The organism is Acinetobacter sp. NRRL B-65365, assembly GCF_001605865.1.
Classification (GTDB): Bacteria; Pseudomonadota; Gammaproteobacteria; order Pseudomonadales; family Moraxellaceae; genus Acinetobacter; species Acinetobacter vivianii.
Map to the genome: position 1 here is coordinate 1 of NZ_LRPD01000023.1, position 57671 is coordinate 57671.

Below are 57671 nucleotides of genomic sequence, written 5' to 3' on the forward strand. Positions count from 1 at the left end.
CACCAAAGCCACCTTGACCGCCGAAGCCACCTTGACCACCAAAGCCACCTTGACCACCAAAGCCACCTTGACCACCGAAGCCACCAGTAGAACCTTGACCACCGAAGCCGCCAGTAGCGCCTTGAGCTGGGAAGCCACCTGCAGCGCCTTGAGCACCAGCTGGACGTGGGTTACGTGCAGGAACAACTGTAGAAATCGCGTGTTTGTAAACCATTTGGCTTACTGTATTCTTCAATAAAACGACATATTGGTCAAATGACTCAATGTGTCCCTGCAATTTGATACCGTTTACAAGGAAAATAGAAACTGGAATACGTTCTTTACGGAGAGAATTTAAGAACGGATCTTGTAAAGTTTGACCTTTAGACATTTTTAACTCCAAAAAATTTTTAAATCAGCGCAAAAAAACTATCTTTATTTTTCAACTAAAAATTATTAAAAAGACAGCTTGCGAATTTTGCTTTATCCAAAGAAGTTTCGCAAGTCTTCTTTCGCCTGCTTTATCGTCACGTAAGTTTTAAAATCGTGTATTTCTTGCAAAGAACGTAACCAAGTGTATTGACGTTTTGCTAATTGCCTTGTAGCAAATAGCGCTTTGTTCTCCATTTCTACTTTATTTTCGAGACTCAAGTCACTTTTTAATAAAAATTCTAAAGCTTGACGATAACCGACAGACCGCATAGATGGCAAATCATCATTTAAATCGTATTTTTCAATCAGTTCCTCTACTTCATTCAAAAAACCCATATCCCACATATTGCGCAATCTTTGCTCAATACGTTGATGTAATTCTAACCGATCAGGCATTAATGCGTAGTTATGAAATGTGTAACGATATGGTTGATTTTTAGGTTGTTCAGCTTGTAATTTTGTTATTGGCTCACCCGTAATCCGATAAACTTCCAATGCCCGAATAATTCGTTGTTTGTCTGACACTTTGAATTTCTGCCCAGCAATTGGATCCACTGCGACCAATTCGTCATAAACCGCCTGCCAACCTTCTTGTTCTGCTTTTAAATTGATGGCATCCCGAATACTTTGATCTGCATTAGGTAAATTATCAGCCAGTCCTTCTAACAGAGACTTAAAGTACAACATGGTTCCCCCCACCAAAATCGGAGTTTTACCGCGTGCGTGCATATCATCAATCAGTGGGCAGACATCTTCTACAAATTGCGCCGCTGAATACACTTCTAATGGCGTAATAATATCAATTAAGTGGTGCGGATACTGTTCCTGCTCTTCTTTGGTCGGCTTGGCGGTTCCAATATCCATATCTTTATAAACTAAAGCCGAGTCCACAGAAATCAGTTCACAATTACCACGCTCGTAAAGTTCACATGCCAATGCAGTTTTACCACTTGCGGTAGGCCCCATTAAATTGATGACGGGCAATTGATTTGACATGTAAAACTACTCTCCTCGAGCAAATAATTTATCTAGTTGATGCAATGGAAAAGCGCGCCAGGTTGGACGACCATGATTACACTGACTGGCGAATTCGGTGTGTTCCATTTGACGCAATAAGGCATTCATTTCTGAAAGGCTTAATTGACGATGAGCACGTACCGCACCATGACATGCCATTCCTGCTAAAAGCTCATCACGTTTTTGTAATAAACCTCTGGCTTCATCATTTGGATCCAAATCATTTAATAGCTCTGGAATCAGATTACCAAAATCAGCCTTGTGCAAAATGGCAGGCACGCCACGTACAATCACCTGCTCATCGCCATATTGATCAATTTCCAAACCTAAACGTTGCAATTGTGGCTGTAAATCCTCAATTCGCGTCGCCTGCATGCGGGTGATAGACACCACTTTCGGAATCAGCAATTGCTGTGAGGTCCAAAACTCAGGCTTATCCCATGCCGATTTCATTTGTTGTAACAGAATCCGCTCATGTGCAGCATGCATGTCCACAATAATCAGGCCTTCCGTATTCTGAGCCAGAATGTAGATACCATGTAGCTGAGCAATCGCGATACCCAACGGAAACTCATCTACTCGGGACGGCGCATTGTCTTCTTCAGTCGTTGTCTCAGACTCCTCACGCAAAGGCGCCAAATAGGTTTTCAAGGCATTATTTAATTGTGCCGAACCGTTATATTTGGGTTGCTGAGTCTGAGCTGAATTATACTGTACCGCCTGTGGGCGACTCTGATTAAACTCGGTTAATAAATCTGTCGACACTGCAGCGGGCTGATTAGATTGCGGTTCTGTTTCTACTGCTGCACGATGCAGATTAAATTGTTCCTGATATTTGGGTTGAGGTTGATAATTAAATTGATCATCCGCCTCAGCTGTTTTCATGGCCTGTGCCAGATCAGCAGTTGCCGTCTGAAATTGCGACAAGGTTGCTTTAGCATAATGACGTACAAATTCATGCACTTCACGTTGATTCAAGAAGCGAATTTCATGCTTGGTTGGATGCACATTGACATCAATATTTTCAGGATCAACTTCTAAAAATAACAAATAAGAAGAATGTTGATGCCCATGCAAAATACCGTCATAAGCCATACGTAAGGCATGTGAAATGGTCTTATCTTTAACAATACGACCATTCACATAAACATATTGCAAATCTGCTTGAGCACGCGCATCGGATGGGTGCCCCAACCAGCCAGACAAACGCATATTGATACTATCCGAATCAATCCAGTAGGCATTTTGGATAAATTGCTGACCCAATAATTGTTGTACACGCTGATAACGTAATTCGCCACTATCCGCGATCGGCAGGTTTAAACGAATATTATCGTTATGTTCCAGAACAAAACGGATATCGAAATGGGTTAAAGCCAGACGACGAACAATTTCTTCAATATGATTAAATTCTGTAGTTGGTTTTTTTAAGAATTTACGGCGTGCTGGGACATTAAAAAATAAATCCTGTACACGAATATGCGTCCCTTTCTGGGCAGCCACTGCCTGAATCTGCTGATGATCAAAAGCCGTTCCGTTCACTTCCACCTGATAGCCAACACCCTGTTCATCCTGACTACTGGTTAAGGTTAAGCGTGATACGGCTGCGATAGACGCTAAGGCTTCGCCACGAAAGCCCAGACTCACAATCGCATGTAAATCATCTGCGGTTTGAATTTTGCTGGTGGCATGACGCATCACCGCCAAGGGTAAATCTTCCGGATGAATCCCGTTACCATTATCAATGATTTCAATCAGGGTCGAACCGCCCTGCGCCACCCGAATAATCAGTTCAGTTGCGCCCGCATCAATCGAGTTTTCTAATAATTCTTTGACCACTGATGAAGGACGTTCAATGACCTCACCCGCTGCAATCTGGTTGGCTAAAGCAGCATCAAGGGTATGAATACGACGAGTTGCATCATGCGCCATTCAGTTGTTCCTGCAAAATTTGAATTAAAGGTTCTGATTCTGTGGTTAAGGTGACAGATCGGGTCAATTCATCCTCTGATTTTTGAATATCAATCACGATATCTGGCTTTGGAATCTCATCGCCACCTTTAGACGGCCATTCAAACAGAAATAAGGCATCGGGCGTTTCCAGATAATCACGAATACCCATCAATTCCAATTCATAAGGATCATCTAAACGATAAAGATCGAAATGGAAAATTTCTTTACCCTGAATGGCATACGGTTCAACCAGCGTATACGTCGGGCTTTTTACCGAACCTTGATGACCAAGGTTTTGTAAAAAATAACGAGTAAAGGTCGTCTTGCCAGCACCTAAATCACCAATCAAGTAAATAATGCCTGAATGCACGTGTTGAGACAGGATGCGTGCAAACTGTTGAGTGTCTTGTTCATGATTTAAGTTGAATTTCACTGAATATGACATGGCAAATAGAACAAAATTGGGATGCTGGCTATGATAACATTGCCCTGCTTCAAAGCCTAATAAACTCCTTTTAAACTGGCTTTTTTTACATCGTTTATACTGAGTCGTATCGCTGCATGACCTCTATTATTGAATTTGCTCCGCCACTGATCGACGGCGTGAGTGCCAGTAAAGTCTTTTTAACTCATGATGCTTCTGCAAACACCATTTTTGACTATCTCTGCCAGCATTTCCCTCACATACAACAAGAAGAATGGCAACAACGCTTTGTCGATGGGCTAATCTATGCAGCAGATGGTGCAAGACTCAATATAGAAAGTAGTTACACGCCCAATACTCACATTTTTTATTATCGTTTTCTCGCGCATGAAATTCATGTGCCTTTTCAACATGAAATTTTGTTTGAAAATGAAGATTTGCTGGTGGTCGATAAACCCCACTTTCTCACTATGACTCCAACTGGACAATATGTTCAGGAAACGCTTTTGGTGAGATTAAAGAAACAAACAGGATATGCCGACCTCACGCCGATTCATCGACTGGATCGGGAAACGGCGGGTGTGGTTTTATTCTGCAAGACAACTGCTACCCGTGGCATTTATCAGCAGCTTTTTGCCGAACGTAAAGTCGAAAAGACTTACCACGCTATTGCGGCTTATCGGGCAGAACTCAACTTTCCGCAAATCTTGCAATTGCATCTGGAGAAAGGAAATCCTTTTTACACCATGCAAATTAATCCCGAAAAAGCTGAGAATACAGAAACACTCATTGAGTTGTTGGAACACAACCAACAGTACGCAAAATACCAGCTCAAACCCAAAACGGGGAAGCAACACCAGTTACGTGTGCATTTAAATTATCTCGGCATTCCAATTTTAAATGACCCTTTTTATCCAGTTGTCGCACATAAAGAAGACGATGATTTCAGCCACCCATTACAGCTATTGGCGAAGGACATTCATTTCATAGATCCTATTCTAAAACAGGAAATGGCCTTTAAATCCAACTTTGAACTGACACTGTAGTTACATCGTAATGACAAAAATTCTATTTTTTCACCTCAAAAATATTGAAATTACATTGCAATGGTTTAAAATACATGACGATAACTAAAAATATGTGGTTACATTCTTAATGCGTAAAACAGAAGTTTATCAGGTTCGCCTCGATTCTCAGGAAAAGAAACAGGCCTTTGCCGTTTTTAAGCAGTTGGGTATCTCCCCTGCTCAAGCCGTTCGCCTTTTCTTTAAACAAGTCGTACTGACCAAGTCGATTCCTTTTGCAATTGAAAACCAGAACATCAATATGGAACAACTGCTTAAGTTACGTAAATCGAAAGCCGCAGCATCTGCCGAGAATCCTTCAGCAGCTGAAATTGAGGACGATCACGAAGATCTATTTGAAGAACTGAATGCGCTGTTAGGTGAAAGTGACAAAACTTAACAATGTTGCATTTATAAACAAGTTTTTATTTTTTAAGATGAATTTTTTTCGCTATTCTGACAGTCCAAATAAAACTATAAGTGTAAGGATGGGCTGGAATGATAGTTAAGCGAGCAACAAAGGAAGATCTTCATCAACTTGCTGTCTTGTTTGACGAATACCGTCAATTCTACGGTGCATCATCAAATCTTGAACAATCCTATCAATTTCTTAAACATCGTTTTGACAATAAAGACAGTGTTATTTTCATTCACGTTAAAGATGATGTATTCACAGGTTTTGTTCTACTCTACCTTGCCTTTTCTTCAGTTGCCTGTGAAACCTATTACATATTAGATGATGTCTATGTCACCCCAAGTTATCGTAAACAGGGTGCAGCCAAACAGTTGATTGATACCGCCATACTTTTTGCCCGTCATGAAAATGCTCAACGGATTAGTCTAGAAACCCAAAAAAATAATTATCAATCCCATCGTCTTTATGAACAAATGGGATTTATTCAGGACAGTGAGTTTAAGACTTATCATTGCTTTCTGAAGTAATTAAGCTTCTACAGCTATATTTTGACTTAACTGTTTTTGTTTATCACTTAAATACATCCATTCACCTTCTGGCAAGTCAGGAAGTTCAAGCAAACCGACTTGATGTCGATGTAAAGCGTCCACTTTATTCCCGACAGCAGCCAACATCCGTTTGACTTGATGATAGACACCTTGATGAATGGTCATGCTCAACTGATGCTCCGACAATAATTCAATATCCGTTGCAGCATAGATTCCCTTTTCATTTCTAAGTTCCACACCTTGCTGCAAGCCCTGTATTTGCTCAGGTGTGATCAGATCTGCTGTGGTGACATGATAAACCTTAGGTACATGTTTACGCGGATGGGTCAATGCCTGTAAAAATTGCCCATTATCGGTGAGAAGCAATAAACCTGTAGTGTCCTGATCCAGCCGTCCTACGCATTGAATACCACGATGAAGTAAAATTTCAGGAAATAAGCTAAATACACTTTTATGATGCGTGGCCTGATGTGAACATTCATAACCTTGTGGTTTGTTTAAAATAATATAAACATGCTCGCGATATTGATATTCTTCACCAAAGACCTGAAATATCAGTTGATCGGTATTGATATTCTGTTTGGGATTATCGCAAATCTGATTTTCGATCTGCACAGAACCATTTTTAATTAACTGCTGGCAATACTTACGTGAACCAAAGCCTTGAGATTGCAAAATTTTTTCCAGCAGCATATATAAATCCTCAGCGAAACTTTTTCTATTGTACCCGATTCGCATAAAGCCCGTTGTTCATTGCGCATTCATTCTTTATTTTTATAATTTATTCACAATTTCTTCACTTGTAATAGAACTCCAACAAAACCCTCGTGAAACTCTCTCAATCCAGATATTGCACTCCATAATTTTACTAAAAAGTCTTGTTACATTTGGCACAAGCAAAAAGAATACTGTCCAAAAGAATGGATAAGGAGTTTCATCATGAAATCGAATATGTGGTTATGTAGCGTTATCCTGGCAGCTTCGTCAATGGTTACTGTTGCACATGCAGACAACACGACTCGTGTGGCAGCAACCTCGGCTCTAGGCAGCGTAGTTGGTACAGCTATAGGTAAACAACTGGGCGGTAATACGGGTGCCATGATTGGTTCAGCAATTGGTGGCGCTGGCGGTGCAGCTGCATCAAGTAATCGTCGTGACCGTACTGAGGCTGCGATTGGTGGTGGTTTAGGTGGTGTCGGTGGTTATACCGTCGGTCGTAACATGGGCGGAACCAATGGTGGCTATATCGGTGCGGCATTAGGTGCTGCTGGTGGTGCCGCTTTAGGACAAAAGGTTGGTCAGGATCGTGATGATGACCGTCGCTATGATCGCCGTTATGACAACCGCCGTTCTTATGATGACCGTCGTTATTACAATTCACGTCATAACTATCGCCATGACAATGGTCGCCATCGTGGTTGGTACAAAAACCGTTAATCCATTCGGTCAAATATTCGTTTTACCCTTTATAGCACCTTCGGGTGCTTTTTTTATGGGATTGAAACAATATATCGAACAAATTCGATATACAAACTCAAACTTATATCGTAGTATTTCGATATATGGTTTTGAGATGTGATGATGAAAACACTACAAGATATAAAGTTCTCTATTTTGGAATTGGCCCCTGTTAGAGATGATAAGACTATTGAATTTTCACTACGCCATGCTTTAGAGCTCGCACAGCATGCTGAAAAGTTAGGCTATGAACGCTTTTGGCTGGCAGAACATCACAACATGGATGGTATTGCCAGTTCTGCTACAGCGGTCTTATTGGGTTTTATTGCTGCAAATACGCAAAAGATCCGCTTGGGTTCAGGCGGTATCATGTTGCCAAACCATGCGCCACTGGTTGTTGCTGAACAATTCGGAACATTAGCAACCCTGTATCCAGATCGTTTTGAACTGGGCTTAGGTCGTGCACCTGGTACAGATCAGATGACCATGCGTGCGTTACGCCGAGGTCGTCAGGAAACTGAAGATCAGTTCCCACAAGATGTGCTGGAAATTTTACAATATTTCAAAGACCCACAGCCTAATCAGCGCATTATTGCTACACCTGGTCAAAACACCCACGTTCCAGTCTGGTTATTAGGCTCAAGTTTATTTAGTGCGCAGCTGGCAGCCAAGCTTGGACTGCCTTATTCATTTGCTTCGCATTTTGCTCCACGAATGTTAGGTCAAGCAATCGAAATCTATAGAGATAATTTCCAGCCTTCTGAATATCTGGATAAGCCTTATGTTTCAATGGGCGTCCCTACCGTGGTTGCTGAGACAGACGAAGAAGCACAATATCTGGCAACCAGTTCGTATCAACGTATCTTGAATTTGATCCGTGGTCACAGCTTGAAACTCAAGCCACCGATTGAATCTACGCAAGGTCTGGCAACCAGTGCTGAGCAGCTTGCCATTCAGAATTTCTATGCTATGGCTCAAATCGGTTCGGCAGAAACCGTTAAAGCGGGTTTAAATAAAATCGCCAGCCAATATGAGGTTGATGAGTTTATTTTCACCTGTGATATTTATGATACAGAGAAACGTTTAGAAAACTTTAGCCTGTTGATGGATCTTAAGAACAGCTAAATGCTGTTATCTGAAAGTAAGCATTATTTTTTATAAATGGTGCTTACTTCACGACACCGATATATTGATAAACCGTATTGGTTTTACGATAACGCAAATACTTGGCTTGTGGTTTTCCATTTTTATCCAGCAGCATAATATCAATATGATTCAGATTTTTATCACTACGAATATAGTCAGGAACATCATTCGGACCTTCATGATTGTTACAATCAAAATCGACCTGTATGCGATCCAGTAATTTGGTTTTGGTCTGGAATATTTTTACTGTCTGAATCAGTCCCGTTTGAGTCGGCTGCAAAGCATCAATTGTATAAGCGCCAATACAACTGCTACCTTTATAATAACTATTCACCAAATAAACTGGTTTTTCCGTTAATACAGTTTGTTTAACATCAAAAATCAAACCCGTCTCGACAGGCGTTAAATGAGTTTTCCCACTCTTTTGAGTTTGCACATAGGATGAGTATTCCCCCATCGTTCCGCCACCGCCTACATCAAAAGTATAAAACTTTAACTGTTTATCTGGTGAAAACTGAATACGCACATGGTAATGGTCTTCAAAAGCGGGAAAGGAATAATTGAAACTGGCAGGATCATTCTCTATTTTATTGACGATATCAGACTCGATTGCCTGATTGAGCTGATAAAAATCTTTATTCGCATATTTGTGAATTATCTTTTTCTCAAACTGCGCTAATGTTTCTGCATGGATTTGGGAAACCACCAGAAGCGGTAGAAGAAGTACCAGTCTTTTCATTGTATTTTCCTGTTCTTGTCATTCTGGAAATAAAAAAGCGTAGCACTTCGACCACGCTTTTCGATTGAAGCACCTATTTAACCAATACGACGTTTTAAACCAGTCATCTGTAAAACACGTGTTGAAATTTCTTCAATCGACATCTCGGTGACATTGAGATATTTAATCCCTTCCGAGATATAAATGCCTTCAACTGCACGTAGTTCCATCTGACACTGACTAAAGCTTGAATAGCGGCTATTGGCCTTGCGCTCATTGCGGATTGCCACCAGACGCTCTGCATCAATCATCAAACCAAACAGTTTATGCTTATGTTCACGTAGCACTTTTGGCAAACGGTTATCGTCCAGATCTTCCTCGGTTAAAGGATAGTTTGCAACACGAATACCAAATTGTAATGACAAATAAATCGAGGTTGGGGTTTTACCAGAACGGGACACACCGATCAAAATAATATCGGCTTTGTCATAATGACGTGTTCTCGCACCGTCATCATTATCCAGTGCGAAATGTACTGCATCGATACGGGCTTTATAATATTCAGAATCTGTTACGGCATGCGTTTGTCCAACCAATGTCGTTGGCGGAACCCCTATTTCTTGTTCTAATTTACTGATTAAACCTTCAAACACATCCAGATTGACTGCTTTGGCCGTATTGATAATTTCACGGACATGCGGATCGACCAGCGTATCAAAAACCAACGGTAAAGAGCCATCCCGAGACTGACACGCATTAATCTCTGCCACAGCGACCATTGCTGCCTCTTCTGTCGCAATATAAGGCATGATATGGATATCAAAATCCACGTTTGGAAATTGCGCAAGTAGTGAATGTCCAAGGGTTTCTGCGGTAATCGCGGTGCCATCCGAAATAAAAAAAACGCTCCGTTTAATTTCTTTACTTACGGGCATCAAAATTCTCCTTAAACATTTGTCTTAGTGCTCTATAATCTTTATAGTAAACTCATCTAACATGACTGTCGCTTAGTAAAATACTAAATCTAGGCACTTTTGTATAATTTCATACCAATGATGGTCATTCATACTGCAAAAAAAGTGGAGTAAATACTTTGGAAGCGCGCGTAATCGGTCTGGAAAAATTAGGAAAACACGATGTCGAACTCGTAGGTGGGAAAAACTCATCTCTGGGTGAAATGATCAGCCATTTATCCAATGCTGGTGTATCGGTACCGGGTGGTTTTGCAACAACTGCTGCTGCCTATCGTGAGTTCTTGGATCAAAGCGGCTTAAATGCTCGAATTCAGGCTGAACTTACCCAACTCAATGTTGATGATGTCATTGCACTTGCTGAGACTGGTGCGAAAATCCGTAAATGGATTGTTGACACTCCGCTTACTGCGACATTAGAACAAGAAATTCGTGATGCTTTTGCAGCACTTTCAAACGGCAACCCAGACATTGCCGTTGCTGTACGTTCTTCGGCAACTGCTGAAGACTTACCTGACGCTTCATTTGCAGGGCAACAAGAAACTTTCTTAAATATCCGTGGTATTGATAATATTCTTATCGCGATTAAAGAAGTATTTGCTTCTCTTTATAATGACCGCGCAATTGCTTACCGTGTACACCAAGGTTTTGAACATAGTGTTGTTGCCCTTTCTGCTGGCGTACAACGTATGGTTCGCTCAGAAACTGGTGCGGCTGGTGTAATGTTTACACTAGATACAGAATCTGGTTTCCGTGATGTGGTATTTATTACTGCATCTTACGGCTTGGGCGAAATGGTTGTACAAGGTGCAGTTAACCCTGACGAATTCTATTTATCAAAACCATTATTAAATGCGGGTAAACATTCTGTTTTACGTCGTAACCTCGGTTCTAAACACCAGAAAATGATTTATGGTGAAGAAGGTGCGGCGGGTAAATCAGTTGTGATCGTTGATGTTGAAAAACAGGAACGCCAACAGTTTGCATTAAATGATCATGAGCTTCACGAATTAGCGAAGCAAGCTTTGATCATTGAACAGCATTATGGTTCTCCAATGGACATCGAATGGGCGAAAGATGGCGATGACGGCCAAATCTATATCGTTCAAGCACGTCCAGAAACAGTAAAAAGTCGCCAGAATGTCGGCACAATGGAACGTTATCTGTTAAAACAACGTGGTACTGTAATTTGTGAAGGCCGTTCAATCGGTCAACGTATCGGTTCTGGTAAAGTCCGTGTTGTCACGTCGATTAAAGAAATGGACAAGGTACAGGACGGTGATGTACTTGTATCTGACATGACTGACCCAGACTGGGAACCAGTAATGAAGCGTGCCGCTGCCATTGTGACCAACCGTGGTGGTCGTACTTGTCACGCAGCAATTATTGCACGTGAATTAGGTGTTCCTGCGATTGTCGGTTGTGGTAATGCAACAGAAGTTCTTGCTGATGGTCAGGAAGTGACTGTTTCATGTGCTGAAGGTGATACAGGCTTCATTTATGAAGGTGCGCTAGACTTTGAAGTGCAACGCAACTCAATTCACTCTATGCCACAATTACCGTTCAAAATCATGATGAACGTGGGTAACCCTGACCGCGCATTTGACTTTGCTCAGATTCCAAACGAAGGGATCGGCCTTGCACGTCTTGAGTTCATTATTAACCGTATGATTGGCGTACACCCGAAAGCATTATTGAACATTGACAGCTTACCACGCGAAACACGTGCCGCTGTTATGGCACGTACTGCGGGCTACTCTTCTCCAATCGAATTTTATGTTGAAAAATTGGTTGAAGGTATTTCTACCCTTGCAGCCGCATTTGCAGACAAGCCAGTGATCGTTCGTATGTCTGACTTCAAGTCAAATGAATATGCAAACTTGATCGGCGGTAAACTTTACGAGCCAGAAGAAGAAAACCCGATGTTGGGCTTCCGTGGTGCAAGCCGTTATGTTTCGGATAACTTCCGTGACTGTTTTGAACTTGAATGTCGTGCATTGAAAAAAGTTCGTGATGAAATGGGCTTAACCAACATTCAAATCATGATCCCATTCGTACGTACGGTTTCTGAAGCAAAACGTGTGATCGAATTACTTGCTCAAAACGGCTTAAAACGTGGTGAAAATGGTCTAAAAGTGATCATGATGTGTGAACTCCCAACCAATGCATTATTGGCTGAACAGTTCCTTGAACACTTCGATGGCTTCTCGATTGGTTCAAACGACTTAACCCAGTTAACACTCGGACTTGACCGTGACTCTGGTATCGTTTCTCACCTGTTCGACGAACGTGATCCAGCAGTTAAAGCGCTTCTTTCTATGGCAATTCATGCATGCCGCAAAGCAGGCAAATACGTTGGTATTTGCGGTCAAGGTCCTTCGGATCATCCTGACCTTGCGAAATGGCTCATGGAACAAGGTATTGAATCTGTGTCATTGAACCCTGACTCAGTGCTTGACACCTGGTTCTTCCTCGCTGAAGAACAGATCAAGAAAGCTTAATCTTTTTTAGAAAAAGACCCTCTTTCGTAGGGTCTTTTTTCATCTTTCGTAATTGAGATTTTTAAATTATGCAAATTTACTTGGCTCGTAACAATCAACAAGCTGGTCCCTATAGTTTAGAACAAGTGAACCAAATGCTTGCCAGTCAACAAGTTTTATTGACGGATCTGGCCTGGCACGAAGGTATGACTGAATGGAAAACACTTGGTGAACTTACTCAAGGTAAACTTGTATACGAACCTGTAGGTTACACACCTTTTAGTGCTCCGATTAAAACAGAAACAGAGAACGCTTCTTTTAAAATCAAGGTTGAGCAAAAAGCCAAACCAGAATTAGCACCCTTCCACTCTCGTGCGCTTGCAAAAGTGTTGGACTTGATTCTTTGGTTGCCAATGGCAGCTATTCCTTCTTTCTTCTTTAACGAAAGCCAATATAAAGAATTGTTTGAAATTCAAAAACAATTACAGGCAGCTCAAGTTGCATCAAGTAAGGCTGTAGAATTACAGCAGCAGCTCATGCACCTTATCCCGAATGAAGCATGGATGAGTATTTTTGCTTATCTGATTATCATGCTCATGATTCAGGCTTTTTTTATTGCAAAATCAGGTCAGAGTATTGGTAAGAAAATTGCGAAAATTAAAATTGTAGATGCTGAAACATTTACTCAAGTCAGTACAATTCGCGCTTTTTGGTTACGCAGTATTTTGTTCATTATTTTAAATCTGCTGTTTATGCCATTTATTACAATTGTTGATTATGCTTTCTTCGCATTGAACAAAAATCGTCAAACTCTGCACGATAAATTGGCAAAAACCAAGGTAATTAAACAGTAATCACAAATCAATAAAGAAAAGAGGATTTATTCCTCTTTTCTTTTATATTAAATTGATATCTATACAAAAAGAACTTAACTCAACCTTAATTCCTACAAGATAAATCGGGTTTTAAAACAAGCATTTCAGGCCACTTTATCAGTAGCTTAGTTCTTCAATATGAGGCATAATGCCCAACAACGTAGCGGTGTCGCGTGATTGCTAAGCATTTTTTAAACAATTCTTATCAATCACGCGACACTTTAATCGCTATCCCATAATTTAATTAGGGAATGGGACTCTTCACCGAGGTTGTAAAATGAGACAAACGATTTTAGCTGTATTGTCTTTATCTGCGATGGCCGCGCTCTTAACTGGGTGTGGCGGTGATATGGTACTTCTAAACAATAAAGGTCCAGTTGGTCAAGGTCAAAGTAACTTGATGATGACTGCGATCTATTTAATGCTATTGGTGGTAATTCCATCAATTGTTATGGCATTGTGGTTTGGTTGGAAATATCGCGCGTCGAATAAAGATGCAGACTATAAACCTACTTGGGCACACTCTACGACAATTGAGATCGTTGTTTGGGGTGTTCCTGTCATTATTATTGGTATTTTAGCTTGGTTAACTTGGTGGGGTTCCCACAAGTACGACCCTTACCGTCCGTTAGAATCTGATAAAGCACCATTAACTATTCAAGCTGTCGCTGAACAGTTCAAGTGGATTTTTATCTATCCTGAGCAAAACATTGCAACGGTAAACGAAGTACGCTTCCCAGAGCAAACACCAGTAAGCTTTAAGATCACTTCTAACTTTACGATGAACTCTTTCTTCATCCCACAGTTAGGTGGCCAGATCTACGCAATGGCTGGTATGCAAACTCACCTGCATCTATTAGCAGATGAACCAGGTATTTTCCGTGGTTTCTCAGCAAACTATTCAGGTTACGGTTTCTCACAAATGCGCTTTAAGGCACACAGTGTGACTGAACCAGAATTTGCACAATGGGTAGCAGACATCAAAGCTGGTAAAGGCGACACAATCGTTGTTGATGACCATGGTACAAAAGCCATTCAAAAACCGATCCTTGACCAAGCCGAGTTAGCAACGCTGAAAGATGGCGATCGTTCTAAGCATCAGATCGAGCATTTAGTGAATCGTGCTAAAGCTGCTGGTGATGAAGAAGCGCTTGCTAAAGCTGAAGCGATGACACCGTTCCCGACTAAGCCACACCCAGTGACTTATTACTCATCAGTTGAACCAAAATTGTTTGAAACAATCATCAACCACTATATGAGTAACTATCACGGTGCTGACCATTCTGCTGGACATGCAACAGCAGAAACTCATGCTGCAGCAGAACACGCTGCTCAAGGGGAATAAGACATGGATATGATTTTTGGTAAACTTGGGTGGGATTCGATCCCGACAGAACCCCTGGTACTTGTCACCATGGTCTTTATGGCACTTGGTGCAATTGCTGTTTTAGGCGGTATCACCTATTTCAAAAAATGGGGATATTTGTGGAATGAGTGGTTTATTACTGTAGACCATAAAAAGATTGGTATCATGTATATCATCGTATCTGTTGTCATGCTTTTGCGTGGTTTCGCCGATGCGATCATGATGCGTCTACAACTTTTCCTCGCTAAAGGCGGCGGTGAAGGTTACTTACATCCTGACCACTACGACCAGATCTTCACCGCGCACGGTGTTATCATGATCTTCTTCGTGGCAATGGGTCTCGTTGTCGGTATGATGAACATCTCTGTACCTTTACAGATTGGTGCTCGTGACGTTGCTTTCCCATTATTGAACTCTTTAAGCTTCTGGTTATTCGCCGGTGCTGCTGGTTTGATGATGCTTTCACTTGTATTAGGTGAATTTGCTGCGACTGGTTGGATGGCTTACCCTCCTCTATCTGGCATTCAATATTCTCCTGGTGTTGGTGTTGACTACTATATCTGGGCACTTCAGGTTTCTGGTCTAGGTACGCTTTTATCTGGTGTTAACTTCTTTGTTACCATCATCAAAATGCGTGCACCTGGCATGAAATTGATGGATATGCCTATTTTCACGTGGACTTCACTTTGTACGGCTGTATTAATCATTGCATCGTTCCCTGTATTAACAGGTACACTTGCAATGCTTACGCTTGACCGTTACTTCGGCTTCCATTTCTTCACAAATGAGCTTGGCGGTAGCCCAATGCTTTACGTGAACTTGATCTGGACTTGGGGTCACCCTGAAGTATATATCTTGGTATTGCCAGCTTTTGGTCTATACTCAGAAATCGTTGCAACCTTCTCTCGTAAAGCGTTGTTCGGTTATAAGTCTATGGTGTATGCAACTATCGCGATTACTGTTCTTGCGTTCGTTGTATGGCTTCACCACTTCTTCACCATGGGTGCTGGTGCGAACGTTAACGCGTTCTTCGGTATCATGACCATGGTTATTGCGATTCCTACAGGTGTGAAAATCTTCTCTTGGTTGTTCACAATGTATAAAGGTCGCATCACCTTCACTACCCCTATGTTATGGACGCTTGGCTTCCTAGTAACATTCGGTATTGGCGGTTTAACTGGTGTATTGATGGCTGTTCCACCAGCGGACTTCCTTGTACACAACTCATTATTCTTGATCGCTCACTTCCATAACGTAATTATCGGTGGTGTGGTGTTTGGTATGTTTGCCGGCATCATCTTCTACTGGCCGAAAATGTTTGGTTGGAAGCTCAATGAAGCATGGGGTAAAGCTGCGTTCTGGTTCTGGTTCTTCGGTTTCTATTTTGCATTCATGCCACTTTATATCCTTGGTTTCATGGGTATGACACGTCGTTTGAATACATATGACAACCCTGAATGGGATCCGTACTTGGCTATCGCGTTATTCGGTGCTGTTCTTGTTGCGATCGGCATTGCATGCTTCTTGATGCAAATCATCGTTGGTTTCTTACAACGTAAGGACAACATGGACCATACTGGCGATCCATGGGATAGCCGTACCCTTGAATGGGCAACGTCATCTCCTGCTCCATTCTATAACTTTGCACATGTACCAGAAGCTAGCGGTGTTGACCGTTTCTGGACTGACAAAGAAAATGGTGTAGCATACGCACGTAACACTAAATATGAAGACATCCACATGCCGACTGATCGTGCTGCTGGTTTTGTCATTGCAATGTTCATTACATTACTTGGCTTTGCACTTATCTGGCATATTTGGTGGCTTGTTGTTGTTTCATTCGTTTCAGCTGTTGTTAGCTTGATCGTAAGCTCATTCACCAAGAATGTTGACTACTACGTTCCTGCTGCTGAAGTTGAGCGTATTGAAAACGAACGCTATGCTTTACTTGAAAAACACTTGAAGAAGGACTAAGGAAATGGCTGAAGTACTTCATCACGACAACCACGGCCACGATGGTCATCATGAACATGATGATACGGACTTAACGGTCTTTGGTTTCTGGACATACTTGATGAGTGACTTGATTCTTTTCGGATCACTCTTCATTGCGTTCGCTGTATTAAGCAGTCATATCCCGCCAGGAACCCCAAGTGCATATGACCTGTTCCATGATTCATTAGGTTTCGTTTTAACTGAAACATTTGCCTTATTGATCTCATCGGTAACATTTGGTTTTGCTGTACTTGCATCTTATAAAAAGAATGTAAATCAAGTGATCACTTGGTTATTCATTACATTCCTTTTTGGTGCATCGTTCATTGGTATGGAAATCTATGAATTCCATCACCTTGTACACGAAGGCCACGGTCCTACTCACAGTGCATTCTTATCATCGTTCTTTACTTTGGTTGGTACACACGGTATCCACGTAACTTCTGGTTTAGTCTGGATGCTGGTATTGATGTATCAAATCAAAAAGAATGGTTTGACTTTACCGAATACACGTCGTCTTGCTTGCTTAAGCTTGTTCTGGCACTTCCTTGACATCGTTTGGATCTGTGTATTCAGCGTCGTTTACTTACTGGGAGTTCTCTAATGAGTAGTCATGACCATAATGCTGCAGGTGCGTCACACGGTAACTTTAAGCAATACACTGTTGGATTTATCCTATCTGTTATCCTCACCATCATCCCGTTCGGGATGGTGATGGCTGGCGGTTTCAGTCGTGGCGTTTTAGTTACAGTAATTGCAATTACTGCTGTTGCTCAGGTACTTGTACAACTTGTGTACTTCCTACACATGAATACATCGTCTGATCAACGTTGGAACCTTATTGCATTTATCTACACAATCTTATGTATCGCTGTACTTTTAGTCGGCTCTGTGTGGATTATGAATTACCTACACTACAACATGATGATCTAAACTGATTGTCATGTGGAAAAAGTATTTATTCCTGACTAAACCAGGAATTCTCTTCGGTAATTTTATTACCACCTTGGGCGGCTTCTTCTTAGCCGCCCAAGGCTCTATAGACTTCCTCTTATTATTATTGACCTTGATTGGAACAACACTTGTAGTTGCTTCTGGTTGTGTGGTGAATAATGTAATTGATCAAGACATCGATCAAAAAATGCAGCGCACCATGAACCGAGCGCTTGTGACTAAAACGATTTCCCCTACTGTTGCCATGTTATATGCATTGGTTTTAGGTGTTATTGGCTTTAGCATTCTCTGGTTCTATGTCAACGCTTATGCATTTTTATTTGCTGTGATTGGTTTTGTGGTCTATGTCGGTTTTTATAGTTTGTGGACGAAACGTACCACAATCCATCAAACTGTCATTGGTAGTATTTCTGGAGCGAGTCCTCCTGTTATTGGTTATACGGCTGTAAGTCATCAGTTCGATATGGCGGCCTTATTGATTTTCGTTGCATATGCTTTATGGCAAATGCCGCATTCATGGGCAATCGCAATTTATCGTTTTGACGACTACAAAAATGCAGGCGTTCCGATTTTACCTGTAGCGCGTTCAATTTTAAGAACGAAGATTGAATCACTGATTTATGTGGTTTTATTTACCGTTGCAATGAATGCTTTATTTGTATATGGATACACCAACATCATTTTTCTGGTGATCTGTAATGCACTTTGCATTTACTGGTTCTACATTGGTATTTTAGGATTTAAGGCTAAAGATGATCAACTTTGGGCTAAACGCTTTTTCCTTTTTTCAGTAATTCTGGTTACTGTCATCAGTTTAAGCTTTAGTTTTACCTTTAAAAGCCCTGCACCATTCTTCCCTATTTTTTAAAAAGATAGAGGATTCTCTATCTTTTTATTCTCCCTGTATCGTTCTTCATTTCGTGCAATAAAAACATTCGCTTCTTTATTGCCTAAATGAGACGTTCACCTTGCGTTATCTTAAACTCGACCCTGCACTCAAATTGATAATCAAGTTTGCTCGCACCTTTTGTTTTAAAGTCCCCTTCTCATTTCACCTAAAATAAATTAAATGTTCATTCTATTTTTAAATGTTTCATCAAAAAATTAAAACTAAAAAAACCAAGCAGATTTGCTTTATCGCTCTGATTTGAATATAATCCCCGCTTCGCAATTTGCGACATAACTTTTTAAGTTATGACTCCTTGCTTCTGATTTTTATAATTAGGGGCTGCTTAAACCGTAAGGAGCTGACAATGCGTCACTACGAAATCGTACTATTGGTACATCCAGACCAAAGCGATCAAGTTGTAGGTATGGTTGAACGCTATATCTCTCAGATCAAAGAAGCTGAAGGTCAAATTCACCGTTTAGAAGATTGGGGCCGCCGCCAATTGGCTTACCCGATTAACAAAATTCACAAAGCACACTACATTCTTATGAATGTTGAATGTGGTCAAACGACTCTTGATGAATTAGAAGAATTGTTCCGTTATAACGACGCGATCATTCGTAACATCATCATCCGTCGTGAACACGCAATTACTGAAGAATCTTTACTTGCTAAGAGTGCTGAAGAAAAACGTGCGCGTAAAGCTCAACGTGAAGAAGCACAACAAGCAGTTCAAGAAGCTGAATAAGGAGAACATCAATGGCACGTTTTTACCGTCGTCGCAAGTTCTGCCGCTTTACAGCTGAGAATGTTGCGTACATCGACTACAAAGATATCGACACTTTAAAACAGTACATCACTGAAAACGGCAAGATTGTTCCTAGCCGTATTACAGGTACTAAAGCTCGTTATCAACGTCAATTAGCGTTAGCTATTAAACAAGCTCGCTATTTGTCTTTGATTCCGTACACTGACAACCATAAGTAAGTGAGGTGAGCTGTGGACGTTATCTTATTACAACGCATTAAAAACCTTGGTAAATTAGGCGACAAAGTATCAGTTAAAGCTGGTTACGGTCGTAACTTCTTGATCCCTCAAGGTAAAGCTGTAGCTGCAACTGAAGCAAACACTGCTGCTTTTGAAGCTCGTCGTGCTGAACTTGAGAAACAAGAAGCTGAAGTATTAGCTGCTGCGAATGCACGTGCTGAACAATTGAACGAAGTTAACATCGTTATCACTGCGAAAGCTGGTGACGAAGGTAAACTCTTCGGTTCTATCGGTACTCGTGACATCGCTGATGCTTTAACTAATGCTGGTCTTGCTGTAGACCGTGCAGAAGTTCGTTTACCAAACGGTGCGCTTCGTCACACTGGTGAATTCAACATCGCAATCCAATTGCATCATGATGTTGTTGCTGAAGTTCTCGTTACTATCGTATCTGAGTAATTTCTGCAAAGAAAAAGAGCATGTTTTACATGCTCTTTTTTTTATGTCTAAAAAATACAAAAAGACTTCGAATTAAGTTTTAAATTTTTATAATTCTCATCTTTATAGGGCCTCATATGCAAAAGAAGAATCGTATCATCGCTTTGGTACTCGCAATGTTTTTAGGTTTTTTCGGAATAGATCGTTTCTATCTCGGCAAAAAGACCAGTGGTATTTTAAAATTAATCACTTTTGGTGGCTTAGGTTTCTGGTGGTTTATTGATGCTACCCTACTTCTGCTTGATGCCTTCCTTTATTCTTTGGGCAAGGATACAGGTTTCGTTAAAGATGCTCAAAACAATGATCTTCGCTATGGCCTTTCGGCTTACCGCTTAAAAAATGGAAAGTTCGTACAAGACTGGTTTGCAAAACCTTAACCTAAAATCGCTCATTTTTTTTATTTACACGAATTTGACCACACTGGGTGTAATAGCAGAAATGACTATCTATTATGCTATTGCACCACTTACACAATTTTCCCTGAATTAAATTGTCCAGATCAGCTTCATTTGGATTAAGATAGTCACTCGGTCGTGTTTCATCTTTTTTATTAGGTCTTGTTATGTCACAGGCGAATGCCAATTTTACAAAAAATTCTCCAAACACAGAGAGTAAAGTGAGTGACTCAGGTCAACTAAAAGAATTCCGCACTCCACCTCACAATCTTGCAATTGAGCAGGCTGTTTTAGCCGCATTGATGACGGTGGCTGAATCATTTGAACAAGTCAGTGACTTACTGAAAGAAAATGATTTCTATGCAACGCGTCACAAATATATCTATCGCGCCATTGAAAAACTGGCACAAGAAAACTCACCTTACGATGCCGTTTTGGTGAATGACTGGTTACTTAAACAAAACTTGCTTGACGCGATTGGTGGTGAAGAATATCTGATGCAATTGATGGCAGACTCTCCATCAAGCTTCTATAACCTTGAAATTTATGCAAATAAAATCAAGGAGTTCTCAACTCTGCGTAATATGATCAAGATCAGCAGTGATATTTTACAAAATGCCTATGACACCAAAGGTCGTCCAGTCAGCGAAATTCTAGATTTAGCAGAAACCAGTATTTTCTCTTTGGCGGAACAGCACAACAACAATAAAAAAGATTCTGGGCCAAAATCAATCAGCTCTGTAACTGCTGACGTTATCACCAAATTAGATGAACTCTCTAAACTCGATGGCAACATTACTGGTTTAACCACTGGATTCCTAGAGCTAGATAATAAAACTTCAGGGATGCAACCGGGTGACTTGATTATTGTTGCGGCACGTCCATCGATGGGTAAAACCACATTCGCGATGAACCTAGTTGAAAGTGTATTGCAATATAACCGATTACCAGCGCTCGTATTCTCAATGGAGATGCCAGCTGACTCCATTGCCATGCGTTTGATCTCAGCAATGGGTAAAGTCCATCAAGGGCATTTGCGTTCGGGTAATCTGGATGCAGATGAATGGACCAAAGTAACGGGTACAATCCTGCAATTACAAGAAATGCATCTCTATATCGATGACTCATCTGCCCTGCCACCAACCGAACTTCGTGCCCGTGCGCGTCGTGTAGCCAAAATGCATGATGGCAAAATCGGCTGTATCATGGTAGATTACTTGCAGTTAATGAAAGTGCCAGGTATGGGTGATAACCGTGTGGGTGAGATCTCGGAAATTTCCCGAAGCTTGAAAGCGCTTGCCAAAGAAATGCAATGTCCTGTTATCGCACTATCACAGCTTAACCGTAGTTTGGAGAACCGACCAAACAAGCGTCCAGTGATGTCCGACTTACGTGAATCGGGTGCGATCGAGCAGGATGCCGACTTAATCATGTTTATTTATCGTGATGAAGTCTATAACAAAGAGTCGAAAGAAGCAGGCACCGCCGAAATCATCATTGGTAAACAGCGTAACGGCCCAATTGGTAGCGTCCGCCTTGCCTTTGAAGGTCAATACACCCGTTTTAGTAACCTCTCACCTGAGTTCTATGCTCAGTATGATGATGAGGAATAATTCCTACCCGATTTAATTGCTTTATCTACTTTCCAAGTCGTCCCAAAGGAGAAATCAGGGTGCGCCAAGCAACAGTTTATATTGATAGTGATGCACTACAATATAATTTTAACCGCGTTAAACAACTTGCTCCCCATTCAAAAATTGTCAGTATGGTCAAAGCCAATGCTTACGGACATGGAGTTAAAGATTGTTTAGCCGCCTTGGACGCCACAGACGCCTTTGGTGTCGCCTGTTTAGAAGAAGCGCTAGAGATCAGGCAACTGGGATATACCCAACCGATCACGCTGATTGAAGGTATTTTCTCTGAAGATGAAATGCCCCATGTCATTGAGCAAAGGCTTGAATGTATTGTTCACCATACCCAGCAAGTTGAATGGCTGATCCTGCATAAGCAAGCCTACAATGCGTTGGGCTTAAAAGTCTGGGTAAAGCTGAATAGCGGAATGAACCGTTTAGGCTTTAAAGTGACTGAAATTATTGATGTTATTCAACGTTTAAAAGCAGAAGGTTTTACCTGTGTGCTCGCCATGCATTTCGCCAATGCCGATGTAGATCACCCGCTGAATGAACAGCAAATAGAACAATTCTTACAGGTTAAAGAGGCATGTGCACCAATTTTGGCCTCTTGCTGCAATTCAGCGGCAATTTATAAATATCCTGAACTGCATTTTGATTTTGTCCGTCCTGGCATCATGCTATACGGCGCCTCCCCATTTGCAGATAAAAATATACATCATCTCGATCTCAAGGCTGTAATGACCTTTAGTGCGGAGATCATTGCTTTGAATCAAATCCAGCAAGGTGAATGTGTGGGCTATGGTTCAACCTATGCAGCAACCTGCCCTTCAAAAATTGCCATTGTTTCGATTGGTTATGGAGATGGCTATCCACGTGCCTATACGCAGCAGAATTTTGTGGCCATTGACCAACAGCTCGTTCCCGTCGTTGGACGTGTCAGCATGGATATGATGGCAATTGATATCACCAATATCAAAGCTGAACTTGGCACAAAAGTGGAGCTTTGGGGACCAAATCGCCTCGTAGATGATGTTGCAACAGCAAACGGAACCATTGGCTATGAATTATTGTGTCGTTTAAGCAATCGACCACGACGTAGAGTCATTTAAGTGCACAAAAAATCCAGACCAATGTCTGGATTTTTTTATTCGCGCTCATTTAAAGATCATAATCTGCTGTCGGCTTGGGTAGTTCTTGCAAGCCACGACGTAATGTCTCCGACCATTGCTTACTGATCTGGGTAAAGTAAGGATCATTTTCACTAATCCGCTTGCCTGTGGGAATCTTGAAGCTATCTTTATGATAAACCAGCGCATCCAATGGTAGACCCACAGATACATTTGAACGTAACGTCGAATCAAAGGAAATAAGCGCACAACGCAAAGCATCATCTAAAGGCATTTTGTAATACAAAGCGCGATCCAGAATCGGTTTTCCGTATTTACTTTCACCAATCTGAAAATATGGCGTATCCGTGGTTGCGCAAATAAAATTACCCTGCGGATAGACATTATACAGCTGCATTTTATCGCCCTGAATTTGGCCTGCCACTAAGATACTGCAAGAGTAATTTATCTGTTCATGTGGATCTGCAGTGATATCTCCAAGTACCTTGCGTAAGGTTTTACCAATCAGTTCGGCCACCTCAAACATGGTATTGACTGTATTCAGATTCGGTTCCTGTCGTAACACCAGTGCATTTTGCAAATGTCCAATCACCGCTTGGGTTGTCGCTAAATTACCTGAGGTTTGCAAGGCTATAAAGCGCTCGCCTTCGACCCCAAAGGTGTGCAATTTCCGAAACACAGAAATATGATCGACCCCAGCATTAGTACGGGTATCACTAATCAGTACCAGACCCTGTTCTAATCTTAAAGCACAACAATACGTCATCTTTTTCTCTCTACATTTGACAAGTCAAAACCTGAACCGTAGACACCTTTTAAATGAACATTTTTTACTCTTATTTAAAATATTTAAGCAAAAGCGTGCTCATTTCAGTCGTAAATACGTAATCTGGATAGGATGGACTTGCTAATTAGGTATAGTTTTTTTATTGTGTGTGCTTTAGACCATTGAATTACGTATTACGCTTATGTCATCCGTACAAGAAAAAGAAACTTCGAATAGCCTTTATCGCCAGTGGCAAATTTTATCCCGCCTTTCTACTGGGAAATGGATGGGTACCCGAGAATTACAAGAAATTTTAGAACGTGAAGGCATTGATATTAGCTTGAGAACGATTCAGCGCGATTTAAATCAGATTGCGCAGCGTTTCCCTATTGAAAGTAATAAAACCGTCCCTCAAGGCTGGCGCTGGCGTTCTGACGCACCTATTCAAAGCTTGCCACACATGACCAGTTCGCAAGCGGTAACGTTCATGATGGTTGAAGAACATTTACGTCACTTGCTTCCACCCAGCTTATTAGAAGAAATGACTCCATGGTTTGATCTTGCCAAACGTAGCCTTTCTACCCAAAACAACGTGAGACAATGGATTAACCGCGTTCGAATCGTACCTGCGACCCAGCCACTCATCCCGCCAGTGGTTGACAAGCATGCTCAGCAAGCGATTTATGAAGGTTTATTACAAGATAAACAGATTGAATGTATTTACCGCGCCAGAACTCATCAAGGTGAAGATAAAACCTATATCCTGAACCCATTGGCATTGGTACAAAAAGGTGCAGTGATTTACTTGATCTGTACCCGTAACGATAAAACCGAAGTTCAGACCTTTGCCTTGCACCGCTTTAAATCTGCGACCGTACTGGACAATCGCGCATTACATCCTGTGAATTTTGATATTGATAACTATATTGAATCGGGCGCTCTCGGTTTCCGTGTGGACTATAACAAGCCAACTGAACAAATTCAGTTAAAACTGACTATGAGCGAAAGTACAGCACGAAGTTTTTATGAAAGTCAGCTCAGCAAGGATCAAGTCATTCAACCATTGGAAGAGAATATTGTTGAAGTTTCTGCAACAGTTCCCTTTACCTCACAACTGGTCTGGTGGCTCAGAAGTTTTGGTAAAAAGATTCTGAATATCGAACCTGCCGCTGTTTATAACGCAGTGAAAGAAATTGAAGAGTCATAAATAGCGATATATATCCAACATTTTGCATGATAGAATTTTACCGAAATTGGCTAAATATAATTAGCCACGGTAATAATAATGCTATCGGTAGAATCAAAATGCACAGCCATAAAAAAGTATTCCTTTCTGTTGGGATGATTTCAAGTCTTACCTTATTATCTGCATGTGGTAGTGACTCTTCTAATTCCAATAGCAGTTATATTCCACCAAAGGTTATGAGTGAAGTTAAGACAGATTTGAAATTTCTAGAGAAAACCTTACCTTCGACCCAATCGACCAATGTAGATACCCCAGTCTATCGTTACACTCAAATCTTCAATAAAGAAAATGATCAGTTCAAAACAAGCTATCGATTAGAGTTTGATTTTGATATGAATGCAAATACGCTTTACCGCTTAGAAGCGGATTATGATACATTAATTAATGCCACACCAAATTCAGTCAAATTAACAGAGTTTGAAAAAAGTGGTCAAAGCATAACTGTAAAAAAAGAATTTCAATGCTCAAAAAATAATAATCCCTGCGCTAATATTGTCAATTCAGTCAATATGAAAACAGGCCAAGCCAAGCTTGATTTTAATAATCTATTATTAACCAAACAATCTTGGGTAGATGCTCCAATCAATACCATTATGCTTGTGGGCTCTGTTGAAGGAAGGCTTACAGAAGCACCGACTAAAGTTCAGTTGCCAGAGAGTCAATCACGTACTCTGAATGTTTCATTTCTTCCATCAGAACAGGACCAAATATCATCTTTATCAACTCAATATAAACAACTTTCATTTACCAATCATAATCAAGCAGCTTTTCAACTTGATGAATTAAGTATAGGTATTCAAAACAATCAAGTTCAATATGTGAATCTTACGTTTCCTAACTTAATTATTTATCCACTTTATTGTGGAGTTTTCACACTTAAATGCCAGAATGGAACTTATAACCCTCTAAACTATGAGGTAACTTTCCATAATACGAAAATAAATGGCATTTTTTTCGGCGATCTTTATCTCAATGGCTCAACAGGATTATAATTAAAAAAGAGAACCTTTCGGTTCTCTTAGACTTTTTATAATTTTTATTATTCAATCATCAGTTTTTATTATTCTGAAAATGTCAAACCAACCTCTCTCCCCGCCTTGATCAAAATTGGTTTGCACCTTTTTTAGCGCTGTGATGCAAAACAACATCGGCACGCCAATTCATAGCCATTGTAGCGGATTCTCTTTTTCGTCATAGTTAAAACCCTCTTTGTTTGAACGTAAAGCTAATATAACGAGGATTTTTCAGGCTGTGAAATAACAAAGATTGGAATCAAAATCTAATTTTTTGCTATCACAATTTTCTAGATTAAAGCGATATTACTGATCATCTTGATGCTCAAACAAGGTCTCAAAAGGATGTAGATGCGTAAAACGCCCAATTTGTGTTTGATATTGATCAATTTGAGGCACTAAGCGCTGAAAATGCTCAGACTGTACATGTAAATCCAGTGCAGCCCGATCGACCCATTCTTCAATAAAGACAAAATGCCCTTTCTGCTTATGATCATGGTAAAGATCGTAAGCGATACACCCTGCTTCCGTTCTAGTTTTTTCAACAAGCTCTTGATACAGCGGTAAAACTGCATCAGTGTGTTCGGGTTGGATAAAGTCTTCTGCAATTAGTTTTAAAGTCATATTGGCTCTTATTCTTCTGAAATTTTTCCATAAAAAAAGCTCTCAAATTCATGAGAGCTTTTTTGTCACCAACTCAGCTTATGCTGAAAATGGATGACGTAATACAATTGTTTCTGCACGGTCAGGACCTGTTGAAACGATATCAATTGGGCAACCAATTAAAGTTTCGATGCGACGTACATAAGCCAATGCATTTGCAGGAAGTTGATCGATTTGAGTCAAACCTACAGTAGATTCGCTCCAACCTGGCATTGTTTCATAGATCGGCTTCAAGCTTTCGAATGAAATCGCATCAGAAGAACCTGCACAGCCTGAATCTACATCTTCATAACCCACACAGATTTTCACTTCTTCTAAACCATCTAATACATCAAGTTTAGTCAAGCAAATACCAGACAATGAGTTTACTTCAACTGAACGACGTAGAATTTCGGCATCGAACCAACCACAACGACGTTGACGGCCAGTAGACGCACCAAATTCATGACCTACAGTACCTAAATGGCGACCAATTGCATCACCTGTATCGGTTGCAGCATCATAGTGCAATTCAGTTGGGAATGGACCAGCACCAACACGTGTTGTGTATGCTTTGGTAATACCCAATACATAGTCTAAATGAAGTGGGCCCATACCTGAACCAGAGCTTACGCCACCAGCAGTAGTATTCGAGCTAGTTACGTATGGATATGTACCATGATCGATGTCAAGTAATGAACCTTGTGCACCTTCAAACATGATTGCCTTACCTTCTTTACGGTAATCATGTAACACTTTAGTCACGTCAATCACTAACGGTTCAAGCACTTCACGCCATTGGTTACAAAGCGCAAGTACATCTTCAAACTTAACTTCTTCAACGCCATAGAATTGAGAAAGCTGGAAGTTATGAAGCTCAAGCATTTCCTTGAGTTTTTCTTCAAGCAATGCACCGCCACGGATCAAGTCAGCTACGCGTACAGCGCGACGTGCAACTTTATCTTCGTAAGCTGGGCCAATACCACGACCTGTCGTACCGATTTTTGCGTTACCACGTTTTTTCTCACGTGCTTGGTCAAGCGCAATGTGGTTTGGCAAAATTAATGGACAGTTTGGAGAAATACGTAAACGTTCTTTAACAGGTACGCCTTCTTCTTCCAGAATCGCCATTTCTTTAATTAGGGCTTCAGGAGAAAGAACAACACCATTACCGATTAAGCACAATACGTTTTCACGTAAAATACCTGATGGAATGAGGTGCAATACAGTCTTCTTACCACCTACCACAAGAGTATGGCCTGCGTTGTGTCCGCCTTGATAGCGTACTACCGCAGCCGCTTGATCTGTGAGCAGGTCGACGATTTTACCTTTTCCTTCGTCGCCCCATTGGGTACCAAGTACCACAACATTTTTGCCCATAATAGCCTCATTACATCATGCTGTTAAAATTGGAAACCAAGTCTTACATACTTGGCAATTAAATCTTTTCAATTACCCACTGACCATTTTGAGACACCATCTGATGGGTCGCATATGGCACTGAGCTTAAATCATCATTACCTAACAATTGCACCACACGTAAACCTTGGCTACGCGCATCTACAATTGCATTCAATAAATCTTGTTGATTGCCTTTTGGCGCGATGACAGTTTCGATTTCGACAAACTGTGTTGCACCTAAAGCATATAAGTCACAACTGAAACCTGTTGCTGGACGCGCACGACCAAAGTGTTCACCAATACCATCATAACGTCCACCTTGAGCCAGTGGCGCAGCACGATTTGGTGCATAAATGGCATACATCAAGCCCGTGTGATAGTGGTAACTACGTAGTTCAACCACGTCAACACCCACATTCAGATTTGGCCAGCTTGACTGGATTTGCGCTAATGTTGTTTTCAATGCATCAAACGCAATCTTGAAATCAACATCATTTAAAATTTCTTGGCTTAAATGTGCTTGTAATGCATCCAAATCACTTGCATAGCGACCTAATGCATAAAAGTCCGTACCCATCGCTAAATCTTGGGTAAATTCTTCAAGCTCAGGTAATGCCTTACGCTGATATAAATCAGAAAGTTCACTTTCGGTATTTTTATTCAGACCCGCATGTTTCACCAGACTACGGAATAAACCGACATGGCCCAGATCTAAATGCGCACCTTCAAGCGTATGTGTGTGCTGAATTAAAGCCAGCATCACATTGACCATTTCAACATCAGCTTCGATGCTGTCATGACCATACAACTCTGCCCCTAACTGTAAAGGCGCACGTGTTGCATTAAAATTCTGTGGTTTCGTATGCAAGACTGAACCTGCATAGCAATAACGAGCCACACCTTCAACTGGGCGTACATGGGCATCGATACGTGCAACTTGCGGTGTCATATCCGCACGAACGCCGAGTAAACGGCCAGACAGTTGGTCAATTACTTTGAAAGTAACTAAATCTAAATCTTGATTAGATTCTGAAAGTAAAGACAACGATTCAATGTATTCAATAAATGGCGTATACACCAATTGATAACCTCGAACTGCGAGGAAATCTAACGCTTCTCGACGCAACGTTTCAACAACTTGCGCTTGTTCGGGCAATACATCTGCTACCCCGTCAGGGAGCAACCATGTCTCTGAAATGGTCATGTTCCAAACCTAAAATCTGTTCAATGTGGAGGCATCCACACAAAAAGCAACCACATAAAAAAATCGGGTGAATGCCCGATTCAGCGTAGTGTAGCACGAAGATTTATGTGATGCACCTTCGAATTTGCATAAAACTTTATAGTTTTATGCTCTGTTTATATAGACTTGCATATAAAATTAACGAATAGATTCAATAGATTGAAGTTACTCATTGATTGTGTAAGTCCATGTTCTTGTTCCAAAGAACTGCCCAACATCTGAACTATCGCCCTGTTTCCAGTTGATCAAATTCAATTTTTTGATTGCATCAACAGCCTGAGTATTGAATGCAAAACAGCCTTTTATAAATTCTCTGCTTTTAAGCCACCGCAATCGTGAATACTGAAACGGAGCAAACATCCAAAGCGATCATTCTGAGCATCTATTAAAATAAGCCCACACATTCCATTTTTTGATTTCTTCTCCCGGACTCAAGAGGTAAAGCCTCCCACTCAGGTATAAATACAAAATTGTGTCTAGAGTAAAAATTTACTGCTCTCAAATTATCTGGAGACACGCTTAATACCACTCTAGAGTATCCTTGAGAAATTGCGACACCCTTGATAGCAGAAATTAGAAGATCCGCGATACCACGACCACGGAACATAGGATTAACCCACATCGCGATAAGATTAAATTCATGTACGGCGTTTTGAGTTCCACCAATAATACCAATTGCTCGGCCCCCTTTAATCGCTAAAATATATTGATGCCGAGTCTTCTGCGAGGCACGATTACGCCATTCTGACTCACTATATTGCTCTACCACAGCATAAGTCATAGCAAAAACTTCTGGACTATCCAAGAGCGATTCTAAACGAACAGTTTTAAGGATTTTCCAGTCTTCCTCAGTGGTGAGGCGAACCACCCATTCATCCAAGTCTAGGCCCATAAAATACCTCAAACTGATCGCGAATCTGAGTTTTTATAAAAGACTCTCAGAAGTTAGCTTATATTTATTAAGTTCCTTTCCCGCCTTTAACCATCATTTCTAACACATTCACCAATTCAACATTCTGCTTTTCTAATGCAGCAATATTTGCCACCGTTCGATCAAGTACTTCCTGTTGTACATGCATTTTTTTGGCAAGATCCTGCATGATTTCCAGACTCTTTTTGAGATGTAACTCCAGATGCACTACTTTTTCCTCAAGTTGTACGATCTGAATATCAGCAGGTTGTTGAACTTCGGTATTTTTAAACTGAAACCAGAATAAAAATATCACTGCCCCTAATAAAAGCAGCAGAAAACCCCAAATCAATATAAATGTCATCCGTTGCTCCGAATTATTTATTATCTGTTCTTAAATGTTATTCATCACAAAATGATTCACACAAATCCAGTAAACGATTTGCATAACCCCACTCATTATCATACCACGCAAAAACTTTCGCTTGGTGTCCCACCACCATCGTCTGCGTTAAATCAACAATTAAAGAATAAGGTGAATGATTAAAGTCACTCGAAACCAAATCCTCATCTGTTACTTGCATAATCTGCGCATAATCAAACTGAGCCGCTTTAGTCAGGACTTCGTTAACTTTATGCACGGTAATGGGTGAGTGCGAAACAAAAGTTAAATCAATCGCTGCGACATTAATGGTCGGTACACGAATTGAATAACCATCAATACGATCTTCCATTTTTGGCATGACCTGTTTTAACGCGCCTAAAGCACTTGAGGTGGTAGGAATAATATTCTGCCCAGAGGCACGCGCACGACGTAAATCCCGATGCGCATGATCCAATACTGATTGATCGGCTGTGACTGCATGGATTTCAGTCATTAATGCCGTATCAATACCAAAGGCATCATCAATGATTTTAACCAGCGGAACTAAAGCTTGAGTGGTACACGACACGCTGGAAATAATCTGATCGCTTGCTTTGACTTCATTATGGTTCACACCATAGACAATCGCAGCATCAACTGAGTCAAAAGGCGCAGCACCAATAATGACTCGCTTGGCGCCTGCTTCGACATGGCGGGTTGCATCAGCACGTGAACGGAATAGACCTGTACATTCCAGTACTACATCAATATTTAAATCCGCCCAAGGCAATAATTCGGGTTGCTCTTGTTTCAGAACTTGTAGTTTTAATTGGCGTTGATTGGACTGAATGTTCAAAAAAATACATTCATTTTCAATCAGAATTTCAACTTGCCCAGCAAAGCGACCATGCGTGGTATCGTACTTAAATAAATGTACCAGCGTCTGGACATCAGCCACATCATTAATCGCAACGATTTCAAATTGAAACTGTTTTGGACTTTCAAACCATGCACGTAATACATTCCGACCAATTCGACCAAATCCATTGATAGCGATACGTTGCATGTAGCGTCCTTATTCATAAAAACATCATCTTTTCTGTGCTATATGGTAAAACATCAGTTGCCCTATTGAATATAGATTTTTAGCTTAAACACAGTTTTATATGATATTGCTTGTAAAATCGTTGGTGAGGCGGGTATTTTCCGTTATAATTTAGCACTTTTAAAATCTATGCCACGCAATGGGTTCGATTGTAAAACGTTAAAAACAACGTACCTTATTGCATATAGCCAAATTCAAAATTATGGAGTGTCTTGGTTGTGAGTACTCGCTTTATGACATCAGCTGAAATCCGTGAAGCATTTTTGCGTTATTTCGAATCGCAAGGGCATACACGTGTCGCTTCGAGTTCTCTCGTTCCCGCCAACGACCCAACTTTGCTGTTTACCAATGCTGGTATGAACCAGTTTAAAGATTGTTTCTTAGGTCTAGAAAAGCGCGATTATGTCCGTGCCGTTTCATCACAAAAGTGTGTCCGCGCTGGCGGTAAACACAATGACCTCGACAACGTAGGTTATACCGCACGTCACCATACCTTCTTTGAAATGTTAGGTAACTTCTCTTTTGGTGATTATTTCAAACAAAACGCGCTTAAATTTGCGTGGGAATTCTTGACCAGCGAACAATGGTTAGGTTTACCGAAAGATCGTTTATATGTCACTGTTTATCACACTGATGATGAAGCGTTTGATATCTGGAATAAAGAAATCGGTCTAGACGCAGATCGTATTATCCGTATTGGTGACAATAAAGGCGGACAGTACGCATCAGACAACTTCTGGGCAATGGGTGATACAGGCCCATGTGGTCCTTGTTCTGAAATCTTCTATGACCATGGCGATCATATCTGGGGTGGCTTACCGGGTTCACCTGAAGAAGATGGCGATCGTTTCATCGAAATCTGGAACAACGTTTTCATGCAGTTCAACCGTACTGCGGATGGTGTAATGCACCCTCTTCCAGCACCATCTGTAGATACAGGTATGGGCTTGGAGCGTATTTCTGCGGTATTGCAACACGTCAATTCAAACTATGAAATTGATTTGTTCCAACACTTATTAAAAGCAGCAGCTGAAATCATTGGTTTAGATACCACTGCAATTGAAGCTGAAGCGAAAGCTCAAAATAAACCAGTTGAATACCCTGCTTCTTTAAAAGTGATTGCTGACCATGCACGTTCATGCTCATTCTTGATTGCTGACGGTGTTAACCCTTCAAATGAAGGTCGTGGTTATGTGTTACGTCGTATCATTCGTCGTGCAGTGCGTCATGGCAACAAACTCGGTGCGACTGGTTCATTCTTCTACAAGATGTTGCAACCTCTGATTGAAGTGATGGGCGATGCTTATCCAGAACTTGCTGCGCAGCAAGCACGCATCGAAGCGCAACTACTTAAAGAAGAAGAACAATTTGCGAAAACACTTGAGCAAGGCCTGAAATTACTTGAAGGTGAATTGGCTCAGCTGAAAGGCAATGTGATTCCTGGTGAAACTGTATTTAAACTTTATGATACTTATGGTTTCCCAACAGATTTAACTGCTGATATCGCACGTGAACGTGATCTTACGATTGATGAAGCTGGTTTCGAAGTTGAAATGGCTGCACAACGTCAACGCGCACGTGATGCAGGTAAATTCGCAGTTGACTATAACAGCATTGTAAAAGTTGAAGGCGAAACTCAGTTTGATGGCTACGATGCAACTCAAGGCCAAGGTCAAATTGTTGCGATTTACAAAGATGGCGTTCAAGTTGATGAAATCAACGAAGGTGACGAAGCACTTATCGTTCTAAACCAAACCCCTTTCTATGCAGAAAGCGGTGGTCAGATTGGTGACACAGGTATCTTCAAAAACGATACAGGTATCTTCGAAGTACAAGATACTAAAAAATCTGGTGGTGCTTTTGTCCATCAAGGTATCGTGACCATGGGTAGCCTAAAAGCAGCTCAAAATGTTGAAGCGACTGTTAAAGCAGACATCCGTGCTGCAACAGCGCGTAACCACTCAGCGACTCACCTTTTACATGCAGCTTTACGCCAGATTCTTGGTGAGCATGTACAACAGAAAGGTTCTTTGGTTGCAAGTGACATTTTACGTTTTGACTTTGCCAATGACCAGCCTGTTTCATTTGAACAATTGCAACAGATTGAACGTTTAGTCAATGCTGAAGTGATTGCAAATACTGCGGTAACTACTGAACTGCTTGATATCGACACAGCAAAAGCCAAAGGCGCAATGATGCTGTTCGGTGAAAAGTATGGTGAAGAAGTTCGTGTATTGTCGATGGGTTCAGTCATTGAAGAGAAAAACTTCTCGATCGAGCTTTGTGGCGGTATTCACGTTAAACGCACAGGTGATATTGGCTTGTTCAAAATCACTTCTGAAGGTGGCGTGGCTGCGGGTGTTCGTCGTATTGAAGCAGTGACTGGCACTAAAGCACTTGAAGTGGTTCAAAAAGCTGAAACAGATATCCAGACGATCAATGGCTTGTTAAAAGCACAGAAAGATCAAACTGTTGAGAAAGTTGAAGCGATTGTTGAAACTGCTTCTAGTCTACAAAAGCAAATCGAACAATTGAACCAGAAATTAGCAAGCTTCCAGGCTGCCGACTTACTGGATCAAGTGAAAGAAATTGCTGGTCGTCAAACGTTAATTACAGCTGTACAAGGTTTGGATGCCAAATCGTTACGCAATCTACATGACAGCGTAAAATCAAAATTGGAAGATGCAGTCATTATTTTAGCTGGTGTTGATGGCGATAAAGTGAGTTTAATCGCCTCTGTCGCTAAACAATATGCTGCAACTCTAAAAGCAGGTGACATCATCAAACACTTGGCTCAAGAGCTGGGTGGTAAAGGTGGTGGTAAACCTGACTTAGCACAAGGTGGCGCGCCACTTAACGAGAAGTTTGATCAAGTCATCGCAGCATTGCCTGCTTGGCTTGAGCAATAAACAAAACTTCACTTTTGTGTAACTGACCCTGATGCCTCTCAGGGTCATGGCTTATATGGAACAACTATGGCATTAATCGTTCAAAAATATGGCGGTACCTCTATGGGTACTCCTGAGCGCATTTTAAATGTTGCTCGTCGTGTCAAGCGCTGGCATGATCATGGTCACAAGGTGGTCGTGGTTGTATCTGCAATGAGTGGTGAAACCAACCGCTTACTTGCGCTTGCCAAAGCCATTACCAGCACCCCTGACCCACGTGAATTAGATCAAATGGTGTCAACGGGTGAACAAGTAACGATTTCCATGTTAGCTATGGCACTTAATTCAATTGGTGTAGAAGCTAAATCATATACAGGTCGTCAGGTTGGTATCAAAACAGATAGCGCGTTTACCAAAGCACGTATTGAGTCAATTGATACTGATGTGATGACGGCTGATTTAGATGCAGGTCGTGTAATCGTTGTTGCTGGCTTCCAGGGTTATGATGCCAATGGCAATATCACAACGCTAGGTCGCGGTGGTTCTGATACTTCTGGTGTTGCGCTTGCAGCCGCACTAAAAGCAGATGAATGCCAAATCTATACCGATGTGGATGGTGTTTATACCACTGACCCACGTGTAGCGCCTAAAGCGAAAAAAGTCGACCGTATCTCTTTTGAAGAAATGCTTGAAATGGCATCTTTAGGTTCAAAAGTTTTACAAATTCGCTCTGTTGAATTCGCAGGCAAATATCAAGTTCCATTACGCGTATTATCAAGCTTTGATAATGAAAATGATGGCGCATTTGATGAAGATTTCAAACAAAACGTAGGCACACTAATTACGACTGAGGCAGAAGACGATATGGAACAACCAATCATTGCAGGTATTGCATTTAACCGTGACGAAGCAAAATTAACAATTTTGGGTGTTCCTGATGAGCCAGGTATTGCATCTAAAATCTTGTCGCCAATCAGTAATGCCAACATTGAAGTGGATATGATTATCCAGAATGTTGAAGAAGATGGTACAACTGATTTCACTTTCACTGTAAACCGCAATGACTTGGCGAAAGCGAAAGCAATTTTAGACCAAACGGCAAACAGCATTGAAGGTTGTGAAGTTGTAACACGTGATGACATCGTAAAAGTATCAATCGTGGGTGTTGGTATGCGCTCTCATGCTGGCGTAGCGAGCAAAATGTTCACTGCATTGGCTGAAGAAAGCATTAATATTCTCATGATTTCTACATCAGAAATTAAGGTTTCTGTCATCATTGAAGAAAACTACCTTGAGTTGGCAGTTCGTTGTTTACATACAGCTTTTGGCCTAGACCGTGAACACGGCGAAAGCAGTGCTCGTGCTTAATTAATAGCTGCTTAAACATATTTACTTGTGAGTAAATAAGAAAAAAAACAGAGCCACTATAGTTTTTTTTATAGTGGCTCTGTTATATTAGCCTTGAGGTTTTTAAGAAGATTCTCACAGAACTTACGAAAAAGAATGTTTTTTACATATTTCTGTTAGAATTTTCTGTATATTAGGCTGTGCTTTCGAACAATGAATTCCCTGTCGCAAGTTTAAGCGTTTAGCAAGGAGATAAACATGCTGATTCTGACCCGTCGTGTCGGAGAAACATTAATGATTGGGGATCAAGTCAGTGTTACTGTGCTTGGCGTAAAAGGCAATCAGGTGCGTATTGGTGTAAATGCTCCAAAAGAAGTTTCTGTGCATCGTGAGGAAATTTACCAACGTATCCAACATGAACGTGCCATGCATGAGCATCTGCAACATCTTGATCAAGATTATCAACATTCTTATGAAGAAGATAATAACGAGTTCCCTCGTCATAATAACTTCAACCGTTAATGTGCAGAATTCTTTTCTGAACAATTAAAGCGACTATTTATAGTCGCTTTAATTGTTTATAGACCTAGTGCTTTTTTAACAGGTCCATAACTGCGGCGGTGTTCATCAATCACACCATGGGCCGCGATCGCTTCAAAATGAGCCTTGGTTGGATATCCTTTATGTTTGGCAAAGCCATATTCAGGATATTGCTGGTCAAGCACCTGCATCTGGCGATCACGTGTGACCTTTGCCAGAATACTTGCCGCACTGATCTCAGCATGACTCGCATCTCCCCCTACAATTGCTTCACATGCAATCGTAATTCCTTTTGGAATCTGATTACCATCCACAATCACCTTTAAAGGCTGAGTATGCAAGTTTTCGACCGCACGACGCATTGCCAGAAAAGTTGCCTGTAAAATATTAAACTCATCAATTTCAGCATGGGTTGCTTCAGCAATTGACCATGCCAAAGCCTTTTCCTGAATCTCCAAGAATAATTTTTCGCGCTTCTTTTCTGTTAGCTTTTTAGAATCATTTAAACCTTCAATCGGATTATCTGGATCTAAAATGACGGCAGCGGCAACGACAGAACCCACAAGTGGCCCACGTCCCGCTTCATCTACACCCGCAATTGTCATACTACTTCTCTCAAAATAGGCTGATGACTCAGCCTGATCTTATTAACCTGCTTTTTTAAACGTTTCTGCCACACATGCATTTACAGTTTGTGAAACCACTTGAGTCACAATTGTTGCACGAGCAGTAGGATCAATTGCAGCTGTTGCTAATTCAACTGCTGTTACGCTGTTTGGCGCTTTTTCGCTAACACAACCACAGACTTCAGTCTGGATATTTTCACGTTGTTCAGCAGTCATTACGCGTGTTGCTGTTTTCCAAGCTGGTAAAGTATTAATCTCATTAATACATTTTGCATTTACCGCAACTTTTAATGCCGCCATACCCAATTGTTGAGAAGTCGCGCCAGCCGAGTTGCTGCCATCTGGTGTTACACATCCTGTTAGGGCTAAAACAACAGGGGCAACAATAAGTACCAACTTTTTCATGATTTCTTACCTGTATCTAAATTTTTGGCAGGCGTATTGTGCCTAAACAGCAAGTTTTATGATATGACTCAACGCAATCTTTACATAATATAACAATTATAACTTAACAATATCTTGATGACCGTTCTAAGCATAAAACGCTCCGTTACATTTCCATTGTATGAGAAAGAACCAAGCCTAATTAAAATTAAAAAATCCCATCTATAACAATGCCAGGATGTTGCAATGCCAACCTCAGCACAATATTACACACGTACGGCACAAGTTATTCATTGGCTCATGGCTGCAATTTTTATCACTGCCTGGTTGATTGGCTTTTACAGTGGTAATTTTCTTAGCTATGACGTTGATGGTAGCTTTAAAGGTAATGTCATCACACTTCATAAAAATATTGCCACGACCATTATTTTCTTAGTGATAATCCGAATTTTTTGGCGCTACACCCACCCTGTTCCGCAACTGCCAGATACCATGTCACCGATGATGAAAACCTTGGCCCACGTCGGACATTTTTTCCTGTATCTAATGTTATTAGCTTTACCTATAACTGGCTGTTTATTTAGCTGGAGTGCTGGGCATCCTGCACCCGTTTTATATTTATTCGAAATTCCACGTTTAGTTCAAGATAATCCTGACCTACTGGCGATTGTTAAACCATTGCACATTTATCTTTCTTGGTTTGCAGGTTTACTGGTTGCGGGACATATCTTGGCTGCGATTAAACATCATGTTGTTGATAAAGATAATGTCTTACTCAGCATGTTACGCCAACCAAAAAAGTAGAACATTCAGATATAAAAAAACCGCTTTACGCGGTTTTTTTATTTTTAAAGCTTATTCACTTCAGCAGTCCACTTTTGCTTTTCTTCATCAGAAATAAATGAAGCCTCAAAAGAGTTAATCGCAAGTTGCTTTAATTCTTCATTGCTCAGATCAAGCGCCTGCTGAATGGCAACAAAGTTATCATTCATATAGCCACCGAAGTATGAAGGATCATCCGAGTTCACCGTCACATGAACGCCTTTTTGCAACAAACGGCGAATATTATGCTCACCCATGTCTTTTACGACACAAAGCTTTAAATTACTCAAAGGACAAACCGTCAAAGGCATCTTTTCTGCAATCAGACGCGCCATCAGATGCTCATCTTCTTCCGAACGCACACCATGGTCAATACGATTGACTTTAAGCAAATCCAGCGCTTCCCAGATGTATTCTGGTGGACCTTCCTCACCTGCATGTGCAACGATTAAGAAACCTGCTTCACGCGCTTTGGCAAATACACGCTCAAATTTCGAAGGAGGATGCCCTACTTCACTTGAGTCCAGACCAATCGCAATAATGTCATCTTTGAAAGGCAATGCTTGCTCAAGCGTTTCAAACGCTTTTTCTTCGCTCAAATGGCGCAGGAAGCACATGATCAATTGAGAACTAATGCCCAACTTCTCTTGTGCATCTTTACAGGCACGTTTAAGACCAGCCAATACCGTTGCAAACGCCACGCCACGCTCTGTATGCGTTTGTGGATCAAAGAACATTTCGGTGTGAACAACACGATCTTCAGCACATTTTTCAAAATATGCCCAAGCAAGATCATAAAAATCCTGCTCATGCACAAGCACATTCGCGCCTGCATAATAAATATCTAGAAAAGATTGAAGATTATGAAAGTTGTACGCCTGCTTCACTTCTTCAACAGATTGATAAGGAATCTGAATCTGATTACGCTGTGCAATAGCAAACATCAGTTCCGGTTCAAAAGTCCCTTCAATATGCACATGCAATTCGGCTTTGGGTAAAGCACGAATCAGCTCGATTTGATTCATATTAACTCCACGTCTAAAGAAAAAAGGGTGTTACCAAATGGACACCCTTTTCGGGTTCTTTGCCTGAACAACCATTCAAACAAAGAATTATTTAAAAATAATAAATCTTGGATTAACCGCCAAATGCCGCGAACTTAAACACCCAAAGCGCAGCAATGATCCAGACCATATACGGTACAGTTTTCGCCTTACCTGTGAATAATTTAACCAGCGCATAGCTAATAAAGCCCATTGCAATACCATCAGCAATTGAATACGCAAATGGCATAAATACAATCGTTAAAAATGCAGGAACGGCTTCAGTAATATCATCCCAGTCGATATTGGTGATCCCTTGGATCATCAACACACCAATGAACAATAATGCAGGCGCAGTTGCAAAACCTGGTACAGATTGAGCCAATGGCGCCAAGAATAAACAGCCCACAAATAAGAATGCCACAACAACAGCCGTCAAACCTGTACGACCACCCGCTGCCACACCTGATGCAGACTCAATATAAGGTGTTGTTGATGATGTACCTAAAGCAGCACCAGCAACGATCGCAGTTGAATCAGCAAATAATGCTTTTTTCAAACGCGGCAATTTACCATCTTGCAAGAGGCCTGCACGGTGCGAAACACCAACCAACGTCCCTGTACTATCAAATAAATCGACAATAAAGAAAACAAAGATCACGCCCACCATACTGGCTGTAAACAGACCTTCAAAGTCCATTTGCATGAATGTCGGCGCAATCGAAGGAATCTCACCGACTACGCCCTTAAATTCATTTAAGCCCAGCAATGTCGCAATAGCAGTCACAGCCAAGATACTGATAATGATTGCGCCACGCACTTTGAATTGATGTAACAATACGATCAACAGGAAGCCAAATAATGCAAGCAATACCGTCGGCTGTTTAATATCTCCCAGCCCAACTAAAGTTGCCTGATTTGCAACAATAATGCCTGAGTTCTTTAAAGCAACCAAAGCTAGGAACAAACCAATACCACCACCAATGGCAAATTTAAGTGACATTGGAATCGCATTGACAATTGCTTCACGGATTTTGAAGAAGCTGATTGCAAGGAAAATAATCCCTGAAACAAAAACAGCAGCCAAAGCAGTTTGCCAAGGCACACCCATGCCTAAGCAGACAGAATAGGTAAAATAAGCATTTAAGCCCATACCAGGTGCTAATGCGATTGGATAGTTCGCAATAATCCCCATGACTAAACAGCCGATTGCAGCAGCCAGACAGGTCGCAACAAACACCGCTCCGTGATCCATTCCTGTTTCAGAAAGAATGAGCGGATTTACAATAATGATGTAACACATGGTTAAGAATGTGGTTACACCTGCCAAAACTTCTGTTCTAAAGTTAGTTTTGTTATCGCTTAATTTAAATAAGCGTTCTAACAAACCAGCTGAAGCATTAGGCGTTGTCATAACATAGCACCTGTTAAAATCTAAGATCGTAGGACGTGAAATCTATACTCTTGTGCGACAATCTTTTTTGAATTTGCACAAAAGAGTACTCGAAGCTAGAAAGCAATCTATATGCCAGCTTGGTACTTGTTACATAGACAACATGTATAAATTTAATTTCGCTATCAAAACGTAAAAAGCCGCATATCTTGATGCAGCTTTTTATTTAGTGGTAAATATTTTAACAGATTCTATTTAAAACTTGCGCATCGCAAAGTAAAAAAAGACCACTTAATCTACAATCTCAAGTAAACAATTGAGTCACAAGCCCTGTGTGAAGCGGTAGACTTCTAATTACTGCGTTTATACGAGGATAAATGGCTACGAGGGTCGTGCTGAATATTATCAAGGCTATGTTCTGCATCTTGGACAATTTTCATGAGCTCTTGGCGCTTTTTCATCTGCGCGTCAGTATAGGCCACATAACCTAAAACGATGATGGCAAAGCTCACAAGTAAAGTCAGTGTAATCTTCATTATTATTATCTCTATTTTAATGTTTTCTTTAATACTAGCAAAAAAGTATTAAACAGAGTAAAAATAAGCATAATAAAACCAAAAATGAGAACCACATCACAATTATACAGTTATTCTTAAGATTTTATTGCTTATTTTTCATACAATTAAATATTAGAATATTATCGTATTTTAAGCAATGGCATTTTATATAATTCAATAAGATAGATATAAAGTACATCTTTATTTTTTAGATTGTTTTAGTGCTCCCCAATAAAAAAGCACCCCTGCTAATACAGAGATGCTTAAAAGAAAAATGAACTAAATTATTTAGAACTGGTAATTTAAACGCACCAAGAAGTTGCGTGGAGTGCCCGGCATTGTATTTGATCTCCAATAAACTTTATCAGTGAGGTTACTTACAGCTAATGTTGCTCCCCAATGTTCTCCTTTATAACCAACGGCAGCATCGAAACGAGTCCAACCATCAATTTTTGTATCGGGATTATTAGAAATATTGGTATAAAAAGAGCCATTGTAGGTCGCACCAATCTCTGTATAAACATTATCCAACGGCAAATAACGAATAAATAAATTACCAGTATTTTTGGCTGTATTTGCTAAATAATGTCCTACATTCTCTGGCTTTACTTTATCTTGTTTAACGTCAGCATCAGTATAACCATAGCCGCCACGCACAAATACATTATCCATCATACGACCGATAAAACTAAACTCCGCCCCCTTAGATTGATGTTCCCCTCCAACGACATATAATGATGGCTCATCATCTGGATTTGGACGGTAACGAATATTTTTCTTACGGATATCGAAGACAGAAAATTGAGTACTTAAACGATCATCGAGCCAATCACTTTTTATACCTATTTCATATTGTTCATTATATTGCGGTTCAGCATTGAATGTTTCTAAGTCAACCGTCCCACTAGTAAAAGGAGAAAGCCCAGCACTTCCACCAAATGGTGCAAAACTTTTACTATAAGATGTATATAAACTTTGACTGTCAATTGGCTGCCAAACAAATCCTATATTGGGACTAAATGTTTCCGCATCAATTTTAACAGTTGCTCCATAAGTTTGAGATATAGTAGAAGTATCGCGCGTAGAAACTTCATATTGATCATAGCGAGCACCAAGCATCATTTTTAATGTTGGTGTTAATGAAATCAGGTCTTGTACAAAAAATGCTAAACTATCATTATTTTGGTGCGTATAAGAAGTTTCGATTGGCCTACCATTAACTCGATCAAATGATGATTGATAATCTCTTGGATTGTAAGGATTAATTAATTGATAATATAATCCAGCCTTATCACCGCTTGAATAATTACCTAATTTAGGTTCACGATCCTCATGCGACCAATCCGCACCCACCATGATCTGATGTTCTAATTTGCCTGTATTAAACTTACCCGTAATATCAAATGTATTTGTCGTAGTCTTATTCATGGTTTCTTGCCAAGCATAAGATTGCTTGATATAGCCAGTTTTGCATCCTTTCGTATCATCAGTACAATAACTTCCACCAAAGAAATTATCGAAATCTTGATTAGCTTGTCGATAGCTCAATGCCCAATGAAATTTCCAATCTGGTGCAAATTCATATTTGAGATCTGTACGTACCGTTTGTAATTCATCAACAATAAAATCTGATGATGTTGCAAAACCTGTCTCTCTTAAAATATTTTCAGGAAAACGATTTAATACGGAAAAAGATGGACCACGGTCAGGAATACGATCTAATTTGTCATAGGTATATTCTGTAGTCCACAACAGCTTCTCATCATCACTACGATAGGTCACACTTGGTGAGAACATCGATTGTTTTGTGCCAATACCTGAACGAAAACTATTGGTATCAGATTTTTCACCAACCAAACGTACCGCCCAATTATCATTCACAATCTGATTGATATCTAAGGTTCCACCAATGTTGTCATAAGAACCTCCATAGATACCCACAGAACTTTTAGAGTCAAAATTGGCAAACTTGGTCACCATATTCACAACTCCACCACCTGCGCCGCGTCCATAAAGTACAGATGCAGGGCCTTTTAAAATCTCAATACGCTCAACGTTTGCAGTACTACGGCGTACTTGGCCGCCTTCACGTACGCCATTACGGTAAATATCACTAGTATCAGCACTAAAACCACGAATCATAATACCATCGCCACGTGTATCATAAGTTGTAGTTACCCCTGGTGTGCCTTGTAACATGACACTGAGATCATTTGCACCATAGATTTTATATTTTTGCACATCAATGGTATCAATCGTTTGTGGTATATCTTTTTTCTTAAGACCATTACGGGTCACACTTGCCTGCTCATAATCAATATAACTTTTGATCGGATCAAGCTCGCTCATCGCTTCAATTTTAATCGTTGGCATGACTGCCGTCGGCGCGCTCTGTTCATTTGCAAATGCATGATGAGCTTGCAACATCATCATGGTTAACAAGCTAAACTTAAATATCGGTTTAATGCTCACACCCAAGTCTAAAGGCTTCATAAAATTTCCAAAAAAATTCAGACAAAAAATTAAAAAAAACTTAAAAATAAACAAACGCTACAATTTTAATAAAAATCATTCTCATTTTCACTATATTTTCTACCATTTTTCATCTTTTGGTCGGTTTATTAAACATTCAGACTGTTTGACATTGCTTATTACCCTCATATCAATAAAGAATACGCTTTGCCAGCATCCAAAGATTGATGAATTGATGATCTTTTCAATGGATTTTCATCTATTAAAGCAATGTAAACCGCGTCACCTTCAGCAAATTCTCATAACATAGGTGGTAAAATAAGTCAGTTCAGCCATCAACAGACTATTTATAAAAAATGAGAAAAGAACTTAGAGCCAAAATCATTCAAGTGTGCGACGAAAAAATTGCTAAAAAAGGTAGTCAGGTCGGGCTTTCTTTTTATGCGTTCTTTGCCAATAAAAATGATGATCCTGAACGTCTTATGGAAGCTGCCCAATGGTGGATTATGGAACATCGACTTGATCATTTTGAGAAAGCCACAAAAATTAAAGCGCTGATCTTGAGTCAATCTACTCAAGAAAATACGTAATTAAGTACGATTGCTGCTCTTCCTTTGAGTCACATAAGCTATTCATTCTTAGAGTTTTTTATTTAATTTTTTAGCTAAGTGATACAGCTTGAGCTATTGCTTAGCTAATTTATAATTTCACATTAAATCTCTGCCCACCCTGCCTTTAAGCCAATTCATTTCTACCATTAAACAACATAGTATAAAGGTTTAAAATACATCTTCACCGTGTGTTATGACTTCAAGAAAAACCAGTGATGCCGGTATATTTTTATGGATGGTCTATCAAACCATGCAAAAGATGGATTTGGATGCAGCAGCCATTTTTGCCAGTGTTCATTTACCCGATCAGCCACCTGATAAATTTGTTCGTCGTGATAATTCTACTCAGCAGCGTTTCTGGAAAGCCGCTGAAGATATTAGCCATGATGGTGATATTGGCTTGCATGTCGGCGCCAATGTTCCACCTTTTCGCGGGCAAGTTGTTGAATATCTTTTTTTGAGCAGTCCAACATTTGGTGAGGGTCTACAACGTACCATCCGTTATCAAGCCTTACTTACCGATGCAATGTCATTTGAACTCGACATCATCAACCAACATACGGTTAAGATTTCAGGTCTAAATCATCCTGTACGACATTATCTGGAATGTGCAATTGGCATTTTGCTCAATTTCTTTAAATACATTACTGATGAAACATTTACCCCTCTTGAAATTGGCTTACCCTATTCAGATGGCGGCAAACACGAGGAATACCAGAAAATATGGGGATGTCCAGTCAAACTTGGACAGGAAAATGGCTATATTTGCTTTGCTGCAGCCCAATTAAAAACACCTTCGCCTGCGTATGAACCTGAACTTTTAAAAGTCCATGAACATCATGCAGCTTCACAGCTTGAGCTGTTAAACAAACACCAGCTCATCAATGAAATCGAAAGAATCTTGGCCAGTGGCTTATTGGAATCTGGAGAATTTGATCAAAACATCGTTGCCCAATATTTAGGACGTAGTGCCCGTAGTTTGAGAGCAGATTTACAACTTCTCAATACTACTTATGAAAAAGTCATTGCCCAATATCGTGAACGTCTTGCACGGCGGTTACTTTCCCATACCCAAGAAAGCATCGATCAGATTGTTTATCTCACTGGCTTTTCAGAACCCTCCGCATTTTCCAGAGCATTTAAACGCTGGACTGGAGAAACACCAACTGCATACCGACAACGTAAACAGATTTAATTTGATTGGATAGGCAGATTAAAACTGTCAGATGGGTCAAAATAATTCATCCTACTTTTCTTAAACTCCGATCTATATTTTATGAGGTAATCCAATATGATCGGTTTTCCAGTAGGTATTTTTGTCGCAAATGGTCTGGAATGGTATTTCCATAAAGTCTGGCTGCATGAGTTCCCCAGCAAAAATAGAAATAGCCCATTCTTTACGCATATCGCCCATCACAAACGCGCTCGCTTAAATGGCTTTCATGACGAAGGCTATGCAGATTCCATGTTTAAAAATGCTGAAATGTACAATGAAAAATCAGCATTAATTGGCTTGGCTGCTGCATCCACGATTTTTCTGCCTGTTGCCCCTTTCTTTACCGCGGGCTTGTACTATGGCATTTGGAATTATTGGAAAACTCATGCCAAATCGCATCTAGATCCCGAATACGCTAAAAAGCGGATTCCTTGGCATTACGACCATCACATGACCAGCAATCAAAATGCCAACTGGTGTGTGACCCGTCCGTGGTTCGACTATATTATGGGAACACGCGTCATGACGGATGCATCTAATACAGAAACCAATCCTTTAGCGATGAATATGCCAAAGTGGCTAGAAAAAAGAGTGAATCAAACGGCACGACGTCTTTTACCAAAAGCGTATGCCAAGATTGATGCCAATACCAATATTGATCAGCAGAATTTGAAACACGGCATTGAGGTGGCGTTATAAATATCCTATTTCTCTCTATCCAGCCTAATCATATTGATTGGGCTTTTATCACAAATATTATTTGAAACACTTTGAAAGGACATCATTAATAGATATTATTCTTCTCTAAAATAATCCATGTAGAAAACAAAAAATGTTAAAGATTAAACCATGTATTACCATTTTAACCACAGCAATGATAATTTCAGCTTGTGGGGGTGGAGATAATCATAAAACGATGGAAGACACATCTACTGTCTTAACACCCTTTACTACCGAGTTTCAAAGTACTTTAAGCCTGCAAAAAGATGCAGACCCGATCATTCAGATTTCAAAAAGAAGTAGTAATCAGAATGATGAGATAAATGCGTATTCAGTTACGCATCATTTTGACAGTGGAAATAGCTCTATTATTTTCAGCTACAATCTTGATAAAAATGATATAAAACAAACACTCCATGTTAATTATGATCCAATTCTAAAAAAAGTACTGGATGTTTCTATTGGTGAAAGTTATTTAAAAAAAGATATTTTCAGCTTATCAAAGGAAAATGTTTTTTCATGTTCAAGCGCTATCCTATTTGAAGCATGCAAGGGTATTGAGCTAAGTTTTGATGAAAAGACAGGTTTTAGCAAAATTAATTTTGCTAATACAAAACTCTCAAACTTGCCAACTGTTAGTCTCTCACCAACAGACAATCCAGATCATCAGGTTCCTACTGAAAAAAGCTACATAACATTGAATGGACAACTTGTTGGTTCTTTATCTACAGCCCCACAGACTTTTAACAATATCAGAAAAACCAGTCAATCTAATCTAATTTCTAATCAACAGCCAGTCTCACTAATGGGAGCTGTTTATGATCCAAAAACTAAAACTATCCTATTCGGCACCCATGCAAATAATGGCATAGACAGCAGTTTAAAATTAGCTCAGTTTAGCACTGGTATAGAAAACAACCTGATTCAAAGCTCGCTCTTATCAACTGAAACATCATTTTATATTTCTGGCATGTGTAGTGCTATGACAATGACCTTCCCGATTGAAGATATCACAACACTTCAATCGAATAAAAGTCCAAATAATATCGCTTTAACATTTAATCAAGCGATGTATAAGGATAAACAAGACGTACCACCATTGTTTCCTAATTTTCCGATTCAGCCAGAATGTGCTAAGGCACAGCTACAACTCGATGGTTCAGTAACGGTCAATATACCGAGTACACAACTTCAAATCTCACCAATTCTTAAAAACGAAAGTAGCTTCTCTTTAGTTCAGCCTGCACTTTATTTTGATGTAACCAACCACGATAGACAGCAACTTGGAAATAATACACTACAAATCAAGATTCGCAATAATCGAATTGAGAAAATAGATTTCAAAGACACCCGAATAGGTCAAAACCCTACAACAGGCTTATTGGTAGATTATTTTGAATACCAATATCATTGCGGTTATACCCAAGCGTGTGCAGGACTTAGTTACGACATTGAGAAAAACAAAATCAGTTTTAAAAATACAACACTGACCTCTAAAAGTAATCCTGCAAATGAAGTCAATAATAGTATTACCTTAAATGGTATATTTGATTTTGCAGGCCGATAATCAAAACCAATAAAATGAGTCTAAAACCGAGCTCAAACAGCTCGGTTTTTTTATAATTCGAGAATTAATGCGAACTGGATTTCGACAACAGATTTAAGATCAGTACCCCACTCATAATCAATGCAATTCCAACAATCCCCCAAACATCTAGTTTTTGATCAAACACAAACCAGGCAACTGTTGTGATCAAGACAATCCCGACACCCGACCAGATTGCATACGCAATTCCGACTGGAATCGTTTTAAGTGTCAAAGAGAGACAGTAAAATGCAATCACATAGCCAAGTACAACCACAATAGAAGCGAGCGGCTTGGTAAAACCCTCACTACTTTTCAACGCTGAAGTCGCAATCACTTCCGCAATAATCGCGATAAACAAAATAATCCAGTTTTTCATTTAACCGCACCTCAGCAAATCTATATTTATGATGATAAAAATAAAATATTCAGAGAAAAAAACACCCTTATGAAAAGGGTGTTTTTTAATGTTTATTTGAATGTGTCGAATGAAAGCTTAAGCTGACTTCTTCGCCATATTGTTTTTACGGATGGTAATCATCAGTAACTGCACAGCAGCTGGTGTAACACCAGGAATACGGCTTGCTTGTGCCAAGGTTTCTGGACGAACTGTTTTCAACTTCAAAGTAATTTCACGCGATAAACCTGAAATACCATCATATTCAAAATCAGCTGGGATCTTAGTTTCTTCAAGACGCTTCAATTGCGCAACATCCTCATGCTGGCGATTGATATAGCCTTCATATTTCACCGCAATTTCAATTTGCTCGCCGACTTGTTGTGAAACTTCTGAACCGGTTAATTCCGCGATTTGGCTGAAATTGATATTTGGACGTTTAAGCAAATCAACTGCACTACATTCTTTACTAAGATCAGCACCCGTCATTTCAACGAATTTTTTACCCATTGGGTTATTTGGTGCTGCCCATAAATGTTGCAAACGAGAGGTTTCGCGCTCAACTGCTTCCATTTTTTCACTATAAGCCGCCCAACGTTCATCATCAACCAGACCAAGTTCACGGCCAATCGTGGTTAAACGCTGATCCGCATTGTCTTCACGCAACATCAAGCGATATTCCGCACGTGAAGTAAACATACGGTACGGCTCTTTGGTACCTAAGGTAATGAGGTCATCAACCAACACGCCCATGTAAGCCTGATCGCGTTTTGGTGTCCACTCTTCTTGTTCCCAAGCGCGGCGTGCAGCATTTAAGCCTGCAAGTAAACCTTGCGCACCTGCTTCTTCATAGCCTGTCGTACCGTTAATTTGACCAGCAAAATACAGGTTTTGAATCGCTTTGGTTTCAAGTGTGAACTTCAAAGCCTGTGGATTGAAATAATCATATTCAATTGCATAACCTGGACGAAGGATATGCGCATTTTCCATACCACGGATCGAACGAACTAAATTGAACTGTACATCAAATGGCAATGAAGTTGAAATACCATTTGGATAAAGCTCATGAGTATCTAAGCCTTCTGGCTCAAGGAATACCTGATGTGAATCTTTATCAGCAAAACGATGAATTTTATCTTCAATCGATGGGCAATAACGTGGACCAACACCTTCAATCACACCCGTATACATTGGTGAACGGTCTAAACCGCCACGAATAATTTCGTGGGTTTTTTCACTGGTATGCGTGATATAGCAATTAACTTGCTCAGGATGCATTGACGCATCACCCATAAATGACATGACAGGAGATGGGAAATCACCCGGTTGTGGCGTCATCACAGAGAAATCAACTGAGCGTGCATCAATACGTGGTGGTGTACCTGTTTTTAAACGCCCAACAGGAAGTTTAAGTTCACGTAAACGATGAGCTAGTGCAATTGAGGGTGGATCCCCTGCACGACCGCCACTTGAGTTTTGTAAGCCAACGTGGATCACACCACCAAGGAAAGTACCTGTTGTCAGTACCACAGTTTTGGCATCAAAACGGATACCCATCTGGGTAACAACACCTTTAACCGCATCGCCTTCAACAATTAAGTCATCTGCTGCTTGCTGGAAGATGTCCAGATTGGCCTGATTTTCTAGCGTATCGCGAATTGCAGCTTTATAACGTACGCGATCTGCCTGTGCACGTGTCGCGCGAACGGCAGCGCCTTTACGCGAATTGAGAATACGGAATTGAATACCACCTTTATCCGCCGCAAGTGCCATTGCACCGCCAAGTGCATCAATCTCACGGACCAGATGTGATTTACCAATACCACCAATTGCTGGGTTACAGCTCATCTGTCCCAAAGTTTCAATATTATGCGTCAACAATAATGTTTGTCTTCCCATACGTGCCGCAGCGAGCGCCGCTTCCGTACCAGCGTGACCGCCACCAATTACGATAACGTCGTAAACTTTAGGATAGTGCATAGTGGTAAATATGTATTCAAAAAATGACAGAGTATTATACAGGAGTTTTGCATCAAATTGGCAAAAACCATCAATATTCTTCTGGATTCTAAGCCTAAGATATGTCGACAAAACATACAAAAAGAAACGTTCTGTTGCATTTTCATCTTATACTTAACAGAGCTGCCTAAACTATTAACTCGAACACCACTGTTTTATTTGATGAATTTCTTATCCTAAAAAGTGCATAACAAATACTTTAGGAAAATGATATGAACACAAAGCTTTTATTTTCATCTCTTATTTGTAGCCTATGTTTTAGCGTAGCTGCACATGCGGCAGATACCAAAGCTACCCAAGATCAACAAGCCAAAAAGTACCAACAGGTTTGTAAAGGCAAAAAACAAGGTGATCCAGTTTCATTTGCGTATAAAGGCGTTGTTTTCAATGGTTCATGTGAACCAAATGAAGCCGGTAAACTCGCATTCCAACCGCCAATGCCAGCTTCTAACGCTGCTGTAGACACACAAAGTCGTCTCTCTGAAACTCAGTCAGCTCCACGTCCAGTGAGCAGCGCCCCAATGGAAGCTGCGCCTGCTATGGAGGCACCTGCAGCGACTCCTGCACCACCAGTTGCTCCAGATGTTGAACAGACTGCGCCATAATTGCAGCACAAATAAAGAAGGTCTTGATGGCCTTCTTTTTTTATCGATTAAATCTAAAAACAATGTTCTAAAGCACACTGACTTAAATATTTGTCCTTAAAATTGTAATCTGTCTATTTTATAATCCCTTTAATAAGTTTTAATCTATTACAATACGCACAAATACATTTATTTAGGTTTTCCTGTGAACTGGCTACAAATTCATATTACTGTTGATCAAAATCAAGTTGAACTTACCGAAACATTGCTCCTTTCATTGGGTGCGGTGAGTGTTACTTTAGATGATGCAGAAGATCAAGCCCTGCTTGAGCCATTACCAGGCGAAACTCCACTTTGGAATAAAGTCATCGTTACGGGTATTTACCAACAAGAAGAAGATGACCCAATTGATGTAGATGCTTTGGAAACTTTCCTTAAAGCACAACTTCCTGATGTTCCAATGCGCCATGAATACCTTGAAAATCAGGTGTGGGAACGCGCATGGATGGATTATTACGAACCAATTCAAATTAGTGAAAAATTCTGGATCGTCCCTGAATGGTTAGAACCACCTGAAGCAGATGCAACCAATATTAAACTTGATCCAGGTCTAGCGTTCGGTACAGGCAACCATGCCAGCACATTCTTATGTTTACAGTGGTTAGGTAAAACTGATGTAAAAGATAAAGTTGTGATCGACTATGGTTGTGGTTCAGGTATTTTAGGCGTTGCTGCCCTTTTATTAGGCGCTAAAAAAGTTTATGCAACGGATATCGACCCGCAAGCTGTACTGGCAACAAAACAAAATGCCGAGTTAAATGGCGTGCTTGACCGCCTTTATGTCGGTTTGCCTGAAGAGTTTGATCAGGAATTCAAACCTCAACAGGCTGACATTCTTGTTGCCAATATTCTTGCAGCTCCACTCATGGCACTTGCGCCTGAATTCTCAACTTTATTAAAAAATGAGGGAGAGTTCGCACTAGCAGGTGTAATTGAAGAGCAAGTTGCTGATGTTTCTAGCGTTTACGCTGAGTTTTTTGATATATTAGAAATCGAAAAGCGTGAAGAAAACTGGTGCCGCATTTCAGGAAAACGAAAAACAATTTGAGAATTTTATAACTTATGAGTGAAAAACAAACCCGCTGCCCTAAATGTTCAACTGTGTACAAAGTGACCCTTTCACAACTCAGTGTTGCACAGGGTATGGTTTGTTGCCCAAAATGCGTAATTAATTTTAATGCATTAACCAATTTGCTCGAAACAGACAGTGATGCGACACCAACGCCCGTTAATCGCTCACTGTTTTCATCGATTCAGCCAGATAGCTCATTTGCAGAAAAGCAGATGCAGATCTTAAGGATCTTCGATCAGAAAATTGAAAACTCAAATATTGATCTACTCACTTATTTAAATAACCTGAATTACTTTAATACCGAACCCGTCACGGCCCTGCCTAACCTGAATCTTTCAGAAGATGTACTTTCAATGGATCAGGAAAATAACGACAAACAACATGGCTGGTTGTATTACACCCTTTGGGGTATTGGAAATATTGCACTGATTCTGGTGTTTGCTTTTCAGATTTTATGGTTTAACCCGAAACTCATGCATGAAAGCCCAGCATTAAACCAGATGTTTAATTATGTCTGTGGTCTTCTGAGCTGCAAAATCGCCAATGAGCAATATCAGTCTCTTAGTTTTGAGAAAGTAAAACTGAAACGGGTTGAGCATAACGCCACAGGTTTTTCTGGCATATTGCTTAACCAAGATGCAAATAGCGTTGTACTTCCCCCAATCAAAGTGATACTTAAACAAAACGGTGAAGCTATTTCTTATACCGTTTTGAAACCACAAGACTATTTAGTCGACAGTTTAAAGACCATTCAGCGCATTCCATCAAATAGCCCTTTTCGCTTCGAATTTACCATTCCGAAAAGCAAAAATAGCTTCAATGACTATAGTTTAGAATTTGTACAGCCCTAAAAGCTCAAAAAAGTGACAAAAAAACAAAAAAAAGTGCAGTTAATTTGCTCACTTTTTCGCTGACAGTGGTATGATACGCGCCACGAATGCTTTGACCCACTTACTCCTCGTAATCTACAGACAATAAAATCGTTAAACGAACTGTGCTTTTACCCAATAAGCGCATTGTTGGTTTTTTTGTTTTTGAAAGTAGGCGGTAACAAATATTTAACTATTGTTACGCTTATTTTTTACACAACTCGAGGATTTGTGGCAAGCTAATAGTCCTTTTGTTTTAGAGTCACTGTTTTAGGATCTAAAACGGGGCTCAGTAATTTAGACCACATTTATATCACTTTACCCAAGTGATATTTTGATTTTTCGGATTAACACGCATGAATAGCAAATCTCCTATTTTTACGGCTCAATCTGATGTCGCTCTTCGCATCCATGTAGATCGCGCAGTTCGTCATTATTTTGCACAATTGCAAGGTGAGCAACCATCTCAAGTTTATGACATGGTTTTAGCAGAAATGGAGAAACCTCTTTTATCTGTGGTCTTAGAATATACTCGTGGCAACCAAACGCGTGCTGCTGAGATTTTAGGCCTTAACCGCGGAACTTTACGCAAAAAGTTAAAAGCTCACGGTTTAATGAGTGAATAATTGATAAAATGCTCACGTTCTCGTGGGCATTTTTTTTGCCTTTGTTTTAATCTGTAGACTTCAAACTGTTGACTAAAATCATGACTATCAAACGTGCTTTAATCTCTGTATCTGATAAAACCGGAATCGTTGAATTCGCTCAAAATCTTGTAGCTCTAGGGGTAGAAATTTTATCTACGGGCGGTACATATAAGTTGCTTAAAGACAACAATATTGCCGTAGTAGAAGTTTCTGAACATACAGGTTTTCCTGAAATGATGGATGGTCGTGTTAAAACATTACATCCAAAGATTCATGGAGGCATCTTGGCTCGTCGTGGTCTGGACGAAGCGGTGATGCAAGAACACAACATTGATCCGATTGATCTGGTGATTGTTAACCTTTACCCATTTGCTGCAACTGTAGCTAAACCGAACTGCTCGCTTGCAGATGCAATCGAAAATATCGACATCGGTGGTCCGACCATGGTTCGTGCTGCAGCGAAAAACCACGCTTCAGTAGGCATTATCGTTAATGCAGCTGACTACAACACAGTTGTTGCCGAGCTAAAAGCAAATGGTACGCTTTCTTATGAAACGCGTTTCGACTTAGCAGTAAAAGCATTTGAACATACAGCACAATACGATGGCATGATTGCGTCTTATTTAGGTGCACGTGTGGGTAAAGCAGAAGGCGAAGCGGATCTCTTCCCTCGTACCTTCAATACACAACTAAATAAAGCACAAGATTTACGTTATGGTGAAAACCCTCATCAAAACGCAGCATTCTATGTAGAAGAAAATGCAAAAGAAGCATCTGTTTCTACTGCGAAGCAATTACAAGGCAAAGAACTCTCTTATAACAATATTGCAGATACCGATGCAGCACTTGAATGTGTGAAATCATTTGCGAAGCCTGCGTGTGTCATCGTTAAACATGCAAACCCTTGTGGCGTTGCTGTTTCATTGGATGGTATCAAGGCAGCTTATGATCTTGCTTATGCAACCGATCCTGAATCAGCATTTGGTGGCATCATTGCATTCAACCGTGAATTAGACACCGCGACAGCACAAGCAATTGTTGATCGTCAATTTGTTGAAGTGATTATTGCGCCAAGCATTGCGGATGGCGTACTTGAAATCACAGGTGCGAAAAAGAATGTACGCGTGTTGGTCTGTGGCGAACTTCCTGCAATTGATGCACGTGCTCCACAGCTTGACTATAAGCGTGTTAATGGTGGTTTATTGGTTCAAGATCAAGACTTGGGCATGATCACTAAAGATGACTTGAAAGTTGTGACTAAACGCGCACCGACTGAACAGGAAATTGATGATCTTATTTTTGCATGGAAAGTTGCAAAATATGTGAAATCAAATGCGATCGTTTATGCAAAAAATCGTCAAACTATTGGTGTAGGCGCAGGTCAAATGAGCCGCGTAAACTCTGCACGTATTGCTGCGATTAAAGCTGAACATGCAGGTTTAGTGGTTGAAGGCGCAGTTATGGCATCTGATGCCTTCTTCCCATTCCGTGATGGTATTGATAATGCGGCCAAAGCTGGCATTAAATGCATTATCCAGCCAGGCGGTTCAATGCGTGACGAAGAAACAATTGCAGCAGCAGATGAAGCTGGTATTGCAATGGTGTTCACGGGTATGCGTCACTTCCGTCACTAATCCTACTTTAAAGTTTCCATCTTATTTACCTCCCTCTAAATCTCCCTCCTAAAAGGAGGGAGACTACACCAATATCAATATGGGTTCCCTCTCCTCTTAGGAGATGAGGAACGATTGTAGTTCCGCAAGGGAGAGGTTAAGGGGGACTTTTTTATTCTGAACAGGTATATTCTTAAATACGGAAAAAGGGAAATAACTTTATAATGAATATTTTAGTTTTGGGTAGCGGTGGCCGTGAACATGCACTTGCATGGAAAATCGCACAAGATGCAAAAGTCACTAAAGTCTTTGTTGCACCAGGTAATGCAGGTACTGCAACTGAAGACAAATGTGAAAATGTTGAACTCGATATTTTAGACAATCCAGCCATTATTGCTTTTGCCAAAGAAAATGATGTTGCATTAGTCATTGTTGGCCCTGAAGCGCCTTTAGTGAATGGTGTCGTGGATGCAGCACGCGAAGCTGGCTTAAAAATTTGGGGACCAACCCAATATGCAGCTCAGCTAGAAGGTTCTAAAGCATTTGCAAAACACTTCTTAAAGCGCCATAACATTCCAACCGCTTTTTATGATGTCTTTACTGAAGTTGATGCGGCTAAAGCATATGTTGAGCAAAATGGCGCACCTATCGTTATCAAGGCCGATGGTCTTGCTGCGGGTAAAGGCGTGATCGTTGCCATGACCAATGAAGAAGCTTTTGCAGCAATCGACGATATGCTAGCAGGCAACAAATTTGGTGATGCTGGTTCACGCGTTGTGATTGAACAGTTCCTTGCAGGCGAAGAAGCAAGCTTCATTTGCATGATCGATGGCAACAATATTTTGCCAATGGCGACATCACAAGATCATAAACGTATTTTTGAAGGTGATGAAGGTCCAAACACAGGTGGTATGGGTGCTTACTCTCCTGCGCCTGTCGTCACTGCGGAAGTCTTTGAACGTGTCATGAATGAAGTGATGCGCCCAACCGTTGATGGTATGGCTGCGGATGGTCACGTTTATACAGGTTTCTTATACGCGGGCCTGATGATTGATGAACAAGGTCAACCACGTGTGATCGAATTCAACTGTCGTTTTGGTGATCCTGAAACTCAACCGATCATGATGCGCTTAAAATCATCTTTGGTTGATTTGGTTGAGGCTGGTATTGCAGGTAACTTGCCAAGCGAAGCTGAATGGGATGAGCGCAAATCGATTGGTATCGTTCTTGCAGCCGGTGGTTACCCTGAAACTGTACGCAAAGGCGATGTAATTTCAGGTCTTGGTCAATCTCCAGAAGACACCAAAATCTTCCATGCCGGTACTGCAATGAGTGCTGATGGTCATGTGATTACTGCGGGTGGTCGCGTACTCTGCGTCACAGCCTTAGGTGATACCGTACTCGAAGCTCAAATCAATGCGCTAGAAGTTTGTGGCCAAGTCACTTTCACTGGCATGCAATACCGTAGCGATATTGGTTATCGCGCCATTGCCCGTGAAAAAGCTGAATAAGTAAATTATGCTTTAAAGCCTTCTTCGGAAGGCTTTTTTTATTCCTTAAATTGCATAATTCCTACTTCTATATTCATTATTTAAATATAAAATTCAGAAAAATATATATTTATGTTTTAATTCAATCTGCTACAGATCTTTTTTGAAAAAACCATAAAACTATCATCAATTTATATTTACTTATGATGTAATTTTTCTCAAATAATCATAGTCTTATACTCATTAGGACAATCTACTGCACTGTCCCCTGCATTAAATTATTGGTATGATTGCCGAAATTTTAGATGTTGTTTTTATGTTAATTCAGTATTCTTTTTCATTCATTTCAAATGATTAGAATATTTTTCCTAACAAAACAAATTGCAGCTAAATCCAAATTTGATTAGAAAAAGATATGAATGCTTGATTTCCCATTGTATATATACTGAATGGGAACATGAATATTCATTTATTTTTCGCCTGTTGTGGAAAGGACTCTACTGAAAACCTCAAAAATAATTCACGTGATTGTTTGAGGACGATGCCAATTTACAACATACAAACCTATTGCAATCATTAATGCTCGAGAAAGGCTGATTTTCTCGCCATTATTCCGATTAGGATTTATACATGAAAAAGCTGATTAGTCTTTTTTTAAGTGTATCGGTGTTATTACTTGCAGCTTGCAGTAAACAACCAGA

General features: G+C 40.4%; 56 protein-coding genes and 1 pseudogene (1 of these 57 running past the window's edge). 35 read left to right on the top strand and 22 right to left on the bottom strand.

Annotated features, from left to right (window positions below; translation table 11 throughout):
• The 4 genes from hfq to tsaE all read right to left on the bottom strand — a co-directional run.
• A partial coding sequence (gene hfq / locus AWW72_RS09945; protein WP_062847216.1) for an RNA chaperone Hfq occupies nucleotides 1-370 on the bottom strand: 370 nt, incomplete at its 3' end.
• 92 nt (nucleotides 371-462) lie between these two features.
• The gene (gene miaA, locus AWW72_RS09950) at nucleotides 463-1407 is read right to left on the bottom strand and encodes a tRNA (adenosine(37)-N6)-dimethylallyltransferase MiaA (protein ID WP_062847217.1); all 945 of its coding nucleotides are present in this window, start codon (nucleotides 1405-1407) and stop codon (nucleotides 463-465) included.
• 6 nt (nucleotides 1408-1413) lie between these two features.
• On the bottom strand, nucleotides 1414-3360 hold the full coding sequence (gene mutL / locus AWW72_RS09955) for a DNA mismatch repair endonuclease MutL (protein ID WP_062847218.1): 1947 nt from the start codon (nucleotides 3358-3360) through the stop codon (nucleotides 1414-1416).
• Nucleotides 3350-3826, bottom strand: coding sequence for a tRNA (adenosine(37)-N6)-threonylcarbamoyltransferase complex ATPase subunit type 1 TsaE (gene tsaE / locus AWW72_RS09960; RefSeq protein WP_062847219.1), 477 nt, complete (start codon nucleotides 3824-3826; stop codon nucleotides 3350-3352). Before tsaE ends, mutL begins: the two co-directional genes overlap by 11 nt.
• Nucleotides 3827-3942: 116 nt before the next feature.
• Between tsaE and AWW72_RS09965 the strand changes: the two genes are divergently transcribed.
• The 3 genes from AWW72_RS09965 to AWW72_RS09975 all read left to right on the top strand — a co-directional run bounded on the left by AWW72_RS09965 (nucleotide 3943) and on the right by AWW72_RS09975 (nucleotide 5811).
• Nucleotides 3943-4851 (top strand): pseudouridine synthase, encoded by a 909-nt coding sequence (locus AWW72_RS09965; RefSeq protein WP_062847220.1) that lies wholly within the window; start codon nucleotides 3943-3945, stop codon nucleotides 4849-4851.
• A gap of 109 nt (nucleotides 4852-4960) precedes the next feature.
• Nucleotides 4961-5269 carry a type II toxin-antitoxin system RelB/DinJ family antitoxin gene (locus AWW72_RS09970; protein WP_062847221.1) on the top strand — a complete coding sequence of 103 codons (309 nt, stop codon included), beginning with the start codon at nucleotides 4961-4963 and terminating at the stop codon, nucleotides 5267-5269.
• Nucleotides 5270-5367: 98 nt separating this feature from the next.
• A complete protein-coding gene (locus AWW72_RS09975) occupies nucleotides 5368-5811 on the top strand; it encodes a GNAT family N-acetyltransferase (RefSeq protein ID WP_062847222.1) in 444 nt (147 codons plus the stop codon).
• On the opposite strand, the gene AWW72_RS09980 is transcribed toward AWW72_RS09975, so the two are convergent.
• Nucleotides 5812-6525 (bottom strand): pseudouridine synthase, encoded by a 714-nt coding sequence (locus tag AWW72_RS09980; RefSeq protein ID WP_062847223.1) that lies wholly within the window; start codon nucleotides 6523-6525, stop codon nucleotides 5812-5814.
• A gap of 246 nt (nucleotides 6526-6771) precedes the next feature.
• On the opposite strand from AWW72_RS09980, the gene AWW72_RS09985 reads away from it, so the two are divergent.
• Both AWW72_RS09985 and AWW72_RS09990 read left to right on the top strand, forming a co-directional pair.
• Nucleotides 6772-7269 carry a glycine zipper 2TM domain-containing protein gene (locus AWW72_RS09985; RefSeq protein WP_062847224.1) on the top strand — a complete coding sequence of 166 codons (498 nt, stop codon included), beginning with the start codon at nucleotides 6772-6774 and terminating at the stop codon, nucleotides 7267-7269.
• A gap of 144 nt (nucleotides 7270-7413) precedes the next feature.
• Nucleotides 7414-8415, top strand: a complete 1002-nt coding sequence (locus AWW72_RS09990) for an LLM class flavin-dependent oxidoreductase (protein ID WP_171254708.1) — start codon at nucleotides 7414-7416, stop codon at nucleotides 8413-8415.
• 43 nt (nucleotides 8416-8458) lie between these two features.
• On the opposite strand, the gene AWW72_RS09995 is transcribed toward AWW72_RS09990, so the two are convergent.
• Together AWW72_RS09995 and ppsR are read right to left on the bottom strand one after the other, a co-directional pair.
• Complete coding sequence (locus AWW72_RS09995) at nucleotides 8459-9175, bottom strand: hypothetical protein (protein WP_062847226.1); 717 nt, start codon at nucleotides 9173-9175, stop codon at nucleotides 8459-8461.
• Nucleotides 9176-9252: 77 nt separating this feature from the next.
• Nucleotides 9253-10089 (bottom strand): posphoenolpyruvate synthetase regulatory kinase/phosphorylase PpsR, encoded by an 837-nt coding sequence (gene ppsR, locus AWW72_RS10000; protein WP_004771591.1) that lies wholly within the window; start codon nucleotides 10087-10089, stop codon nucleotides 9253-9255.
• 158 nt (nucleotides 10090-10247) lie between these two features.
• Between ppsR and ppsA the strand changes: the two genes are divergently transcribed.
• The 13 genes from ppsA (at nucleotide 10248) to alr (ending at nucleotide 23307) form a co-directional block, all read left to right on the top strand.
• On the top strand, nucleotides 10248-12626 hold the full coding sequence (gene ppsA, locus AWW72_RS10005) for a phosphoenolpyruvate synthase (RefSeq protein WP_004771590.1): 2379 nt from the start codon (nucleotides 10248-10250) through the stop codon (nucleotides 12624-12626).
• Nucleotides 12627-12694: 68 nt separating this feature from the next.
• A complete protein-coding gene (locus AWW72_RS10010) occupies nucleotides 12695-13459 on the top strand; it encodes an RDD family protein (RefSeq protein WP_062847227.1) in 765 nt (254 codons plus the stop codon).
• Between the two features lie 298 nt (nucleotides 13460-13757).
• Nucleotides 13758-14825: a ubiquinol oxidase subunit II gene (gene cyoA, locus AWW72_RS10015; protein ID WP_062847228.1), complete on the top strand. Its 1068-nt coding sequence runs from the start codon at nucleotides 13758-13760 to the stop codon at nucleotides 14823-14825.
• A gap of 3 nt (nucleotides 14826-14828) precedes the next feature.
• Complete coding sequence (gene cyoB / locus AWW72_RS10020; protein WP_004771587.1) at nucleotides 14829-16820, top strand: cytochrome o ubiquinol oxidase subunit I; 1992 nt, start codon at nucleotides 14829-14831, stop codon at nucleotides 16818-16820.
• Nucleotides 16821-16824: 4 nt separating this feature from the next.
• The gene (cyoC, locus tag AWW72_RS10025) at nucleotides 16825-17445 is read left to right on the top strand and encodes a cytochrome o ubiquinol oxidase subunit III (protein WP_004771586.1); all 621 of its coding nucleotides are present in this window, start codon (nucleotides 16825-16827) and stop codon (nucleotides 17443-17445) included.
• Nucleotides 17445-17774, top strand: a complete 330-nt coding sequence (locus AWW72_RS10030) for a cytochrome o ubiquinol oxidase subunit IV (RefSeq protein ID WP_004771585.1) — start codon at nucleotides 17445-17447, stop codon at nucleotides 17772-17774. The genes cyoC and AWW72_RS10030 overlap by 1 nt, the downstream gene beginning before the upstream one ends.
• 10 nt (nucleotides 17775-17784) lie before the next feature.
• Complete coding sequence (cyoE, locus tag AWW72_RS10035; RefSeq protein WP_004771584.1) at nucleotides 17785-18663, top strand: heme o synthase; 879 nt, start codon at nucleotides 17785-17787, stop codon at nucleotides 18661-18663.
• Between the two features lie 385 nt (nucleotides 18664-19048).
• Nucleotides 19049-19432, top strand: coding sequence for a 30S ribosomal protein S6 (rpsF, locus tag AWW72_RS10040; RefSeq protein WP_004638540.1), 384 nt, complete (start codon nucleotides 19049-19051; stop codon nucleotides 19430-19432).
• A gap of 11 nt (nucleotides 19433-19443) precedes the next feature.
• Nucleotides 19444-19671, top strand: a complete 228-nt coding sequence (rpsR, locus tag AWW72_RS10045) for a 30S ribosomal protein S18 (protein WP_000090661.1) — start codon at nucleotides 19444-19446, stop codon at nucleotides 19669-19671.
• A gap of 12 nt (nucleotides 19672-19683) precedes the next feature.
• Entirely contained in the window at nucleotides 19684-20130 is a 447-nt protein-coding gene (gene rplI / locus AWW72_RS10050) for a 50S ribosomal protein L9 (protein WP_004771583.1), read from the top strand.
• 116 nt (nucleotides 20131-20246) lie between these two features.
• Entirely contained in the window at nucleotides 20247-20546 is a 300-nt protein-coding gene (locus AWW72_RS10055; RefSeq protein ID WP_004771581.1) for a TM2 domain-containing protein, read from the top strand.
• Between the two features lie 185 nt (nucleotides 20547-20731).
• On the top strand, nucleotides 20732-22177 hold the full coding sequence (gene dnaB, locus AWW72_RS10060; RefSeq protein WP_004771579.1) for a replicative DNA helicase: 1446 nt from the start codon (nucleotides 20732-20734) through the stop codon (nucleotides 22175-22177).
• Between the two features lie 59 nt (nucleotides 22178-22236).
• Nucleotides 22237-23307 (top strand): alanine racemase, encoded by a 1071-nt coding sequence (alr, locus tag AWW72_RS10065; RefSeq protein ID WP_062847229.1) that lies wholly within the window; start codon nucleotides 22237-22239, stop codon nucleotides 23305-23307.
• A gap of 49 nt (nucleotides 23308-23356) precedes the next feature.
• Here alr and AWW72_RS10070 read toward each other — a convergent pair whose 3' ends face one another.
• Nucleotides 23357-24091, bottom strand: a complete 735-nt coding sequence (locus tag AWW72_RS10070; RefSeq protein WP_047432498.1) for a proteasome-type protease — start codon at nucleotides 24089-24091, stop codon at nucleotides 23357-23359.
• A 202-nt stretch (nucleotides 24092-24293) separates the two neighbouring features.
• On the opposite strand from AWW72_RS10070, the gene AWW72_RS19555 reads away from it, so the two are divergent.
• On the top strand, nucleotides 24294-25298 hold the full coding sequence (locus AWW72_RS19555) for a helix-turn-helix transcriptional regulator (protein WP_081410374.1): 1005 nt from the start codon (nucleotides 24294-24296) through the stop codon (nucleotides 25296-25298).
• Nucleotides 25299-25396: 98 nt separating this feature from the next.
• Nucleotides 25397-26329: a hypothetical protein gene (locus AWW72_RS10080; RefSeq protein WP_062847231.1), complete on the top strand. Its 933-nt coding sequence runs from the start codon at nucleotides 25397-25399 to the stop codon at nucleotides 26327-26329.
• A 327-nt stretch (nucleotides 26330-26656) separates the two neighbouring features.
• On the opposite strand, the gene AWW72_RS10085 is transcribed toward AWW72_RS10080, so the two are convergent.
• From AWW72_RS10085 to AWW72_RS10115, 6 genes are all read right to left on the bottom strand, one after another.
• Nucleotides 26657-26974 (bottom strand): putative quinol monooxygenase, encoded by a 318-nt coding sequence (locus tag AWW72_RS10085; RefSeq protein ID WP_062847232.1) that lies wholly within the window; start codon nucleotides 26972-26974, stop codon nucleotides 26657-26659.
• 78 nt (nucleotides 26975-27052) lie between these two features.
• Nucleotides 27053-28372, bottom strand: a complete 1320-nt coding sequence (locus AWW72_RS10090) for an adenylosuccinate synthase (protein WP_004771572.1) — start codon at nucleotides 28370-28372, stop codon at nucleotides 27053-27055.
• Nucleotides 28373-28430: 58 nt separating this feature from the next.
• Nucleotides 28431-29597 carry an ATP phosphoribosyltransferase regulatory subunit gene (locus AWW72_RS10095; protein ID WP_062847233.1) on the bottom strand — a complete coding sequence of 389 codons (1167 nt, stop codon included), beginning with the start codon at nucleotides 29595-29597 and terminating at the stop codon, nucleotides 28431-28433.
• Nucleotides 29598-30021: 424 nt separating this feature from the next.
• The gene (locus AWW72_RS10105) at nucleotides 30022-30528 is read right to left on the bottom strand and encodes a GNAT family N-acetyltransferase (RefSeq protein ID WP_062847235.1); all 507 of its coding nucleotides are present in this window, start codon (nucleotides 30526-30528) and stop codon (nucleotides 30022-30024) included.
• 67 nt (nucleotides 30529-30595) lie between these two features.
• Nucleotides 30596-30910 carry a hypothetical protein gene (locus tag AWW72_RS10110; RefSeq protein ID WP_062847236.1) on the bottom strand — a complete coding sequence of 105 codons (315 nt, stop codon included), beginning with the start codon at nucleotides 30908-30910 and terminating at the stop codon, nucleotides 30596-30598.
• 37 nt (nucleotides 30911-30947) lie between these two features.
• The gene (locus AWW72_RS10115; RefSeq protein ID WP_005256853.1) at nucleotides 30948-31976 is read right to left on the bottom strand and encodes a type I glyceraldehyde-3-phosphate dehydrogenase; all 1029 of its coding nucleotides are present in this window, start codon (nucleotides 31974-31976) and stop codon (nucleotides 30948-30950) included.
• Nucleotides 31977-32233: 257 nt separating this feature from the next.
• Between AWW72_RS10115 and alaS the strand changes: the two genes are divergently transcribed.
• The 3 genes from alaS (at nucleotide 32234) to csrA (ending at nucleotide 36772) form a co-directional block, all read left to right on the top strand.
• Nucleotides 32234-34924, top strand: coding sequence for an alanine--tRNA ligase (alaS, locus tag AWW72_RS10120; protein WP_171254709.1), 2691 nt, complete (start codon nucleotides 32234-32236; stop codon nucleotides 34922-34924).
• A gap of 66 nt (nucleotides 34925-34990) precedes the next feature.
• Nucleotides 34991-36271, top strand: coding sequence for an aspartate kinase (locus tag AWW72_RS10125; protein ID WP_004771564.1), 1281 nt, complete (start codon nucleotides 34991-34993; stop codon nucleotides 36269-36271).
• Between the two features lie 237 nt (nucleotides 36272-36508).
• The gene (gene csrA / locus AWW72_RS10130; RefSeq protein ID WP_004771563.1) at nucleotides 36509-36772 is read left to right on the top strand and encodes a carbon storage regulator CsrA; all 264 of its coding nucleotides are present in this window, start codon (nucleotides 36509-36511) and stop codon (nucleotides 36770-36772) included.
• A gap of 56 nt (nucleotides 36773-36828) precedes the next feature.
• Here the strand turns inward: csrA and rnhB are convergent.
• Nucleotides 36829-37401, bottom strand: a pseudogene (rnhB, locus tag AWW72_RS10135) (ribonuclease HII); the annotation flags it as partial.
• Between the two features lie 36 nt (nucleotides 37402-37437).
• Entirely contained in the window at nucleotides 37438-37821 is a 384-nt protein-coding gene (locus AWW72_RS10140; RefSeq protein ID WP_004771561.1) for a hypothetical protein, read from the bottom strand.
• Between the two features lie 225 nt (nucleotides 37822-38046).
• Between AWW72_RS10140 and AWW72_RS10145 the strand changes: the two genes are divergently transcribed.
• Nucleotides 38047-38604, top strand: a complete 558-nt coding sequence (locus AWW72_RS10145) for a cytochrome b (protein ID WP_004771560.1) — start codon at nucleotides 38047-38049, stop codon at nucleotides 38602-38604.
• 44 nt (nucleotides 38605-38648) lie between these two features.
• On the opposite strand, the gene AWW72_RS10150 is transcribed toward AWW72_RS10145, so the two are convergent.
• From AWW72_RS10150 to AWW72_RS10165, 4 genes are all read right to left on the bottom strand, one after another.
• Complete coding sequence (locus AWW72_RS10150; RefSeq protein WP_062847238.1) at nucleotides 38649-39647, bottom strand: adenosine deaminase; 999 nt, start codon at nucleotides 39645-39647, stop codon at nucleotides 38649-38651.
• A 112-nt stretch (nucleotides 39648-39759) separates the two neighbouring features.
• Nucleotides 39760-41079: an NCS2 family permease gene (locus AWW72_RS10155; RefSeq protein WP_004771558.1), complete on the bottom strand. Its 1320-nt coding sequence runs from the start codon at nucleotides 41077-41079 to the stop codon at nucleotides 39760-39762.
• Between the two features lie 329 nt (nucleotides 41080-41408).
• Complete coding sequence (locus tag AWW72_RS10160) at nucleotides 41409-41594, bottom strand: hypothetical protein (RefSeq protein ID WP_062847239.1); 186 nt, start codon at nucleotides 41592-41594, stop codon at nucleotides 41409-41411.
• A gap of 309 nt (nucleotides 41595-41903) precedes the next feature.
• Complete coding sequence (locus tag AWW72_RS10165) at nucleotides 41904-44108, bottom strand: TonB-dependent receptor (RefSeq protein ID WP_062847240.1); 2205 nt, start codon at nucleotides 44106-44108, stop codon at nucleotides 41904-41906.
• A 335-nt stretch (nucleotides 44109-44443) separates the two neighbouring features.
• Here AWW72_RS10165 and AWW72_RS10170 point away from each other — a divergent pair, with 335 nt between their 5' ends.
• The 4 genes from AWW72_RS10170 (at nucleotide 44444) to AWW72_RS10185 (ending at nucleotide 48201) form a co-directional block, all read left to right on the top strand.
• The gene (locus AWW72_RS10170) at nucleotides 44444-44677 is read left to right on the top strand and encodes a DUF6500 family protein (RefSeq protein ID WP_005256845.1); all 234 of its coding nucleotides are present in this window, start codon (nucleotides 44444-44446) and stop codon (nucleotides 44675-44677) included.
• 214 nt (nucleotides 44678-44891) lie between these two features.
• Entirely contained in the window at nucleotides 44892-45893 is a 1002-nt protein-coding gene (locus tag AWW72_RS10175) for an AraC family transcriptional regulator (RefSeq protein WP_062847241.1), read from the top strand.
• A gap of 96 nt (nucleotides 45894-45989) precedes the next feature.
• Nucleotides 45990-46613, top strand: coding sequence for a sterol desaturase family protein (locus tag AWW72_RS10180; protein WP_062847242.1), 624 nt, complete (start codon nucleotides 45990-45992; stop codon nucleotides 46611-46613).
• A gap of 133 nt (nucleotides 46614-46746) precedes the next feature.
• Entirely contained in the window at nucleotides 46747-48201 is a 1455-nt protein-coding gene (locus tag AWW72_RS10185) for a hypothetical protein (RefSeq protein WP_062847243.1), read from the top strand.
• Nucleotides 48202-48265: 64 nt separating this feature from the next.
• Here the strand turns inward: AWW72_RS10185 and AWW72_RS10190 are convergent, their stop codons facing one another.
• Nucleotides 48266-48598: a DMT family transporter gene (locus AWW72_RS10190; RefSeq protein WP_047432466.1), complete on the bottom strand. Its 333-nt coding sequence runs from the start codon at nucleotides 48596-48598 to the stop codon at nucleotides 48266-48268.
• 117 nt (nucleotides 48599-48715) lie between these two features.
• The gene (mnmG, locus tag AWW72_RS10195) at nucleotides 48716-50596 is read right to left on the bottom strand and encodes a tRNA uridine-5-carboxymethylaminomethyl(34) synthesis enzyme MnmG (protein WP_009514640.1); all 1881 of its coding nucleotides are present in this window, start codon (nucleotides 50594-50596) and stop codon (nucleotides 48716-48718) included.
• Nucleotides 50597-50847: 251 nt separating this feature from the next.
• Between mnmG and AWW72_RS10200 the strand changes: the two genes are divergently transcribed.
• The 7 genes from AWW72_RS10200 to AWW72_RS10230 all read left to right on the top strand — a co-directional run.
• Entirely contained in the window at nucleotides 50848-51240 is a 393-nt protein-coding gene (locus AWW72_RS10200) for a hypothetical protein (protein WP_004771548.1), read from the top strand.
• A 184-nt stretch (nucleotides 51241-51424) separates the two neighbouring features.
• Nucleotides 51425-52327, top strand: a complete 903-nt coding sequence (gene prmA, locus AWW72_RS10205) for a 50S ribosomal protein L11 methyltransferase (protein WP_004771547.1) — start codon at nucleotides 51425-51427, stop codon at nucleotides 52325-52327.
• Between the two features lie 14 nt (nucleotides 52328-52341).
• Nucleotides 52342-53202 carry an MJ0042-type zinc finger domain-containing protein gene (locus AWW72_RS10210; protein ID WP_062847244.1) on the top strand — a complete coding sequence of 287 codons (861 nt, stop codon included), beginning with the start codon at nucleotides 52342-52344 and terminating at the stop codon, nucleotides 53200-53202.
• 374 nt (nucleotides 53203-53576) lie between these two features.
• Nucleotides 53577-53846, top strand: a complete 270-nt coding sequence (gene fis, locus AWW72_RS10215) for a DNA-binding transcriptional regulator Fis (RefSeq protein ID WP_001086304.1) — start codon at nucleotides 53577-53579, stop codon at nucleotides 53844-53846.
• Between the two features lie 80 nt (nucleotides 53847-53926).
• Nucleotides 53927-55501 (top strand): bifunctional phosphoribosylaminoimidazolecarboxamide formyltransferase/IMP cyclohydrolase, encoded by a 1575-nt coding sequence (gene purH / locus AWW72_RS10220; protein ID WP_062847245.1) that lies wholly within the window; start codon nucleotides 53927-53929, stop codon nucleotides 55499-55501.
• Nucleotides 55502-55704: 203 nt separating this feature from the next.
• Entirely contained in the window at nucleotides 55705-56991 is a 1287-nt protein-coding gene (gene purD, locus AWW72_RS10225) for a phosphoribosylamine--glycine ligase (RefSeq protein WP_004771543.1), read from the top strand.
• Nucleotides 56992-57600: 609 nt separating this feature from the next.
• Nucleotides 57601-57671, top strand: the 5' end (the start) of a protein-coding gene (locus AWW72_RS10230; protein WP_062847246.1) for a MetQ/NlpA family ABC transporter substrate-binding protein. 805 nt of this gene lie beyond the right edge of the window; 71 of the gene's 876 nt are visible here — the first part of the coding sequence; its start codon is at nucleotides 57601-57603; its stop codon lies off the right edge, out of view.

Excerpts from the sequence above, each read along its gene's own strand:
- miaA (WP_062847217.1), bottom strand. The coding sequence starts at position 1,407 with ATGTCAAATCAATTGCCCGTCATCAATTTAATGGGGCCTACCGCAAGT.
- mutL (WP_062847218.1), bottom strand. The coding sequence starts at position 3,360 with ATGGCGCATGATGCAACTCGTCGTATTCATACCCTTGATGCTGCTTTA.
- tsaE (WP_062847219.1), bottom strand. The coding sequence starts at position 3,826 with ATGTCATATTCAGTGAAATTCAACTTAAATCATGAACAAGACACTCAA.
- AWW72_RS09965 (WP_062847220.1), top strand. The coding sequence starts at position 3,943 with ATGACCTCTATTATTGAATTTGCTCCGCCACTGATCGACGGCGTGAGT.
- AWW72_RS09970 (WP_062847221.1), top strand. The coding sequence starts at position 4,961 with ATGCGTAAAACAGAAGTTTATCAGGTTCGCCTCGATTCTCAGGAAAAG.
- AWW72_RS09975 (WP_062847222.1), top strand. The coding sequence starts at position 5,368 with ATGATAGTTAAGCGAGCAACAAAGGAAGATCTTCATCAACTTGCTGTC.
- AWW72_RS09980 (WP_062847223.1), bottom strand. The coding sequence starts at position 6,525 with ATGCTGCTGGAAAAAATTTTGCAATCTCAAGGCTTTGGTTCACGTAAG.
- AWW72_RS09985 (WP_062847224.1), top strand. The coding sequence starts at position 6,772 with ATGAAATCGAATATGTGGTTATGTAGCGTTATCCTGGCAGCTTCGTCA.
- AWW72_RS09990 (WP_171254708.1), top strand. The coding sequence starts at position 7,414 with ATGAAAACACTACAAGATATAAAGTTCTCTATTTTGGAATTGGCCCCT.
- AWW72_RS09995 (WP_062847226.1), bottom strand. The coding sequence starts at position 9,175 with ATGAAAAGACTGGTACTTCTTCTACCGCTTCTGGTGGTTTCCCAAATC.
- ppsR (WP_004771591.1), bottom strand. The coding sequence starts at position 10,089 with ATGCCCGTAAGTAAAGAAATTAAACGGAGCGTTTTTTTTATTTCGGAT.
- AWW72_RS10010 (WP_062847227.1), top strand. The coding sequence starts at position 12,695 with ATGCAAATTTACTTGGCTCGTAACAATCAACAAGCTGGTCCCTATAGT.
- cyoA (WP_062847228.1), top strand. The coding sequence starts at position 13,758 with ATGAGACAAACGATTTTAGCTGTATTGTCTTTATCTGCGATGGCCGCG.
- cyoB (WP_004771587.1), top strand. The coding sequence starts at position 14,829 with ATGGATATGATTTTTGGTAAACTTGGGTGGGATTCGATCCCGACAGAA.
- cyoC (WP_004771586.1), top strand. The coding sequence starts at position 16,825 with ATGGCTGAAGTACTTCATCACGACAACCACGGCCACGATGGTCATCAT.
- AWW72_RS10030 (WP_004771585.1), top strand. The coding sequence starts at position 17,445 with ATGAGTAGTCATGACCATAATGCTGCAGGTGCGTCACACGGTAACTTT.
- cyoE (WP_004771584.1), top strand. The coding sequence starts at position 17,785 with ATGTGGAAAAAGTATTTATTCCTGACTAAACCAGGAATTCTCTTCGGT.
- rpsF (WP_004638540.1), top strand. The coding sequence starts at position 19,049 with ATGCGTCACTACGAAATCGTACTATTGGTACATCCAGACCAAAGCGAT.
- rpsR (WP_000090661.1), top strand. The coding sequence starts at position 19,444 with ATGGCACGTTTTTACCGTCGTCGCAAGTTCTGCCGCTTTACAGCTGAG.
- AWW72_RS10055 (WP_004771581.1), top strand. The coding sequence starts at position 20,247 with ATGCAAAAGAAGAATCGTATCATCGCTTTGGTACTCGCAATGTTTTTA.
- dnaB (WP_004771579.1), top strand. The coding sequence starts at position 20,732 with ATGTCACAGGCGAATGCCAATTTTACAAAAAATTCTCCAAACACAGAG.
- AWW72_RS10070 (WP_047432498.1), bottom strand. The coding sequence starts at position 24,091 with ATGACGTATTGTTGTGCTTTAAGATTAGAACAGGGTCTGGTACTGATT.
- AWW72_RS19555 (WP_081410374.1), top strand. The coding sequence starts at position 24,294 with ATGTCATCCGTACAAGAAAAAGAAACTTCGAATAGCCTTTATCGCCAG.
- AWW72_RS10080 (WP_062847231.1), top strand. The coding sequence starts at position 25,397 with ATGCACAGCCATAAAAAAGTATTCCTTTCTGTTGGGATGATTTCAAGT.
- AWW72_RS10085 (WP_062847232.1), bottom strand. The coding sequence starts at position 26,974 with ATGACTTTAAAACTAATTGCAGAAGACTTTATCCAACCCGAACACACT.
- AWW72_RS10090 (WP_004771572.1), bottom strand. The coding sequence starts at position 28,372 with ATGGGCAAAAATGTTGTGGTACTTGGTACCCAATGGGGCGACGAAGGA.
- AWW72_RS10095 (WP_062847233.1), bottom strand. The coding sequence starts at position 29,597 with ATGACCATTTCAGAGACATGGTTGCTCCCTGACGGGGTAGCAGATGTA.
- AWW72_RS10105 (WP_062847235.1), bottom strand. The coding sequence starts at position 30,528 with ATGGGCCTAGACTTGGATGAATGGGTGGTTCGCCTCACCACTGAGGAA.
- AWW72_RS10110 (WP_062847236.1), bottom strand. The coding sequence starts at position 30,910 with ATGACATTTATATTGATTTGGGGTTTTCTGCTGCTTTTATTAGGGGCA.
- AWW72_RS10115 (WP_005256853.1), bottom strand. The coding sequence starts at position 31,976 with ATGCAACGTATCGCTATCAATGGATTTGGTCGAATTGGTCGGAATGTA.
- AWW72_RS10125 (WP_004771564.1), top strand. The coding sequence starts at position 34,991 with ATGGCATTAATCGTTCAAAAATATGGCGGTACCTCTATGGGTACTCCT.
- csrA (WP_004771563.1), top strand. The coding sequence starts at position 36,509 with ATGCTGATTCTGACCCGTCGTGTCGGAGAAACATTAATGATTGGGGAT.
- AWW72_RS10140 (WP_004771561.1), bottom strand. The coding sequence starts at position 37,821 with ATGAAAAAGTTGGTACTTATTGTTGCCCCTGTTGTTTTAGCCCTAACA.
- AWW72_RS10145 (WP_004771560.1), top strand. The coding sequence starts at position 38,047 with ATGCCAACCTCAGCACAATATTACACACGTACGGCACAAGTTATTCAT.
- AWW72_RS10150 (WP_062847238.1), bottom strand. The coding sequence starts at position 39,647 with ATGAATCAAATCGAGCTGATTCGTGCTTTACCCAAAGCCGAATTGCAT.
- AWW72_RS10155 (WP_004771558.1), bottom strand. The coding sequence starts at position 41,079 with ATGACAACGCCTAATGCTTCAGCTGGTTTGTTAGAACGCTTATTTAAA.
- AWW72_RS10160 (WP_062847239.1), bottom strand. The coding sequence starts at position 41,594 with ATGAAGATTACACTGACTTTACTTGTGAGCTTTGCCATCATCGTTTTA.
- AWW72_RS10165 (WP_062847240.1), bottom strand. The coding sequence starts at position 44,108 with ATGAAGCCTTTAGACTTGGGTGTGAGCATTAAACCGATATTTAAGTTT.
- AWW72_RS10170 (WP_005256845.1), top strand. The coding sequence starts at position 44,444 with ATGAGAAAAGAACTTAGAGCCAAAATCATTCAAGTGTGCGACGAAAAA.
- AWW72_RS10175 (WP_062847241.1), top strand. The coding sequence starts at position 44,892 with ATGACTTCAAGAAAAACCAGTGATGCCGGTATATTTTTATGGATGGTC.
- AWW72_RS10180 (WP_062847242.1), top strand. The coding sequence starts at position 45,990 with ATGATCGGTTTTCCAGTAGGTATTTTTGTCGCAAATGGTCTGGAATGG.
- AWW72_RS10185 (WP_062847243.1), top strand. The coding sequence starts at position 46,747 with ATGTTAAAGATTAAACCATGTATTACCATTTTAACCACAGCAATGATA.
- AWW72_RS10190 (WP_047432466.1), bottom strand. The coding sequence starts at position 48,598 with ATGAAAAACTGGATTATTTTGTTTATCGCGATTATTGCGGAAGTGATT.
- mnmG (WP_009514640.1), bottom strand. The coding sequence starts at position 50,596 with ATGCACTATCCTAAAGTTTACGACGTTATCGTAATTGGTGGCGGTCAC.
- AWW72_RS10200 (WP_004771548.1), top strand. The coding sequence starts at position 50,848 with ATGAACACAAAGCTTTTATTTTCATCTCTTATTTGTAGCCTATGTTTT.
- AWW72_RS10210 (WP_062847244.1), top strand. The coding sequence starts at position 52,342 with ATGAGTGAAAAACAAACCCGCTGCCCTAAATGTTCAACTGTGTACAAA.
- fis (WP_001086304.1), top strand. The coding sequence starts at position 53,577 with ATGAATAGCAAATCTCCTATTTTTACGGCTCAATCTGATGTCGCTCTT.
- purH (WP_062847245.1), top strand. The coding sequence starts at position 53,927 with ATGACTATCAAACGTGCTTTAATCTCTGTATCTGATAAAACCGGAATC.
- purD (WP_004771543.1), top strand. The coding sequence starts at position 55,705 with ATGAATATTTTAGTTTTGGGTAGCGGTGGCCGTGAACATGCACTTGCA.